The organism is Microbacterium sp. SZ1 (genome assembly GCF_002362255.1).
Taxonomy (GTDB): domain Bacteria; phylum Actinomycetota; class Actinomycetes; order Actinomycetales; family Microbacteriaceae; genus Microbacterium.
Window position 1 is genome coordinate 1 of record NZ_LPVV01000007.1, and the last position, 57,671, is coordinate 57,671.

50 protein-coding genes and 1 tRNA gene (1 of these 51 running past the window's edge) are annotated in these 57,671 nt (G+C 69.7%); 32 read left to right on the top strand and 19 right to left on the bottom strand.

Features of this window, described 5'->3' with window-relative positions; translation table 11 throughout:
* Nucleotides 1-1,672, top strand: a 1,672-nt coding sequence (locus tag AUC47_RS06325; protein WP_096714373.1) for a YhgE/Pip domain-containing protein, incomplete at its 5' end; no start/stop codon positions are given.
* A gap of 34 nt (nt 1,673-1,706) precedes the next feature.
* Here the strand turns inward: AUC47_RS06325 and galE are convergent.
* From galE to galT, 3 genes are read right to left on the bottom strand one after another with little or no spacing between them, the layout of a single operon-like run.
* Entirely contained in the window at nt 1,707-2,684 is a 978-nt protein-coding gene (gene galE / locus AUC47_RS06330) for a UDP-glucose 4-epimerase GalE (RefSeq protein ID WP_096714374.1), read from the bottom strand.
* A 50-nt stretch (nt 2,685-2,734) separates the two neighbouring features.
* A complete protein-coding gene (gene galK / locus AUC47_RS06335; RefSeq protein WP_373557852.1) occupies nt 2,735-3,934 on the bottom strand; it encodes a galactokinase in 1,200 nt (399 codons plus the stop codon).
* Nucleotides 3,931-5,115 (bottom strand): galactose-1-phosphate uridylyltransferase, encoded by a 1,185-nt coding sequence (galT, locus tag AUC47_RS06340; protein ID WP_256999469.1) that lies wholly within the window; start codon nt 5,113-5,115, stop codon nt 3,931-3,933. The genes galK and galT overlap by 4 nt, the downstream gene beginning before the upstream one ends.
* A gap of 68 nt (nt 5,116-5,183) precedes the next feature.
* On the opposite strand from galT, the gene AUC47_RS06345 reads away from it, so the two are divergent.
* From AUC47_RS06345 to AUC47_RS06370, 6 genes are all read left to right on the top strand, one after another.
* Nucleotides 5,184-6,146, top strand: coding sequence for a LacI family DNA-binding transcriptional regulator (locus AUC47_RS06345; RefSeq protein WP_256999470.1), 963 nt, complete (start codon nt 5,184-5,186; stop codon nt 6,144-6,146).
* A 155-nt stretch (nt 6,147-6,301) separates the two neighbouring features.
* The gene (locus AUC47_RS06350) at nt 6,302-7,465 is read left to right on the top strand and encodes a Gfo/Idh/MocA family protein (RefSeq protein WP_096714376.1); all 1,164 of its coding nucleotides are present in this window, start codon (nt 6,302-6,304) and stop codon (nt 7,463-7,465) included.
* Entirely contained in the window at nt 7,462-8,664 is a 1,203-nt protein-coding gene (locus AUC47_RS06355) for a dihydrodipicolinate synthase family protein (protein ID WP_096714377.1), read from the top strand. The genes AUC47_RS06350 and AUC47_RS06355 overlap by 4 nt, the downstream gene beginning before the upstream one ends.
* Nucleotides 8,661-9,524: a sugar phosphate isomerase/epimerase family protein gene (locus AUC47_RS06360; RefSeq protein WP_096714378.1), complete on the top strand. Its 864-nt coding sequence runs from the start codon at nt 8,661-8,663 to the stop codon at nt 9,522-9,524. Before AUC47_RS06355 ends, AUC47_RS06360 begins: the two co-directional genes overlap by 4 nt.
* A gap of 58 nt (nt 9,525-9,582) precedes the next feature.
* Nucleotides 9,583-10,641 carry a LacI family DNA-binding transcriptional regulator gene (locus tag AUC47_RS06365; RefSeq protein ID WP_096714379.1) on the top strand — a complete coding sequence of 353 codons (1,059 nt, stop codon included), beginning with the start codon at nt 9,583-9,585 and terminating at the stop codon, nt 10,639-10,641.
* Complete coding sequence (locus AUC47_RS06370; protein WP_096714380.1) at nt 10,638-11,738, top strand: glycerate kinase; 1,101 nt, start codon at nt 10,638-10,640, stop codon at nt 11,736-11,738. Before AUC47_RS06365 ends, AUC47_RS06370 begins: the two co-directional genes overlap by 4 nt.
* Before the next feature lie 112 nt (nt 11,739-11,850).
* On the opposite strand, the gene pgm is transcribed toward AUC47_RS06370, so the two are convergent.
* Nucleotides 11,851-13,494, bottom strand: coding sequence for a phosphoglucomutase (alpha-D-glucose-1,6-bisphosphate-dependent) (gene pgm, locus AUC47_RS06375; protein WP_096714381.1), 1,644 nt, complete (start codon nt 13,492-13,494; stop codon nt 11,851-11,853).
* Nucleotides 13,495-13,589: 95 nt separating this feature from the next.
* Between pgm and pheA the strand changes: the two genes are divergently transcribed.
* Nucleotides 13,590-14,540, top strand: a complete 951-nt coding sequence (gene pheA, locus AUC47_RS06380; RefSeq protein ID WP_096714382.1) for a prephenate dehydratase — start codon at nt 13,590-13,592, stop codon at nt 14,538-14,540.
* Nucleotides 14,541-14,625: 85 nt separating this feature from the next.
* Here pheA and AUC47_RS06385 read toward each other — a convergent pair whose 3' ends face one another.
* The 3 genes from AUC47_RS06385 to AUC47_RS06395 all read right to left on the bottom strand — a co-directional run bounded on the left by AUC47_RS06385 (nt 14,626) and on the right by AUC47_RS06395 (nt 16,635).
* Nucleotides 14,626-14,832 carry a methyltransferase gene (locus AUC47_RS06385; RefSeq protein WP_096714383.1) on the bottom strand — a complete coding sequence of 69 codons (207 nt, stop codon included), beginning with the start codon at nt 14,830-14,832 and terminating at the stop codon, nt 14,626-14,628.
* 84 nt (nt 14,833-14,916) lie between these two features.
* Nucleotides 14,917-15,954 (bottom strand): LLM class flavin-dependent oxidoreductase, encoded by a 1,038-nt coding sequence (locus AUC47_RS06390; RefSeq protein WP_096714384.1) that lies wholly within the window; start codon nt 15,952-15,954, stop codon nt 14,917-14,919.
* Between the two features lie 258 nt (nt 15,955-16,212).
* On the bottom strand, nt 16,213-16,635 hold the full coding sequence (locus AUC47_RS06395; RefSeq protein ID WP_096714385.1) for an Hsp20/alpha crystallin family protein: 423 nt from the start codon (nt 16,633-16,635) through the stop codon (nt 16,213-16,215).
* A gap of 124 nt (nt 16,636-16,759) precedes the next feature.
* On the opposite strand from AUC47_RS06395, the gene AUC47_RS06400 reads away from it, so the two are divergent.
* Together AUC47_RS06400 and AUC47_RS06405 are read left to right on the top strand one after the other, a co-directional pair.
* The gene (locus tag AUC47_RS06400; protein ID WP_096714386.1) at nt 16,760-17,053 is read left to right on the top strand and encodes a MerR family transcriptional regulator; all 294 of its coding nucleotides are present in this window, start codon (nt 16,760-16,762) and stop codon (nt 17,051-17,053) included.
* 31 nt (nt 17,054-17,084) lie between these two features.
* A complete protein-coding gene (locus AUC47_RS06405; RefSeq protein ID WP_096714387.1) occupies nt 17,085-18,818 on the top strand; it encodes a cation:proton antiporter in 1,734 nt (577 codons plus the stop codon).
* A 231-nt stretch (nt 18,819-19,049) separates the two neighbouring features.
* Here AUC47_RS06405 and AUC47_RS06410 read toward each other — a convergent pair whose 3' ends face one another.
* Together AUC47_RS06410 and AUC47_RS06415 are read right to left on the bottom strand one after the other, a co-directional pair.
* Nucleotides 19,050-20,474, bottom strand: coding sequence for a dicarboxylate/amino acid:cation symporter (locus tag AUC47_RS06410; RefSeq protein ID WP_096714388.1), 1,425 nt, complete (start codon nt 20,472-20,474; stop codon nt 19,050-19,052).
* Nucleotides 20,475-20,652: 178 nt separating this feature from the next.
* A complete protein-coding gene (locus tag AUC47_RS06415) occupies nt 20,653-20,991 on the bottom strand; it encodes a hypothetical protein (RefSeq protein WP_096714389.1) in 339 nt (112 codons plus the stop codon).
* Between the two features lie 107 nt (nt 20,992-21,098).
* On the opposite strand from AUC47_RS06415, the gene AUC47_RS06420 reads away from it, so the two are divergent.
* Entirely contained in the window at nt 21,099-21,455 is a 357-nt protein-coding gene (locus AUC47_RS06420) for a YbjQ family protein (protein WP_096714390.1), read from the top strand.
* A gap of 3 nt (nt 21,456-21,458) precedes the next feature.
* Here the strand turns inward: AUC47_RS06420 and AUC47_RS06425 are convergent, their stop codons facing one another.
* The 4 genes from AUC47_RS06425 to AUC47_RS06440 form a co-directional block, all read right to left on the bottom strand.
* Nucleotides 21,459-21,893: a TA system VapC family ribonuclease toxin gene (locus tag AUC47_RS06425; RefSeq protein WP_096714391.1), complete on the bottom strand. Its 435-nt coding sequence runs from the start codon at nt 21,891-21,893 to the stop codon at nt 21,459-21,461.
* Nucleotides 21,890-22,135 carry a CopG family transcriptional regulator gene (locus tag AUC47_RS06430; protein ID WP_096714452.1) on the bottom strand — a complete coding sequence of 82 codons (246 nt, stop codon included), beginning with the start codon at nt 22,133-22,135 and terminating at the stop codon, nt 21,890-21,892. The genes AUC47_RS06425 and AUC47_RS06430 overlap by 4 nt, the downstream gene beginning before the upstream one ends.
* A gap of 77 nt (nt 22,136-22,212) precedes the next feature.
* Nucleotides 22,213-22,443: a helix-turn-helix domain-containing protein gene (locus AUC47_RS06435; protein ID WP_096714392.1), complete on the bottom strand. Its 231-nt coding sequence runs from the start codon at nt 22,441-22,443 to the stop codon at nt 22,213-22,215.
* Nucleotides 22,440-23,057: a hypothetical protein gene (locus AUC47_RS06440; RefSeq protein ID WP_096714393.1), complete on the bottom strand. Its 618-nt coding sequence runs from the start codon at nt 23,055-23,057 to the stop codon at nt 22,440-22,442. The genes AUC47_RS06435 and AUC47_RS06440 overlap by 4 nt, the downstream gene beginning before the upstream one ends.
* 227 nt (nt 23,058-23,284) lie before the next feature.
* Between AUC47_RS06440 and AUC47_RS06445 the strand changes: the two genes are divergently transcribed.
* From AUC47_RS06445 to AUC47_RS06460, 4 genes are all read left to right on the top strand, one after another.
* Nucleotides 23,285-25,813, top strand: a complete 2,529-nt coding sequence (locus AUC47_RS06445) for an ATP-dependent Clp protease ATP-binding subunit (protein WP_096714394.1) — start codon at nt 23,285-23,287, stop codon at nt 25,811-25,813.
* Between the two features lie 89 nt (nt 25,814-25,902).
* A complete protein-coding gene (locus AUC47_RS06450) occupies nt 25,903-26,403 on the top strand; it encodes an amino-acid N-acetyltransferase (RefSeq protein WP_096714395.1) in 501 nt (166 codons plus the stop codon).
* Nucleotides 26,404-26,565: 162 nt separating this feature from the next.
* The gene (locus AUC47_RS06455; protein ID WP_143740707.1) at nt 26,566-29,544 is read left to right on the top strand and encodes a DUF5107 domain-containing protein; all 2,979 of its coding nucleotides are present in this window, start codon (nt 26,566-26,568) and stop codon (nt 29,542-29,544) included.
* A complete protein-coding gene (locus tag AUC47_RS06460) occupies nt 29,541-30,473 on the top strand; it encodes an aldose 1-epimerase family protein (protein WP_096714397.1) in 933 nt (310 codons plus the stop codon). The genes AUC47_RS06455 and AUC47_RS06460 overlap by 4 nt, the downstream gene beginning before the upstream one ends.
* Nucleotides 30,474-30,504: 31 nt before the next feature.
* On the opposite strand, the gene AUC47_RS06465 is transcribed toward AUC47_RS06460, so the two are convergent.
* The gene (locus AUC47_RS06465) at nt 30,505-31,395 is read right to left on the bottom strand and encodes an AraC family transcriptional regulator (RefSeq protein WP_096714398.1); all 891 of its coding nucleotides are present in this window, start codon (nt 31,393-31,395) and stop codon (nt 30,505-30,507) included.
* Nucleotides 31,396-31,639: 244 nt separating this feature from the next.
* Here AUC47_RS06465 and AUC47_RS06470 point away from each other — a divergent pair, with 244 nt between their 5' ends.
* From AUC47_RS06470 to AUC47_RS06490, 5 genes are all read left to right on the top strand, one after another.
* Complete coding sequence (locus tag AUC47_RS06470) at nt 31,640-32,677, top strand: substrate-binding domain-containing protein (protein ID WP_096714399.1); 1,038 nt, start codon at nt 31,640-31,642, stop codon at nt 32,675-32,677.
* 70 nt (nt 32,678-32,747) lie between these two features.
* Nucleotides 32,748-34,247, top strand: coding sequence for a sugar ABC transporter ATP-binding protein (locus tag AUC47_RS06475; RefSeq protein WP_096714400.1), 1,500 nt, complete (start codon nt 32,748-32,750; stop codon nt 34,245-34,247).
* Nucleotides 34,244-35,299: an ABC transporter permease gene (locus AUC47_RS06480; RefSeq protein ID WP_096714401.1), complete on the top strand. Its 1,056-nt coding sequence runs from the start codon at nt 34,244-34,246 to the stop codon at nt 35,297-35,299. Before AUC47_RS06475 ends, AUC47_RS06480 begins: the two co-directional genes overlap by 4 nt.
* Before the next feature lie 41 nt (nt 35,300-35,340).
* Nucleotides 35,341-35,997, top strand: a complete 657-nt coding sequence (locus AUC47_RS06485) for a hypothetical protein (RefSeq protein WP_096714402.1) — start codon at nt 35,341-35,343, stop codon at nt 35,995-35,997.
* Nucleotides 35,998-36,406: 409 nt separating this feature from the next.
* Nucleotides 36,407-36,817, top strand: coding sequence for a dehydrogenase (locus tag AUC47_RS06490; protein ID WP_096714403.1), 411 nt, complete (start codon nt 36,407-36,409; stop codon nt 36,815-36,817).
* Nucleotides 36,818-36,846: 29 nt separating this feature from the next.
* On the opposite strand, the gene radA is transcribed toward AUC47_RS06490, so the two are convergent.
* A complete protein-coding gene (gene radA, locus AUC47_RS06495; protein ID WP_096714404.1) occupies nt 36,847-38,214 on the bottom strand; it encodes a DNA repair protein RadA in 1,368 nt (455 codons plus the stop codon).
* Between the two features lie 100 nt (nt 38,215-38,314).
* On the opposite strand from radA, the gene AUC47_RS06500 reads away from it, so the two are divergent.
* The 5 genes from AUC47_RS06500 (at nt 38,315) to cydC (ending at nt 44,776) form a co-directional block, all read left to right on the top strand.
* On the top strand, nt 38,315-38,941 hold the full coding sequence (locus AUC47_RS06500) for a helix-turn-helix transcriptional regulator (protein WP_096714405.1): 627 nt from the start codon (nt 38,315-38,317) through the stop codon (nt 38,939-38,941).
* A 90-nt stretch (nt 38,942-39,031) separates the two neighbouring features.
* A complete protein-coding gene (locus tag AUC47_RS06505) occupies nt 39,032-40,447 on the top strand; it encodes a cytochrome ubiquinol oxidase subunit I (protein WP_096714406.1) in 1,416 nt (471 codons plus the stop codon).
* 14 nt (nt 40,448-40,461) lie between these two features.
* The gene (gene cydB / locus AUC47_RS06510) at nt 40,462-41,490 is read left to right on the top strand and encodes a cytochrome d ubiquinol oxidase subunit II (protein ID WP_096714407.1); all 1,029 of its coding nucleotides are present in this window, start codon (nt 40,462-40,464) and stop codon (nt 41,488-41,490) included.
* The gene (cydD, locus tag AUC47_RS06515; protein WP_096714408.1) at nt 41,487-43,103 is read left to right on the top strand and encodes a thiol reductant ABC exporter subunit CydD; all 1,617 of its coding nucleotides are present in this window, start codon (nt 41,487-41,489) and stop codon (nt 43,101-43,103) included. The genes cydB and cydD overlap by 4 nt, the downstream gene beginning before the upstream one ends.
* Entirely contained in the window at nt 43,100-44,776 is a 1,677-nt protein-coding gene (gene cydC, locus AUC47_RS06520; protein ID WP_373557853.1) for a thiol reductant ABC exporter subunit CydC, read from the top strand. Before cydD ends, cydC begins: the two co-directional genes overlap by 4 nt.
* A 122-nt stretch (nt 44,777-44,898) precedes the next feature.
* Here cydC and AUC47_RS06525 read toward each other — a convergent pair whose 3' ends face one another.
* Entirely contained in the window at nt 44,899-45,675 is a 777-nt protein-coding gene (locus tag AUC47_RS06525) for a hypothetical protein (protein WP_096714409.1), read from the bottom strand.
* A 226-nt stretch (nt 45,676-45,901) separates the two neighbouring features.
* Here AUC47_RS06525 and AUC47_RS06530 point away from each other — a divergent pair.
* A tRNA-Ser gene (locus AUC47_RS06530) sits at nt 45,902-45,992 on the top strand.
* Between the two features lie 365 nt (nt 45,993-46,357).
* Here AUC47_RS06530 and AUC47_RS06535 read toward each other — a convergent pair.
* Nucleotides 46,358-47,362 (bottom strand): LacI family DNA-binding transcriptional regulator, encoded by a 1,005-nt coding sequence (locus tag AUC47_RS06535; RefSeq protein ID WP_096714410.1) that lies wholly within the window; start codon nt 47,360-47,362, stop codon nt 46,358-46,360.
* Nucleotides 47,363-47,477: 115 nt separating this feature from the next.
* Between AUC47_RS06535 and AUC47_RS06540 the strand changes: the two genes are divergently transcribed.
* Genes AUC47_RS06540 through manD form a run of 6 tightly spaced genes read left to right on the top strand, consistent with a single transcriptional unit; the run spans nt 47,478 to nt 56,223 of the window.
* Complete coding sequence (locus AUC47_RS06540; protein ID WP_096714411.1) at nt 47,478-49,349, top strand: glycoside hydrolase family 127 protein; 1,872 nt, start codon at nt 47,478-47,480, stop codon at nt 49,347-49,349.
* A gap of 57 nt (nt 49,350-49,406) precedes the next feature.
* Nucleotides 49,407-50,690, top strand: a complete 1,284-nt coding sequence (locus AUC47_RS06545; RefSeq protein WP_096714412.1) for an ABC transporter substrate-binding protein — start codon at nt 49,407-49,409, stop codon at nt 50,688-50,690.
* 55 nt (nt 50,691-50,745) lie between these two features.
* Entirely contained in the window at nt 50,746-51,669 is a 924-nt protein-coding gene (locus tag AUC47_RS06550) for a carbohydrate ABC transporter permease (RefSeq protein ID WP_096714413.1), read from the top strand.
* Nucleotides 51,666-52,514 (top strand): carbohydrate ABC transporter permease, encoded by an 849-nt coding sequence (locus tag AUC47_RS06555; protein ID WP_096714414.1) that lies wholly within the window; start codon nt 51,666-51,668, stop codon nt 52,512-52,514. Before AUC47_RS06550 ends, AUC47_RS06555 begins: the two co-directional genes overlap by 4 nt.
* Before the next feature lie 29 nt (nt 52,515-52,543).
* Nucleotides 52,544-54,982, top strand: coding sequence for a glycoside hydrolase family 2 protein (locus AUC47_RS06560; RefSeq protein ID WP_096714415.1), 2,439 nt, complete (start codon nt 52,544-52,546; stop codon nt 54,980-54,982).
* A 2-nt stretch (nt 54,983-54,984) separates the two neighbouring features.
* Nucleotides 54,985-56,223: a D-mannonate dehydratase ManD gene (gene manD / locus AUC47_RS06565; RefSeq protein ID WP_096714416.1), complete on the top strand. Its 1,239-nt coding sequence runs from the start codon at nt 54,985-54,987 to the stop codon at nt 56,221-56,223.
* A 484-nt stretch (nt 56,224-56,707) separates the two neighbouring features.
* Here manD and AUC47_RS06570 read toward each other — a convergent pair whose 3' ends face one another.
* Together AUC47_RS06570 and AUC47_RS06575 are read right to left on the bottom strand one after the other, a co-directional pair.
* Entirely contained in the window at nt 56,708-57,367 is a 660-nt protein-coding gene (locus AUC47_RS06570; protein ID WP_096714417.1) for a hypothetical protein, read from the bottom strand.
* Nucleotides 57,368-57,444: 77 nt separating this feature from the next.
* Nucleotides 57,445-57,671 carry the 3' portion of a hypothetical protein gene (locus AUC47_RS06575; RefSeq protein ID WP_143740708.1) on the bottom strand. The gene runs 82 nt beyond the window's last position, so the window shows 227 of its 309 coding nt (coding positions 83-309); the start codon falls outside the window, past its right edge — the gene reads right to left on this strand; the stop codon is at nt 57,445-57,447.

Below are 57,671 nucleotides of genomic sequence, written 5' to 3' on the forward strand. Positions count from 1 at the left end.
CGCGTCGGGACTCGTCGAAGGATCCGACGACCTCGATTCGAACCTCACCTGGGTCATCTCGAACGAGAAGGATGCCGCGGACGGCCTCGCCGACGGCACCTATCAGGCCGTGATCACGATCCCCGCGGATTTCTCGGCCGCCGCGACCTCGGCCGGCCAGGCGATCTCCGACGGCGGCGGCCCGGCCGAGCAGGCCACCATCCGGGTCACCACGCCCGACGACGGCCTTGTGGCGGACGACCTCATCACGAGCCAGATCGCGAACGTCGCCGCGTCGAGCATGGGCACCATGCTGTCGGAGGCGACGACCGACAACATCCTCGTCGGCTTCACCACGATCGGCGACCAGATCGGCGATGCCGCAGACGGCGCCGCCCAGCTCGCCACAGGAGCTCGGGATGCCGCGACCGGCGCAGCTGCGATACCCGACGGCGCGACGCAGCTCGCATCCGGCGCGACGCAGCTCGGGTCGGGAGCGACGACGCTCGCGTCCGGACTCGACACGCTCACGACGAAGACTCGGGAAGCGGCAGCCGGAGCCGCGACCATCGGGCAGGGACTGACGGTCGGGGCGCAGGAGCTGCAGACGAACGGCCTGATCCCGTCGGACCTCAGGGGCAACGCCTCGAGCGTGGCCACGGGCGTGCGGGAACTCGCGAATCAGTGCGACCCTCTGCTCTCCGGAGCCGACTACTGCAACACCCTGACCCGCCTCGCGCTGCAGGCGGAAGGCACGTCTGCCGGTCTGACCCAGGTGAACACGCAGGGAACGTCGACGCTCGTCAGCCAGCTCAGTCAGGCAGGAGCGGGCGCCTCGCAGCTCGCCAGCGGCCTCACGCAGCTCGCCAACGAAGGCCTCGTGCAGTCGGCCACCGGGGCGCGCACCCTTGCGACCGGGGCCGACCAGCTGTCTACCGGCGCGACCGAGCTCGCCACGGGTGCGACCGAGCTCGCGACGGGCCTCGACGGTCTTGCCACCGGTACCGGCGACCTCGCCGGAGGGCTGCGCACCGCCTCCGACTCGCTGCCGTCGTTCAGCGACGCCGAGTCCACATCGCTCGCCTCGGTGATCGCCGACCCGGTGGCCGCCCAGGGCGCCGGTGACACGATCTTCGGACCGACGGCGATCCCGCTGCTGACCGCCGTCGTGCTGTGGTTCGGCGCACTGGCGTCGTTCCTCGTGCTGCGGCCGCACAGCCCTCGCACCCTCACGTCGCGTCGCTCCTCGGCGGGGCTCGCGCTTCGTGCGTTCGCCCCGGCGGCGGCGATCGGCGCGGGTCAGGGCGTGCTCGTGTCGCTCATCGTTCAGATCGTGGCCGGGTACGACGCCGCGACCTGGTGGGCGTTCGCCGGCATGGCCGTGCTCTCCGGGGTCGCCTTCGGCGCGGTGAACCAGGCGCTCGTGGCGGTCTTCGGCGGCGTCGGCCGGTGGGCCGCCGCGCTCGTGGGCGTGCTCGCCATCGCCACAGGGATCGTGTCGACCGTGCCCGAGTGGCTCGCGGCGGTCGGGGCGGCGCTGCCGACGGCATCCGCCTTCTCCGGTCTGATCTCTGCGAACGGAGCGGCCGCCGCCGCGCTCGTCGTGTGGGGCGTGCTCGCACTGGTGGCGACGACGCTCGCCGTGACGCTCCGGCGCACGACCTCGGCGAAGGCGGCCCTCGCGACCGCGTGATCTCCTGCGAGGCCCCGATCATCCGGGCGACGACTCACATCGCGCGTCGGCGAGCCTCCCAGCCCGTGCGCACCATGTCGTCGACCGAGTAGCGCATCGTCCAGTCGAGGTCGCGGGCGGCGAGCTCGCCGGTCGCGACGATGCGGTCGGGGTCTCCCGCGCGGCGAGGTCCGATCTCGGGGGTGAACTCGATGCCGGTCACGCGCGCGACGGCATCCATGATCTGCTTGACGCTGAGTCCGTCGCCCGAACCGAGGTTGTACGCGGGCTCGACCGGCTCACCCGCGGCGAGGCGCTTCGCTGCGGCGACGTGCGCGGCGGCGATGTCGCCCACGTGCACGTAGTCGCGCACGTTCGTGCCGTCGGGGGTGTCGTAGTCGTCGCCGTTGATGCGCGGAGTCTCGCCGGCGATGAGCTTCTCGAACACGATGGGGAAGAGGTTGTGCGGGCTCACGTCGTAGACGGTCGGGTCGGCCGACCCGACGACGTTGAAGTAGCGCAGAGAGGTGTGCCGCAGCGGCGCGTCGGAGTCGGCGGTCGCGACCGCCTGATCGCGCAGCAGCCACTCGCCGATGAGCTTGGACTCGCCGTAGGGGCTCGCCGGCTTCTTCTCGGTGCTCTCCACGACGAGCGGCACATCGGGCGTGCCGAACACGGCGGCCGACGACGAGAACACGATGTTCTGCACACCCGCAGCCTGCATCGCCTCGAGGATCACGCGGGTGCCCTCGACGTTCTGCGCGTAGGTGTGCAGGGGGCGCTGCACCGAGACGCCCGCGTATTTGAAGCCCGCGACGTGGATGACGCCCTCGGCGCCGTGCTCGCGGAGAGCGCGCTCGACGAGCTCGCGGTCGAGGATCGAGCCCCGTACGAACGGCACTCCCTCTGGCACGAACGAGGCCACACCGCTGGAGAGGTCGTCGATCACGACGGGGGAGAGCCCGGCATCCGCGAGTGCGCGGACGACGTGGGCTCCGATGTAGCCGGCTCCGCCGGTGACGATCCAGGACATGTCTTCCTCTCCTGCCGCGGTCGAGGCGGCCCGCTTCGATTCTGCCAGGGTCAGGCGTCGCGCCCCGCCCCGGCGGACGGCACGACCGTGAACACGGTCGGCTCGGCGAAGCCGGATGCCGCGAACGCCGCGCGCACGGCATCCGACACCGTCTGCTCGGCATCCGCCTCGATCAGGGCGATCGCCGCGCCGCCGAACCCGCCGCCCGTCATGCGCGCGCCGATGGCCCCCGCCGCGACGGCGGACTCCACGGCGGTGTCGAGCTCGGGCACGGAGATCTCGAAGTCGTCGCGCATCGACGCGTGCGAGGCGACGAGCAGATCGCCGATCGCCCTGGCTCCCTGCTCGCGGAGCGTGCGGACGGTGTCGAGCACCCGCTGATTCTCGGTCACGATGTGGCGCACGCGGCGGAATGTGATGTCGTCCATGATCTCGGCCGCTCGCGGGAGGTCGTCCATCGAGACGTCGCGAAGGCTGGCGACCCCCATCAACTCGGCGCCCCGTTCGCACGACGCGCGGCGCTCGCGGTAGCCGCCGGTGGCGTGCGAGTGCGAGACGCGCGTGTCCATGACGAGGATGGCCAGACCGGCGTCGACGACGCCGACGGGAACCGGCACCGCGGCGAGCGAGCGGCAGTCGAGGAAGATCGCGGCATCGGGCTCACCGAGCATCGAGGCCATCTGGTCCATGATCCCGGTGGGTGCGCCGACGGCCTCGTTCTCGGCGCGGCGGCCGACGCGGGCGAGGGCCGTGCGGTCGAGCCCGGCATCCCACAGCTCGTTCAGCGCCGATGCCGTGGCGCCCTCGATCGCGGCCGAGGATGACAGTCCGGCGCCGACGGGCACGTCGGAGGCGAGGGCGATGTCGACGCCGGATGCCGTGGCGCCCGCTTCGCGAAGCGCCCAGGCGACGCCGAGCGGGTACGCGGCCCACTCCGAGACGCGCGGCGACGAACCGGTCGCGGTGGGGAAGAGGGTGTCGAGCTCGTCGAGTCCGACCTCGACTGCGCCGTCGGCGAACGTCGAGGCGACGCGGATGCGGTCGTCGTCGCGCCGTGCGACGGCTGCTGCGGTGCGGTGGGGGATCGCGAACGGCAGCACGAAGCCGTCGTTGTAGTCGGTGTGCTCGCCGATGAGGTTGACGCGGCCGGGCGCAGACCAGATCCCCTCCGGTGCGGACCCCGTCAGGTCCGCCAGCAGAGCGGTCGCGCGGCGGATGGTCTCGGGGGAGGTGTTCGCCGCAGAGCTCACGCGGACACCTCCTCGATGCTCTCGATCGCCGCACGCAGCCGCGCGGCGCCCTGCTCGGGCGTCACCTCGGCGGCCCACGCCCACATCGCCGCCTCGGAGCCGGCGAGGAACTTGAGCTTGTCGGCCGCCCGACGCGGACTCGTCAGCTGCAGGTGCAGACGCACGGACTCACGGCCGGTGTGCACCGGAGCCTGATGCCAGGCGGCGATGTACGGGGTGGGCGAGTCGTAGAGCGCGTCGACGCCGCGGAGCAGCCGCAGATACATCGGCGCGAGCTCGTCGCGCTGCTCGGGCGTCGTGGCGGCGAAGTCGGGCACGTGCTGGTGCGGCACGAGATGCACCTCGAGCGGCCAGCGCGCCGCGAACGGGACGAAGGCGGTCCAGTGCTCGCCGCGCAGGACGACCCGCTCGGACTCGCGCTCGAAGGCGAGAATGCGGTCGAAGAGGTCGGGAGCGGTGCGGTCGATCGTCTCGAGCAGGCGGGTCGTGCGCGGGGTCACATACGGGTACGCGTAGATCTGGCCGTGCGGGTGCGGCAGCGTCACGCCGATCGCCTCGCCGCGGTTCTCGAACGGGAACACCTGCTCCACGCCGGGCAGCGCCGACAGTGCGGCGGTGCGGTCGGCCCAGGCCTCGATCACGGTGCGGGCTCGCGTGACGGTCTGCGTGCCGAACGAGCCGGTGTGCTCGGGGCTGAAGCACACGACCTCGCATCGACCGACCGACGTGCGGGTGCGGCCGAGGCCGAGCGCGTCGAGGTCGTCGAGTCCGCGCGGCGGGTTGCTCGCGGCCGGTGCGGCGCCGACGGCCTCCGCGAGGGCGGGACCGAACGCCGGGGAGCGGTTCTCGAAGACCGCGACGTCGTAGCGCGAGGGCACCTCGGAGGGATTGGTGGGCGTCTGGGGTGCCAGCGGGTCGGCGTCGGCGCCCGGCATCATCACGCGGTTCTGCCGGTTGGCGGCGACAGTGATCCAGTCGCCCGTGAGCACGTCGAGGCGCATCGTCGCCGTGTCGCCGCGGGTATCGAGCGCGCGTGCGTCGATCGCGCGCTCCGGTCCGAGCTCGGTATCGGGATCGTCGAAGTAGATGAGCTCTCGACCGTCGGAGAGCGTGGTGGAGCGCTTCACGACACCGGCGGTCAGGGGCTCGGTTCGCAGGTCGGCGACAGAGGGCGTGTTCACGTGAACATGGTAGATCGAGGGCCGTGGTAACGTCAACATGGCTGGTTGGGCGGCGGAGGAGGAGCCGGATGGGTCGCGTATCGATGGCCGCGGTGGCGGCGCGCGCAGGCGTCTCGGGCCAGACGGTCTCGCGCGTGGTGAACGAGAGTCCCCGCGTCGACCCGGCCACGCGCGAGCGCGTGGAGCGGGCCATGGCCGAGCTCGGATATCGCCCGCACCGCGCGGCGCGGGCGCTGCGCACGGGTCGTTCGCAGACCATCGGCCTGGTCGTCACCACGCTGGCCACGGTCGGCAACTCGCGCATGCTGCAGGCCACCGCGGACGCCGCCGCCGAACGCGGCTACGCGCTGACCCTCGTGACCGCCGCCGCGGGAGAAGTCGGCGAGGCGTTCGAGCGGCTCGCCGATCAGGGAGTCGACGGCGCGATCGTGCTCAACGAGGCCTCGGCTCTCCTGCCCGCTCAGCGGCCGAGCGGATTGCATCTCGTCGCGGTCGACGCGCCGGAGGAGTCCGACCTCGTCGTCGTGCACAGCGATCACGCCGGGGGAGCGGCCGCCGCGACGGCGCACCTCCTGGGGCTCGGACACTCCACCGTGCATCACCTCGCGGGTCCCGCCGACTCCTTCGCGGCATCCGAACGCGAGCACGGATGGCGGGAGACGCTGCAGGCGGCCGGCGCCGCGATCCCCGACGTGGTGCGCGGGGACTGGTCGCCCGAGAGCGGCCATTCGGCCGCCGACGCGCTCGCCGCGGCATCCGCGGTCTTCTGCGCCAACGACCAGATGGCGCTCGGGCTGCTCCGAGCGCTGGCCGAGTCCGGACGCCGCGTGCCCGACGACGTGGCGGTGGTCGGCTTCGACGACGTGCCGGATGCCGCGAACTACCGCCCCCCGCTCACGACGATCCGCCAGGACTTCCCGGCGCTCGCGCATCGCGCCGTCGCGCTGCTCGTCGGCGACATCGAGGGCGAGGCGGTGGCGAGGGCGTCCGTCGTGCCGACGACGCTCGTCGAGCGGTCGAGCGCGCGCTGATACCTCCGGCGGCGGGACCAGTCGCAGCCTGATCACTTCGATCGCACCGCCGACGAAAGCGCTTGCGTAACCCCCTGGCGCCATGCCATGATCTCGGAAAGCGTTTACCCACCGCGAGCGAGATCGCGACGGCATCGACAGGAACGGAACCACTGATGGCACAGGCGACGACCCGCGAGATCGGGATCATCATGAACGGCGTCTCGGGGCGCATGGGCTACCGGCAGCACCTGGTGCGGTCGATCCTCGCGATCCGCGACGAGGGCGGCATCGAGCTGCCCGACGGATCGCGCGTCACGGTCAGGCCGCTCCTCGTCGGCCGCAGCGAGGCCAAGCTCGCCGAGCTCGCCGCGAAGCACGGCATCGACGATTACACGACCGATCTCGATGCCGCGCTCGCCGATCCGCAATGGGAGATCTACGCCGACTTCCTCGTGACCAAGGCCAGGGCGTCGGCGCTGCGCAAGGCCATCGCCGCCGGCAAGGCGATCTACACCGAGAAGCCCACCGCGGAGTCGCTCGAGGAGGCGATCGAGCTCGCGCGCCTCGCCGACGAGGCCGGGGTGAAGACCGGCGTCGTGCACGACAAGCTCTACCTGCCCGGCCTGCAGAAGCTCAAGCGTCTGATCGACTCGGGTTTCTTCGGACGCATCCTCTCCGTCCGCGGCGAGTTCGGCTACTGGGTGTTCGAGGGCGACTGGCAGCCCGCCCAGCGTCCGAGCTGGAACTACCGCACCGAAGACGGCGGCGGCATCATCGTCGATATGTTCCCGCACTGGAACTACGTGCTCGAGAACCTGTTCGGCGAGGTGAGGAGTGTGTACGCGCAGGCGGCGGTGCATATCTCCGACCGCTGGGACGAGAAGGGTGAGCACTACACGGCGACCGCCGAGGACGCGGCGTACGGCATCTTCGAGATCGAGGGCGGCATCATCGCCGAGATCAACTCCAGCTGGACCGTGCGGGTGAACCGCGACGAGCTCGTGGAGTTCCAGGTCGACGGCACGCACGGGTCTGCGGTCGTCGGACTGTTCGGCGCGAAGATCCAGCCCCGGAACGCCACTCCGAAGCCGGTGTGGAACCCCGACCTCGAAGACGGCCACGACTACGACGCCGACTGGCAGCAGGTGCCGACCAACGACGTGTTCCTCAACGGATTCCGCCAGCAGTGGCAGGAGTACCTGGTCTCGTACGTCGAGGGCACGACGTACCCGTTCGATCTGCTCTCGGGCGCCCGCGGCGTACAGTTCGCCGAGGCCGGCCTCACCTCCTCGGCCGAGGGGCGCAAGATCGCCCTCGAGCCGCTGACGCTGCGATGAGCGGGCTCCGACTGCTCGCGCCCGACGGGTCGCTGTCCGACGTCGAGCTGCACGACGGCGCCGGCTACACACGCCCTACGGCCCCGCTGCAGAGCCGCGTCGCCTACGCCGCCGCACACGTCGTGCCGAAGGCGCACGCCGACAACACGCCGGGCCGGCCCGCCGACATCGACTGGGACGCCACGCTCGCGTTCCGCCGCAACGTGTACTCGTGGGGACTCGGCGTCGCCGACGCCATGGACACCGCGCAGCGCAACATGGGCCTCGACCCGGCCGCCGTGCGCGAACTGATCGCCCGCAGCGCCGAGGTCGCCCGCGAGGAGGGCGGCTCCGTCGTGGTCGGGGTCAACACCGACCACGTCGACGAGCACCGCATCCCCCTCGACCGCGTGATCGACGCGTACAAGCAGCAGCTGCACTTCACGGAAGAGCAGGGTGCCGGCCCGGTGCTCATGGCCTCCCGTCATGTGGCGAGGGCGGCGGCGGATGCCGACGACTACCGCCGCGTGTACCGCGAGGTGCTGGCGAGCGCGACCGTGCCGGTCGTGCTGCACTGGCTCGGGCCGGCCTTCGATCCGGAGCTGGAGGGCTACTTCGGCGCGAGCGACTGGCAGACGGCATCCTCCGTGCTGCTCGACATCATCGGCGAGCACCCCGACAAGGTCGCGGGCGTCAAGATGAGCCTGCTGAACGCGGAATCCGAGGTCTCGGTGCGCGAGCGGCTGCCCGAGGGCGTGCGCATGTTCACGGGCGACGACTTCAACTACGTCGGCCTCATCGGGGGCGACCGGTCGTCGAGCGAGCGGAGCGAGACGAACCGCACCCACTCCGACGCCCTGCTCGGCGCGTTCGCAGCGATCACGCCGGTCGCGTCGGCGGCGATCCAGGCGTTGGACGCCGGAGATCCGCAGCGCTACCTCGACATCCTCGGCCCGACCGAGGAGCTCAGCAGGCAGGTGTTCGCCGCGCCCACGTTCTACTACAAGACGGGTGTCGCGTTCCTCGCGTGGCTGAACGGGCATCAGCCCGCGTTCCAGATGGTCGGTGGCCTGCACTCCGCGCGCAGCCTCCCGCACCTCAGCCGCATCGTCGAGCTCGCCAACAGCTCCCTCGCACTCGAGGACCCGGAGCTCGCCCGGGAGCGCTGGCACGGGATGCTGCGCCTGAACGGCTTCGACCTCGGGAAGGCCCGCGCATGAGCGTCGACCCGCGGCTCAGCATCAACCAGGCGACCATCAAGCACGCCGATCTCGCGACCGCCCTGCGCGTGACGGTCGCCGCCGGCATCCAGGCCATCGGCCTCTGGCGGGAGCCCGTGAACGACGTCGGCCTCGACGTGGCCGCGCGCATGCTCGCCGACTCCGGGCTGCGCTTCACGACGCACTGCCGCGGTGGGTTCTTCACGCTCCCCGACGGACCGGAGCGCGTGGCGGCGCTCGACGACAACCGTCGCGCGATCGAGGAGACGGCGACGCTCGCGGCGGCCGGCGCCGAGGGGTCGACGGCCGTGCTCGTCCTGGTGGCCGGCGGACTTCCGGAAGGCTCCCGCGACCTGCTCGGGGCGCGGGAGCGCGTCCGCGACGCACTCGGGGCGCTGGCGCCGGATGCCGAGGCGGCGGGCGTCACGCTGGCGATCGAGCCGCTGCATCCGATGTTCGCGTCCGACCGCGCGGTCGTCTCGACGCTGGGGCAGGCTCTCGACCTCGCCGCCGACTTCGACCCGCACGTCGTCGGGGCTGCGGTCGACACGTTCCACATCTGGTGGGACCCGCAGGTGCTCGACCAGATCGCCCGCGCCGGGCGGGAGGGTCGCATCGCGACCTACCAGGTGTGCGACTGGAAGACGCCGCTGCCGGCCGACGTGCTGCTGTCGCGGCACTATCCGGGCGACGGAGTCGTCGACTTCGGGTCGCTCACCCGCGCCGTCGTCGACGCCGGGTACGACCGCGACATCGAGGTCGAGATCTTCCACGCCGACGTGTGGGCCGACGACCCCGCGCGAGTCGTGCGGCGCACGGCGGAGTCGTTCGGCGCCGCGGTGTCGCCGCACCTGCCGTGACCGGGGTGGGGTCGGATGGGCCGAACGTCGCGGCCGGCCCGACCACTAGGCTCGGGGCATGACGCTGCCGGAAAGCTCTTCCCGCGTGCGCCAGCCGCGCACGGCGCGAGGCGCCGCGCCGACGCTGCACGATGTGGCGCGTGAAGCCGGGGTCTCGCTCGCCACGGCATCCCGCGTGCTGAACGGCTCGGAGCGCAAGGTCGCCGAGTCGTTCCGCGAGCGCGTCGAGCAGGCGGCTGCCGCCCTCGGCTACACGGCCAATGTCTCGGCGCAGGCCACCGCCCGCGGGACGTCGCCGGTCATCGCGCTGCTCGTCGCCGACATCGCCGACCCGTACTTCGGCCTCATCGCCGCTGGCGTCGCCCGCGGAGCCGACGAGCAGGGTCTCGTCGTCTCGATTTCGGTGACCGAGCGCGACCCGGCCCGCGAGGCGCGGATCGTTCGCGCGCTGCGCGGCCAGCGGCCGCAGGGACTCATCATCGCGGCCTCGCGGTCGACCGGGGAGGACTTCTCCGCGACCGAGGCCGAACTCGACGGGTTCGGCCGATTCGGCAGCCGGGTCGTGACGTTCGGAGCCCGCGTCGGCGACAACCGCCTCGTCGAGATCGACAACCGATCGGGTGCCGAGGACCTCGGTCGTCGCATGGGCGCGCTCGGCTACCGGTCGGCGATCGTCGTCGGTGCGGCACCCGGCGTGCTCACGTCGGACGAGCGCGTCGCCGGATTCACGAGCGGCTTCGAGGAGGCGGGTGGCACGATCGACCGCGTGCTCCGCGGCGACTTCCGCCGCGAGTCGGGAGCCGAGGCGATGGCCGCAGCGCTGGCCGACGGCGTCGACCCAGGCACCCTCGTGTTCGGCATGAGCGACGTGATCGCGATCGGGGCGATGTCGGCGATCCGCGCGGCGGGACGCGAAGTGGGGGCGGACATCGCGGTGTGCGGCTTCGACGACGTGCCGTCGGCGATGGACGTCTCGCCCGCTCTCACCACGGTGCGGGTCCCGTTGAGCGAGATCGGCTATCAGGCGTTCCGGGCGACGGTCGACGAGGACTGGCGTCAGACGTCCCTGCCGCTCGAGGTCATCGAGCGGGGGAGCACGCCGGGGGCGGCCGCATGACTCGCGTGGTGCTGGCGCCGGACAGCTTCAAGGGCACGATCACCGCGGCGGATGCGGCGGCGGCGCTTGCCGAAGGATGGGCGACCGTCGAGCCGGACGCCGAGTTCGTGCATCGGCCCATGGCCGATGGCGGGGAGGGGACGGTCGCCGCCTTCGCTACGGCGATCCCGGGAGCGCGACGCATGCCCGTCGCGGTCGATGGTCCGGCAGGATCGTCGATCGACTCCGCGTGGTTGCTGCTGCCGCCCGACGCGGAGGCCCCCGGCGGCACCGCCGTGGTCGACCTCGCCTCGACCTCGGGCATCGAACTGCTCGACGAGCTGCGTCCGTGGGACGCCGACACACGCGGCTTCGGCCAGGCGATCGGCGCGGCTCTCGGCCACGGCGTCTCCCGCGTCGTCGTCGGCATCGGTTCGAGCGCCTCCACGGACGGCGGGATCGGGATGCTGAGCGCACTCGGCGCGCGGTTCCTCGATGCGGCCGGGGCCCCGATCGCGCGAGGTGCCCGCGGACTCCTCGATCTCGCGTCGGTCGACCTCGGCGCACTGCGTGCGGCCCCCGAGGTGCGCGTGCTCACCGATGTGACCAACCCGCTCACCGGACCGCGCGGTGCGGCAGCCGTGTTCGGTCCGCAGAAGGGACTGCTGCCTGCGGACATCGAACGGGTGGATGCCGCGCTCGCGCGCCTCGCGGACCTGCTCGGCCTCGACCCTGCACTGCCCGGCACGGGCGCTGCCGGCGGAACCGGCGCGGCGCTCGTCGCCTGGGGCGCCGTCCTCGCGCCGGGAGCCGGTGAGGTCGCGGAGCTCGTCGGCGTCGACGCCGCGATCCGCTCCGCCGACGTGGTCGTCACGGGGGAGGGGTCGTACGACGGTCAGTCCGGCGACGGCAAGGTGCCGTCGTTCATCGCCGGGCTCGCAGCATCCGCCGGCGCGGCTCCGATGCTTGCGGCGGGACGCATCACAGACGACTCCGACACGTCGCTGTTCACGGCATCCGCCTCGCTCACCGAACTGGCCGGCTCATCCGCCGCCGCGCTCGCCGATCCCGCACGCTGGCTGCGCGAGGCCGGCGCGGCGCTCGCCCGCTCTCGCTGAGCGGCGTCGTCGGCGGTCGCCGCGTTTCGTCTCGTCGCGGCGCTCGCCCGCTCGCGCTGAGCGGACTCTCCCGGGTCGTTGAGCGGGCGGAGCGAGACGAAACGCGCCGAACTCAGCCCTCGAGCGCGGCGGAGACGACGGCTCGCGCCTCCTGCTGCACCTCGGCGAGGTGCTCCGGGCCGCGCAGACTCTCGGCGTACAGCTTGTAGACGTCCTCCGTGCCCGACGGTCGAGCGGCGAACCAGGCGTGCTCGGTCTGCACCTTGAGCCCGCCGATCGCGGCGCCGTTGCCGGGCGCGTGCGAGAGCTTCGCCGTGATCTCCTCGCCCGCGAGGGTCGTGGCGGCGACGGCATCCGGTGCGAGCTTGCCGAGCGTGGCCTTCTGCTCGGGGGTGGCCGGGGCGTCGACCCGCTGGTAGGCCGACGAGCCGAAGGCCTCTTCCAGCTCCCGGTACCGCTCCGAGGGCGTCTTTCCCGTCACGGCGATGATCTCCGCGGCGAGCAGGCAGAGCAGGATGCCGTCCTTGTCGGTCGACCAGACGCTGCCGTCCTTGCGGAGGAACGACGCACCGGCCGACTCCTCGCCGCCGAACGCGACGGTGCCGTCGAGCAGGCCGGGGACGAACCACTTGAAGCCCACCGGCACCTCGAGCAGGCGGCGGCCCAGGGACTCGGCGACGCGGTCGATGATCATCGACGACACCAGCGTCTTGCCGACCGCGGCGTCGCGCGGCCACTCGGCGCGGTGCGAGAACAGGTAGTCGATCGCGACAGCGAGGTAATGGTTGGGATTCATGAGCCCGGCGTCGGGGGTCACGATGCCGTGGCGGTCGGCATCCGCGTCGTTGCCGGTGAGCACGTCGAAATCGCCCTTCCTGGCGACGAGCGAGGCCATGGCCGACGGCGACGACGGATCCATGCGGATCTTCTCGTCCCAGTCGAGCGTCATGAAGCGCCAGGTCGGGTCGACCTCGGGGTTCACGACGGTCAGATCGAGGTCGTGGACCTCTTTGATGTGCGCCCAGTAGTCGACCGATGCGCCGCCGAGGGGATCGGCGCCGATGCGCACCCCGGCGCGGCGGATCGCGTCGACGTCGATGATCGACGACAGGTCGCGCACGTAGGCGTCGCGGAAGTCGTAGCTCGGCAGGGCGTCCCCGTCGATGTCGGCGAAGCGCTCGCGCTTGACGCCGTCGAGGCCGTTCGCGATGAGCTCGTTCGCGCGGTCGGCGATCCATCCGGTCGCGTCGGTGTCGGCGGGGCCGCCGTGCGGCGGGTTGTACTTGAAGCCGCCGTCGCGCGGCGGGTTGTGCGAGGGGGTGACGACGATGCCGTCAGCGCGCCCCGCGGCATCCGGTGTCAGGTCGCGGTTGAAGGCGAGAATGGCGTGGCTCAGCGCGGGCGTCGGCACCCAGGAGTCGCGGGAGTCGACCCGCACGTCGACGCCGTTCGCGACGAGGACCTCGATCGCGCTGCGCTCGGCCGGCAGCGAGAGCGCGTGCGTGTCGCGGCCGAGGAAGAGCGGCCCGGTGATGCCCTGCGCCGTGCGGTAGTCGACGATCGCCTGCGTGGTGGCGAGGATGTGGTTCTCGTTGAAGCTGTTGGAGAGCGAGGAGCCGCGGTGGCCGCTCGTGCCGAAGACCACCCGCTCGGCGGCGACATCGGGATTCGGCGTCCGATCGTAGTAGGCGGCGATCAGCTCGTCGACGTCGATCAGGTCAGTGTCCTCCGCGGGGAGGCCGGCACGGCTCGTCATGCAGACAGTCTGCCCCCATCTCGGCATCCGCGCATCTCGATGTCCGGTGCTTGACAGCGGGCAGCGCGGGGGTCTCGAGCGGCGAGTGCCCTAAGGTGAAACGCGTGACCGAACGCCGCACCTACAGCTATCTGGGCCCTGCCGGAACGTTCACGGAGGCGGCGCTCGACCAGGTCGCCGAGGCGCGTGGTCAGGACTGGCGGGCTGTGCACAACGTCGGCGAGGCGCTCGCCGACGTGCTCGAGGGGCGCAGCTACGCCGCGATGATCGCGATCGAGAACTCGATCGAGGGTGGCGTCTCCACGACGCAGGACGCGCTCGCGACGCTGCCCGGACTCCGCATCATCGGCGAGTACCTCGTGCCGGTGAACTTCGTGCTCGTCGCGCCGCGCGGCACGACCCTCGCCGAGGTGCAGGTGATCGCCGCGCATCCCGTCGCCTACGCGCAGTGCCACGGCTGGCTCGGCGCGAACGTACCGTCCCACTCGCACGTGCCCGCTGCCAGCAACGTCGCCTCGGCGATCGGCGTGCTCGACGGATCGCTCCCGGCCCAGGCCGCGATCGCCGCGCCCGGCATCGTGAAGCACCTCGACGTCGACGTGCTCGCGGAAGGCATCGGCGACAACGCCCAGGCCGTCACCCGCTTCGTGCTCGTGACGCGGACGACCACGGCCCCCGCGCCCACCGGCGCCGACAAGACGTCACTCATCGTCGAGCTGCCCCACGACCACCCGGGTTCGCTGCTGGAGATGCTCGAGCAGTTTTCGACCCGAGGCATCAACCTCTCGCTCATCGAGTCGCGACCCATCGGCGACGAGCTCGGACGGTATCGCTTCGTGATCGACGCCGACGGTCACGTCTCCCACGAGCGCATGGCCGATGCGCTGCTCGGCATCCGCCGGTTCAGCCCGCGCGTCGTGTTCCTGGGCTCGTATCCGCGTGCCGACCGCAAGGTCGTGCAGTACCCCGACCGCTACGCCGACGACGTGTTCGTCGAGGCGCGGGACTGGCTGCGCGGCATCCTCTCCGGCGAGCCGGAGGCGTAGCGCGCGCCGACCAGGGAAGATCAGAACTGCTTCCGAACACGGCCGCTCAGAAGCGTTTCTGATCTTGCGTCGCCCCAGCCCGAGGTCAGTGCTCGACGAACATCGGCCAGGCGCTGCCCGGCCGCATCTTCGAGTGCAACGCGCCCTTCGCCGAGGCGAGGCTCGGGTAGGTGCCGGCCGCGGCATCCGAGCCCGCCATCACGACGGTGTATCCCTCGTCGTCGTGTCGGATGCTGCCGACCACGCCGTTCGTCCCGTACGCCACCCAGAGTGCCAGGGTCTTGGTGCTCATCGTCGAACCCCTTCCGTTGCGGCCGACGCTACGCCCCACCGCGGGCGAAAACCAGCCCTTGCGGGCGACGCGGGATGCTGTGCGCTACCGCATCGCGGCGGCGACGAGCTCGAGCGTCTGCGCCCGGCCGGCGGCGCTGTCGCGCGGCTCGGACTCGTACGCGCCGGCGACCGGCGAGAGCATGACCTCGTCGACGCCGTGGGTCGCCGCGAACGCGCGGAGCTCGTCGGCCACCGACTCGCCCGTGCCGACGAACCACCGCGAGCGTGCTGCCTCGACGACCTGATCGGTCGCGGCATCCGTCTCGGCGGCAAGCGCCTCCTCGACCGTCTCGAGGGCGACGAGCGGCTTGTTCAGCCGCAACCGCGCCATCATGCGCAGCTGAGGGAGGGCGCGCGCCTCCGCCTCCTCCTGTGAGGCGGATGCGACAGCGTTGACGGTGAGGAACGTGCGCGGCTCGGGGTGCTCCTCGCTGGGGCGGTAGCCGCTGCGGTACAGGTCGAGCGCGCGTTCGAGACCCTGACCCGAGAAGTGATTCGCGAACACATACGGCAGTCCGTGCGAGGCAGCGAGCTGGGCGGAGTAGTCGCTCGATCCGAGCAGCCACACCTCGGGGGCGCCGGTGGCGGCCGGGGTCGCGCGCACGGTGTACTCGCCGCCCGACGTGAAGCGCACGGTCGCGCCGTCACCCGACACGAGAGCGCCGATGTCCTGCACGTGGCGGGGGAACTGCTCGACATCGCTGGTCGTGCCCGATCCGCGCAGCAGCTGGGTGATGACGGGGTCACTGCCCGGTGCGCGGCCGAGACCGAGGTCGATGCGGCCGGGGGCGATGGCCTCCAGCGCGGCGAACTGCTCCGCGACGATGAGCGGCGCGTGATTCGGCAGCATGACGCCGCCCGAGCCCAGACGGATCGTCGAGGTGCGCGTGGCCGCGGCAGCGATGAGCACCGGGGGAGTGGTGGATGCCACGGCGGGCATGTTGTGGTGCTCGGCGAACCAGTACCGGCGATAGCCGAGCCGGTCGGCCGCCTCGGCGAGGGACAGCGAGGCCGCGATGGCCTCGGCGCTGGTCTGCCCGGTGCGCACCGGGACGAGGTCGAGGACGGAGAGAGCAGTCACCCCGAGACCAACGTCGGGCGGCGTGCGGGCATTCCCGACCGTGCGGATGAAGGAGCGTGCGGACGGGGGGCAGCCGCCTGACACCTCACCGCCCTCCGCCGACCCACCCCGTCTTGCCGAGCCACCCCCTACCGCGCGAGCCACCCCGGTGCGCGCGGTACACGCAGGGGTGGCTCGGCGCGAAAGGGGTGGCTCGGCGTTCATGGCGGGATGGGGCGGCGGAGGGGGCGGAGCGAGGTCCGCCCCCTCACGACCGGATCAGGCGTCGATCGCCTGACGCTGCTCCGTCGACTCGACCGTGATCTTGCGCGGCTTGGCCCGCTCGCTGACCGGGATGATGACCGACAGCACGCCGCTCTCGTACGAGGCGCTGATGCCGTCGAGGTCGACCCCGTCACCCAGCGTGAACTGGCGCAGGAACGAGCCGGCGCCGCGCTCGCGCGCGAGCCAGCGCACTCCCTCGCGGGTATCCGCGGTGCGCTGAGCGCGGATCGTCAGCTGCCCGCCGTCGAGATCGACGTCGATCGAGCCGGGGTCGACCCCGGGCAGGTCGGCATGCAGGATGTAGCGGTCGCCGTCGCGGTAGAGGTCCACCGGCATCAGCCGGGGTGCGCGAACGGAGTCCAGCACGCTCGCGGCGAAGCGATCGAGCTGGCTGAAGGGATCGAAGGTCAGTGCCATGAGGTTCTCCTTTCGTGCGGCCCAGAGGGCGGAACTTGTGATGCAGGTAATCTGCATCTGTTGCTATAGATTTTTTATAGAACAGGGCGAGATAGAATGCAAGTCCCCAGTGAAGGAAGCGTCGATGAGCGATCGAGACCCAGGGATGCCGGTGTACGGCATCGCCGTCGCCGCACAGTTGAGCGGCGTGCCCGAGGCGAGCCTGCGCCTGTTCGAGGCCAAGGGGCTCATCGCGCCCGCACGCAGCGATGGCGGCACGCGGCGCTACAGCGACGACGACCTCGCGCGCGTGCGCCGCGTCACCGATCTCCGTGACGAGGGCATCAACATCACCGGCATCCGACGCGTGCTCGATCTGCAGGACGAGAACGCGGACCTCCGCGGCGAACTGGCCGAGGGAGCGACCGGACGCGAGTGAGCCGCGCGACCGACGGCAGTATCTTGAGGGCATGGATGCCGAGATCTTCTACGTGCTCGTCGGTGCGGTCGTCGTGGCGGCGATCGCGCGATGGCGGGGGTGGCCGGCGCCGCTGCTGGTGACGGTGGTCGCGCTCGCGGCATCCTTCCTCCCCTTCGTGCCGGACGTCGACATCGACGGGCACCTGCTGCTCAACCTCGTGCTCCCGCCGCTGCTGTACTCGGCGGCTCTCGACGTGTCGTTCGTGGGTTTCAAACGCAGCCTCCCGCAGATCCGGCGCCTGGGGATCACCCTCGTGCTGCTCACGGCGCTCGCGGTCGGTTTCGTGGCGTGGTGGATCCTGCCCTCGCTCACTCTCCCCGGCGCGCTGCTGCTCGGAGCGATCGTCGCGCCGCCCGACGCCGTGTCGGCGGCGGCGATCGGCCGCAAGCTCGGCCTCCCTCGCCGCATCATGACCGTGCTGTCCGGGGAGAGCCTCATCAACGACGCGACCTCGCTGACGCTGTACCGGGTGTTCGCGGCGATCCTCGCGGGCGCCACGCTCACAGTGTGGGACGGCATCTGGCAGTTCCTGCTCGCGGTCGGCGTGGGCGTCGCGATCGGACTCGTCTTCGGCGCCGTGCTGCATCAGCTGCGGATGCGCATCTCGGACCCGGTCGTGATCGGCACGTTCGGGCTGCTCGCCCCGTTCGGCGCCTACGCGATCGCCGAGCACCTGCTCGGCTCGGGTGTGCTGGCGGTCGTGGCGATGGGCCTCTTCGTCGGCTACAACTCGCCGCGGACCGACTACACGACGCGTCAGCAGGAGAAGCCGCTGTGGCTGTCGGCCGACCTGCTGCTCGAGAGCTTCGTGTTCGCGTACATCGGGCTGCAGTTCCCGCGCGTGCTCAGCGACCTGGGCGGTGAGGAGGTCGGCCGCATCCTGCTGCTCTCCGCAGCGGTGCTTCTCGTGGTGCTCGTCGTGCGGCCGCTGTACGTGTATCCGGCGAACGCGTGGGCCAACTTCCAGGACCGCCGACGGCTCGCCCGCTGGGACCGCGCGGTCGAGTCCGGGGCGTTCGAGGGCCGTCGTCGCGAGTCGCGACGCTGGCGCGAGTACGACCCCGAGGAGCTGCGATCGAAGATCGTGCGCGACCGGATGGCCGGTCTGCAGCTGACCTGGAAGGACAACGCGATCATCTCGTGGGCGGGCATGCGCGGCGTCGTCACGCTCGCGACCGCGCTCGCCGCGGCCGACCTCGCGACGCTCGGCACGGAGCCGTCGCACGCGATCGTCGTCGTCGCGTTCATCGTGACGGTCGGCACGCTGCTGCTGCAGGGGCTGACGCTGCCGGTGCTGATCCGCGGCCTGGGCATCGCGAGCGACACCGACGAGCAGGACGACGAGAGGGCGCTCGAGGCGGTCAAGGCGAAGAGCCGCGAGGCCGGCAAGAAGTACCTCGCCGAGAAGCGCGCCGAATGGGAGGCCACGCACGGCCACGTCGACCTCGAGATGTTCGACGCGTTCACGCGGCGCATGACGCGGGTCGAGCGCGACACCGACGAGGCGCAGGAGGTGGAGGATGCCGCGCAGCGGCGTCCCTCGTTCGACGACCTCGCCGCGCTCTCCCGGGGGTGGCTGCAGGTGCGCCGAGACATCCTCCTCGAGGAGCGCGACGCCGGCAACCTCGACGAGGAGGTCATGCGCGAGCTGCTCGCGGCGATGGATGCCGAGGAACTCGCGCTCGACACCCGTGGCGCCACGCGTCAGCAGGGCCGCGCCTGACCCCTGCCCCGCCGCATCGCCCTCCCCGCCGCATCCGCCCTGCCCCGCGGCGTCCCGCCCTCCCTCACGCTGAAACCCACCACAAGCGTCGAAACCCATCACGCAACACGCCGCGGGCGGTGGGTTTCGACGCGGGTGGTGGGTCTCGGCGTCGGGCAAGAGAGGCGAGACCCGCACGCAGAAGCGCCCCGCCCGGGCGGGGCGAGGCGCTTCATGACGCGGAGCCGCGGGTCAGCGAGCTCCGGCGGGTTCGGTGCTGGATGCCGCAGCATCCGCCTCGGGCGCGTCCTCGTCGTCGCTGTCATCGGCGAAGGGCAGGCCCTCGCGCGGCGCGTTGTAGAGCTCCTCGTCGAGGATGCCCTCGCGCTTGGCGACGATCGCCGGGACGAGCGCCTGGCCCGCGACGTTGACCGCGGTGCGGCCCATGTCGAGGATCGGGTCGATCGCGAGCAGCAGCCCGACGCCCTCGAGCGGCAGACCAAGGGTCGACAGCGTGAGCGTGAGCATGACGGTGGCACCGGTCGTGCCGGCGGTTGCGGCGGATCCCACGACCGAGACGAGCACGATCAGCAGGTACTGCACGATGTTCAGCTCGATGCCGAAGAACTGCGCGACGAAGATCGCGGCGATGGCGGGGTAGATCGCAGCGCAGCCGTCCATCTTCGTCGTGGCGCCGAACGGCACCGCGAACGAGGCGTAGGAGCGGGGCACGCCGAGGTTGCGCTCGGTCACGCGCTCGGTGAGGGGCAGCGTGCCGATCGACGAGCGGCTGACGAAGCCGAGCTGCACGGCGGGCCACACCCCCGAGAAGTACTGCTTGATCGACAGGCCGTGCGTCTTCACGAGCACGGGGTAGACGACGAACAGCACGAGAGCGAGACCGACGTAGACGGCGATCGCGAACCACCCGAGCGACGCGAGCTTCTCCCAGCCGTACTTGACGACCGCGGCGCCGATGAGGCCGAACGTGCCGATCGGGGCGATGCGGATGATCCACCACAGCACGCGCTGGATGACCTTGAGCAGCGACTCGGTGAACGCGAGGAACGGCTCGGCCTTCTTGCCGGCCTTGAGGGCCGCGATGCCGACGGCGACCGCGACGACGATGACCTGCAGGATGTTGAAGCTCACGCTCGAGGTGAAGGTGCCGTCGGTGGCACCCGGGTTGGTGCTGACGCCGAGACCGAGGAAATTCTGCGGGATCAGGCCGAGCAGGAAGTTCCACCAGGTGCCGACCGTGTACGGGTCGCTGGGCTCGAGGCCCTCTCCGGCGCGCGACCCGGGCTGGATGACGAGCCCGAGGACGATGCCGATCGTCACCGCGATGAACGCGGTGATCGCGAACCAGAGCAGCGTCTGGCCGGCGAGGCGCGCGGCGTTCTGCACGCGGCGCAGGTTCGAGATGCTGGCGACGATCGCCGTGAAGATCAACGGCACGACCGCGGCGCGCAGCAGCGTCACGTACGAGCTGCCGATCGTGTCGAGGGTCGCGGAGAGGCCGTTCGGGCTGTCAGGGGTCGCTCCGAGCTGGCGGGCGATGAGGCCCGCGGCGATGCCGAGGACGAGGGCGGCGAGGATCTGGAAGCCGAACGAGGTCAGCAGCTTCCGGACCGGCCCGCGAGTGTCAGGCGCCTTGGTGCGCGCAGTGGTGCTCATGGGGTGGGGAACTCCAGGATCGATGCGCGCCTGGGGATGCGCGCGGGAACAGAACGATGCGCGCGAATGCACGCCATATCGCTCAACGCTAGGAGTGCGCCGTCATTCCCCGGGCCGATATGACGAAGGATGACGGATGCCGAGGCATCCGTCATCCTTCGAGACGATCGGGTCGGCGTCAGGCCGCGCACTCCTCGAGGTTGTCCGTGATGATCTTGGTCGTCAGGTCCTTGTCCTCCTGGTTGGCCTGCTTGTCCTCGCCGTTGGCGATGTAGCGCAGGGTCTCGTCGCTGAGGTCGGAGTCGACGAGCTTCTCAGCGAAGCAGTCGGCGACGTCGTCGGTGATGACGTCACCCATTCCCTGGTCTTCGAAGACCTGACCGAGGCCCTCGGACACGTCGTCGGCGGACGGACGGCCAGGGCCGCCGCAGGCGGCGAGGGAGAAGGCGAGTGCCGCGATGGGCAGAGCCATGAGGAGGCGGGAGGCGGGGCGCAGGTTCCGGTCGGTGAGCTTCATGCACACCAGAGTATTGGTGCACAGCGAATTCATAGAGGGGGTTGCATGGGGACAAATCCCCACCCCCTGATCTGTCATCGCACCGCGGGCTCTGTCACGATTGCGTCATGTTCATGGTGACGACGAACGACATCCCGGGCTACCGCATCACCCAGGTGCTCGGGGAGGTCATGGGCCTCACGGTGCGGTCGACCGACTTCGGGCAGGGTTTCGCCGCGGGGTTCCGCTCCCTCGGCGGCGGCGAGATCCCCGAGTACACGCAGGTCATGTACGAGGCGCGCCAGGTCGTGATGGGACGCATGTGGGCCGAGGCGCAGCAGCGCGGCGGCAACGCGATCGTCGCCATGCGGTTCGACGCGGGATCGATCGCGAACTTCACCGAGATCTGCGCATACGGCACCGCCGTCGTCGTCGAGCCCCTCACGCCGCCCGTGCCCCAGCCTCCGCAGCCCCCGCGCGCCTGACCCTCAGGCCTCTGTCGCCGGGTCGAACCACTTCAGCTGCGGGAAGCGCCCGAAACCGCGATCCCGGGTGGCAAGGCGGGCGCCGTTCGCGAGACACAGCGCAGCGATGTACGCATCGGGAACGAGGTTGCCGCGGATGGCGGCATCCGACGAAGACAACGCATCGAGCCGCTCCCACGTCGGCGCTCCCGCGGTGAGCCACTGCGTGCGGGGGGCTGCCAGCAGGCTGCGGGTGAACGACATCGCCGTCGCGACGGGAGCGGGTGCCGTGGTGATGCGCGGATGAGTCACGATGCGGAGGAACCCGCTGAGGATCGTGTCGGAGACGCCGACCGGCTCTCGCGCCAGTGTCTCGTTGAGCCATGGCGCATACGTCTGATGCTCGTCCGCATCCGCGCGGAAGGCGTAGACGAGGATGTTCACGTCGGGAACGATCACCGGCCGTGCCCCTCGTCCAGCGCCTCCCACAGCGCATCGCGGTCATCGATGTCGACGAGGAAACGAGAGGTGGCCGGGTCGCCGAAGGTCGGAAGCGGCTGGTGCGCGGCCGGCGTCTCACTCCGAGCGAGACGATCCCGCAGCGCCTCCTCGATGTAGCTCGTCAGCGTCCGCCCCTCGCTCGCGGCGCGACGTTTCGCTTCCGCCGTGAGGGCGTCCGACAGGTTCAACGTGGTGCGCATGCAGACCAGCATACGCTCCGTCGCAGACATCTGCCTGGGCCGGCCTCTCCGACCGACATGTGCACGGCATTCGAGCCTCAGGCCAGCACGAGCAGGTCGCCGACCTCGCACTGCAGCGCGTCGCAGATCGCGCGCAGTGTCGAATAGCGGATCGCCCTCGCCCTGTCGTTCTTCAGCACCGACAGGTTCACGATGCTCACACCCACGCGGGTGCTGAGCTCGGTCAGCGTGATGCCGCGCTCGGCCAGCAGCTCGTCGAGGCGGCAGTGGATGCCGGTGAGCTCGTCGTCGCTCTCGGCCGGGCTCACACCAGGCCCTCCGTGTCCTTCTGCAGGCGGTCGCCGATCGAGAACACCGTCGTGATGAGTGCCACGACGAACGCGCCGAGGATGAAGGTGAAGGGCTCGACCGTGATGACGGCGTTGTCGATGGCATTGTCGGTGAGGCGAGCGACCGTGGCGTTCGCGAGCATGTTGTCGAAGAACCGCACCGCCGCGAAGCCGAGGAGACCGGTGATTCCCGCCGTCGCGACGAGGGCGGTGCGCCCTCGTCCGAAAATACGTCCGCCGATCGTCATCCGGGCGAGCAGGATCAGACAGGCGACGACGACCACGACGGTGATGATCTGCACCACCTGAGCGATGATCCCCGGCACGATGGCGATGAGTGGCAGCTGCGGCGCGGTGATGGTGCCGCTCTCGAGCGCGACCGCGATGGTGCCGCCGGTCGACAGAGGCAGGTCCACGCTGTCGCCGAGGAACTCGACGGCCACGGGCACCTGCTGACCGCCGGCCAGCTCGATGATCCGGATGATCGAGTACACCGTGAAGTACATGGCGATGACGGCACCGGCGATGCAGAACCCGACGAGGGCTGCGATGTCGCCTCGGCTCAGCGCGCGGTCGTTCTTCGTGGAGGACATGGTCCACTCCTTATCGACTATCGTTGTTACCGACAATCGTTAACATATTGACTTTCGATATGTGGGTCAACAGCGGATCCGGCATCCGCTCGTCATCCGGCGACCCGGCGCTATGCCGACGGCGAACACGGGCATACTGCCTCCGCACGGTGGTTACTCTCGATGTACAGGCGCGGAGACCGTCGAGGGATCCTCGCTTCGCCCCAGTGCGAATAAGGAGTCACAGCATGTTCGAGAGATTCACCGACCGAGCCCGTCGTGTGGTCGTCCTCGCCCAAGAAGAGGCGAAGATGCTCAACCACAACTACATCGGCACCGAGCACATCCTGCTCGGTCTCATCCACGAGGGCGAGGGCGTCGCCGCCAAGGCGCTCGAGAGTCTCGGCATCTCCCTTGACGCCGTCCGCGAGCAGGTTCAGGACATCATCGGCCAGGGTCAGCAGCAGCCGACCGGCCACATCCCGTTCACGCCGCGCGCCAAGAAGGTGCTCGAGCTCAGCCTCCGCGAGGCGCTTCAGCTCGGCCACAACTACATCGGCACCGAGCACATCCTGCTCGGTCTCATCCGCGAGGGCGAGGGCGTCGCTGCACAGGTGCTCGTCAAGCTCGGCGCGGACCTCAACAAGGTGCGCCAGCAGGTCATCCAGCTCCTGTCGGGTGCGCCCGGCCGCGAGCCGGCGTCCGTCGGCGCCCAGTCCAACGACACCCCTGCCGCCCAGGGCGGTTCGCAGGTTCTCGACCAGTTCGGTCGCAACCTGACCCAGGCGGCGCGCGACAACAAGCTCGACCCGGTCATCGGGCGCGAGAAGGAGATCGAGCGGGTCATGCAGATCCTCTCCCGCCGCTCCAAGAACAACCCCGTGCTGATCGGCGAGCCAGGCGTCGGCAAGACCGCCGTCGTCGAGGGCCTCGCGCAGGCGATCGTCAAGGGCGATGTGCCCGAGACGCTGAAGGACAAGCAGCTCTACTCGCTCGACCTCGGCTCGCTCATCGCCGGTTCCCGCTACCGCGGCGATTTCGAGGAGCGCCTGAAGAAGGTCACCAAGGAGATCCGCACGCGCGGCGACATCATCGTCTTCATCGACGAGATCCACACCCTGGTGGGTGCGGGGGCCGCCGAGGGCGCGATCGACGCCGCCAGCATCCTCAAGCCGCTCCTCGCGCGCGGCGAGCTGCAGACCATCGGCGCCACCACGCTCGACGAGTACCGCAAGCACTTCGAGAAGGATGCCGCGCTCGAGCGCCGCTTCCAGCCGATCCAGGTGAACGAGCCGAGCCTGCCCCACGCGATCAACATCCTCAAGGGGCTGCGCGACCGCTACGAGGCGCACCACAAGGTGCAGATCACCGACGGCGCGATCGTCGCGGCGGCGAACCTCGCCGACCGCTACGTGTCCGACCGCTTCCTGCCCGACAAGGCCATCGACCTGATCGACGAGGCCGGCGCCCGCCTGCGTCTGTCGATCCTGTCGAGCCCGCCGGAGCTGCGCGAGTTCGACGAGAAGATCGCCAAGGTCCGCGAGCAGAAGGAGATCGCCTCCGAGGAGCAGGACTTCGAGAAGGCCGCATCGCTGCGCGACGAGGAGAAGAGCCTCCTCGCCGAGCGCCTGCGCCTCGAGAAGCAGTGGCGCTCGGGTGACGTCGCGACCCAGGCGGTCGTCGACGAGGGCCTGATCGCCGAGGTGCTCGCCCAGGCCACCGGCATCCCCGTGTTCAAGCTGACCGAGGAGGAGTCCTCGCGGCTCGTCTTCATGGAGAAGGCTCTGCACCAGCGCGTCATCGGTCAGGAGGAGGCCATCGCGGCCCTCTCCAAGACCATCCGTCGTCAGCGTGCCGGACTCAAGGACCCGAAGCGCCCCTCCGGCTCGTTCATCTTCGCCGGCCCCACGGGCGTCGGAAAGACCGAGCTCGCCAAGGCGCTCGCGGAGTTCCTGTTCGACGACGAGGCCGCTCTCATCTCGCTCGACATGAGCGAGTTCGGTGAGAAGCACACCGTCTCGCGTCTGTTCGGTGCCCCTCCCGGGTTCGTCGGATTCGAAGAGGGCGGTCAGCTCACCGAGAAGGTGCGCCGCAAGCCGTTCAGCGTCGTGCTCTTCGACGAGATCGAGAAGGCGCACCCGGACATCTTCAACTCGCTCCTGCAGATCCTGGAAGAGGGTCGTCTGACCGACGGCCAGGGTCGCGTGATCGACTTCAAGAACACCGTCATCATCATGACCACCAACCTCGGTGCTCGTGACATCGCCGGTGGTCCGGTGGGCTTCCAGATCGAGGGCAGCAACGCCACGACCTACGAGCGCATGAAGGGCAAGGTCAACGAGGAGCTGAAGCGCAACTTCAAGCCCGAGTTCCTGAACCGTGTCGACGACATCATCGTGTTCCCGCAGCTGAACAAGGAGGAGCTGGTGCAGATCGTGGATCTGTTCACCAAGCGCCTCGGCGAGCGCCTGCTGGACCGCGACATGACGATCGAGCTCTCGCTGGCCGCCAAGGAGCGTCTCATCGAGATCGGGTTCGACCCGGCTCTCGGCGCCCGGCCGCTGCGTCGCGCGATGCAGCACGAGGTCGAGGACCGTCTGTCGGAGAAGATCCTGCACGGCGAGCTCAACCCCGGCGACCACGTGAAGGTCGATGCGAAGGACGGCGAGTTCCTGTTCGAGCACGGTCCGCGCGGCGAGAAGGTCGCGGTCGGCGTGAACACCGGCGGCGGCGAGATCTCGGCCACACCGGACCTCGCGATCACCGGCAACGACTGATCACGCACCACGAGAGGGGCGGATGCTGCGGCATCCGCCCCTCTTGCGTACCCGGCGTGCGATCAGGCGGACGGTTCTAGGCTGGACGGGTGAGCGAGTACATCGTCCGGCCCGCGCGGAGTGTCGACGTCGTCGGCATCCGCGATCTCCTGCAGCCCATGGTCGAGCAGCGCATCCTGCTCGGCAAGGACCTGGCCGTGCTCTACGGCGCCGTGCAGGAGTTCGTCGTCGCCGAGGCCGATGGGGAGCTCATCGGATGCGGTGCCCTGCACGTGTTCTGGGAGGACCTCGGCGAGGTGCGCACGCTCATGGTGCGTGAGGACTGGCTGCACCACGGCGTCGGTCGAGCGATCGTCGACCGTCTCGAAGAGCAGGCGCGCGGACTCGGACTCAGCCGGCTCTTCTGCCTCACCTTCGAGGTCGACTTCTTCGGCCGTCGCGGCTACACCCCGATCGGCGAGCAGGTCGTCGACTCCGACGTCTACTCCCAGCTGCTCCGCAGCGGTGACGCGGGTGTCGAGGAGTTCCTCGACCTCGCGCACGTCAAGCCGAACACGCTCGGCAACACGCGGATGCTCAAGCGGCTCTGATCGCGTCGATCTGAGGATCGGCGTTCCATCGGATCGTCCATATACTTCCCTGTTCGCACCATGGGGGTGTGCTCGGGGCGCGGATAGCTTCGTGGCAGGACCATGCGTCCTGTCGTCGATGGAGCGATGTCGGCGGCTCGCTGCTGCACGGAGGACCCTCAGATGAACGACCGCCGCCCCGACGTCGGATCGACCATGGACCCGCCCGCGACGGAACCCCGCATCGATCGCAGGATCGTCCTGCCCGAGGCGACCGGCGCAGCGCGCGAGGCGCTCGACCGCGGCGACGCGGTCGCGTGGAGCGAGCCGCTGCAGATCCGCACCTACGAGGCGGGGGAGGCGAGCATCCATCCGCTCTACCTCGACCAGCGGGTGTACCAGGGGTCCAGCGGCAAGGTCTACCCGATCCCGTTCACCGAGCACATCGCCGACGAGCCGGTGATGCGCGAGTGGCAGGCGATCCACCTCGAGAACGAATACGTGCGTCTCGTCGTGCTGCCCGAACTCGGCGGCCGCATCCACATCGGCTTCGACAAGACCACCGGCTACGACTTCTTCTATCGGAACAACGTCATCAAGCCCGCGCTCGTCGGTCTCGCGGGCCCGTGGATCAGCGGCGGCGTGGAGTTCAACTGGCCCCAGCACCACCGACCGGGAACCTACCTGCCCGTGGAGGCGACCATCGAGAACGCCGACGACGGGTCCGTCACGGTGTGGTGCCACGACCACGACCCCTTCACCCGCATGTCGGCGCAGCACGGCATCCGTCTGCGCCCGGGCAGCTCGGTGGTCGAGCTCGTCGCCCGCCTGCACAACCGCACGAGCGAGCGGCAGTCGTTCCTCTGGTGGGCGAACGTCGCGGCGCGCGTGCACGACGACTACCAGTCGTTCTTCCCGGAGGACGTTCGCTACGTCGCCGACCACGCGCGACGCGCGCTGACGGCGTTCCCGCGGGCCGATCGTCCGTACTACGGCGTCGACTACCCGGCGCTGGCGGCCGAGCGCGAGGGCGCCGACCGCATCGACTTCTACCGGAACATCCCTGTTCCGACGTCGTACATGATCGTCGACTCGCAGCAGGACTTCTTCGGCGGATACGACCACGCCGCCGGCGCCGGGTTCGTGCACTGGGCGGAGCGCCGCCACGCGCCCGGCAAGAAGCAGTGGACGTGGGGCGACGCGCCGTTCGGCCACGCGTGGGATGCGCAGCTGACGGATGCCGACGGCCCGTACGTCGAGCTCATGGCCGGCGTCTACACCGACAACCAGCCCGACTTCGCGTGGCTGCTGCCCGGCGAGACGAAGGTGTTCTCGCAGTACTGGTACCCGATCCCCGCGATCGGGGCGGCTCACCAGGCGACGCCCGACGCCGCCGTGCACGTCGAGCGGGGAAGCAGGGTCTCCGCACGGTTCGCCGTGACGAGCCCGCGCCCGGGTGCCGCACTCCGCATCCTCGACGGAGAGCGCGTCGTCGCCGAGCGCACAGCGGATCTCGTGCCGGGCGAGCCGCAGGCTCTGGATTCGGACGCTGCGCCCTCACCGGATCTGTCGGTGGAGCTCGTCGACGCCGACGGCACACTGTTGGTGCGCTGGGCTCCGTCCGACGCTCCCGACGAGGAGCCGTGGGTGGCCGAGGAGCCGCCCGGCCCCGACGAGATCGACAGCGTCGAGGAGCTCTACCTCACGGGTCTGCATCTCACGCAGAACCGGCACCCCACGCGGTCGCCGCTGCCGTACTGGCGCGCCGCGTTGCGGATCGATCCGGGCGACGCCCGTACGCGCCTCGCCCTCGCCGACCGCGCCTACCGGGCTGGCCGGTTCGAGACGGCGCTGGAGCATGCGCGTGTCGCGATCGCCCGCCTGACCCGCCGCAACGCGAACCCGACGGACACGGAGGCGTACTACCTCGCCGGTCTCGCGCTCGCCCGCCTCGGTCGAGAGGACGAGGCGCAGCGCATGTTCGGCAAGGCGGGCTGGGACGGCGCCTGGGCCGCGGCATCCGGCGTCGAGCTCGTGCGTTCGCTGCTGCGCACCGGGCGGGTGCGTGCGGCCCTGCGTGTGCTCGACCAGCTCGACGCGACCGTCGGCCACGACACCCGTCGCATCGCGCTCCGCGCGCTGGCGCTGCGCGCGCATGGAGACCTGGTTCAGGCGAGTGCGATCGCGGCGGCGGCGCTGACCGTCGACCCGCTCGACGCCACGCTGCGCGTGCTGGCCGGGCAGGACCTCGACGACGACGCCGGGCTGCTGCTGGACGTCGCCCTCGACCTGACGCTCGCCGGCGCAGGCGATGACGCGCTGCCCCTGCTGGACGCCGTCGTCGCCGCGCCCGTGCGGCGGTCGGGCAACGTGCGTCCGGTGGCCGATTACATCGCGGCGGCGATCCTCGACGATCGCGGCGAACCCGCGGAGGCCGCCCGCCACCGCGCCAGGGCCCGCGCCGCGGACCAGCGCTGGGCCTTCCCGTTCGGCCTCGACGCCCTGCAGGCGCTCGAGCGTGCGGTCGCCGCGGACCCGTCCGACGCGGTCGCTCTCTCGCTCGTCGGCATGCTGCTGTACGCGCACGGCCGCCGACGCGACGCGGCCGTCGCCTGGAACCGCGCGATCGACAGCGGGCACCGGGATGCCGTGCTGCTGCGCAACGCGGGGCTCGCCGCCTACAACGTCGAGCACGACGCGGAGCGCGCGTGGGCGCTGTACGGCCAAGCGGTCGAGCTCGCCCCGCACGACGCGCGCATCCGCTACGAGCAGGACCAGCTGGCCGCGCGCCTCGGTCACGACTCGGCGGAACGGCTCGCCGCGCTGCGCCCGGTCGAGGAGCTCGTGCTCACGCGCGACGACTTCACGATCGAGTACGTGCGGCTGCTCGTGGCCGACGGCGACGCCGCACACGCCCACGGCATCCTGCTGACCCGATCGTTCCGACCGTGGGAGGGCGGGGAGGGGCAGGCGATCGCCGCGTGGGATCTCACGCTCGACGCGCTCGGAATGCCGCGCGCCGACCCGCCCGTGACGCTCGGCGAGGCCCGAGCGGCCTACGTGCCGCCGGTCGCGAGGCGCGACGACGGGGTCACCGACTACTTCGCCACGAGCCTGCCCGAGCTGCTGCTGTTCACGCAGGAGGCGGAGGACGACGCGTGAGCACGCCGCGCTCCGGCATCCGGGTCGATCTGTCCGCGGGGCCGTACAGTGCGTCCATCGCCAGCGTCGGTGCGACGCTGCGGATGCTGCAGCACGACGGCGCCGACCTGATCGTGCCGTTCGCCGCCGACGAGCTGCGCCCCGCGATGCGCGGAGCGCTGCTCGCGCCGTGGCCGAACCGCATCGGCGACGGCGAATACGCTTTCGGCGGGGAAGCGCACCGGCTCGTGCAGAACGAGCCCGAGACCCGCACGGCCGCGCACGGTCTCGTCGCCTGGACCGACTTCGCGGCGGTGGAGGCGGACGCCGACCGGGCAGTGTTCTCGGCGGTCGTCGCCCCGCAGCCCGGGTATCCCTGGCGGCTGCGCATCGACGTGGAGTTCCGGCTCGGGATCGACGGGCTCGCGCAGGAGGTCACCGCGACCAACGAGAGCGACACCGCTGCGCCGGTCGGGCTCGGTGGGCATCCCTACCTCACGGCAGGGGCTGCGGGGCAACGCTCCATCGACGCGCTGACCTTCGAGCTGGACGCCGCGCGCGTGCTGCTCGTGACTGAGGATCGGATGCTCCCCGATCGCCTCATCGCGGTCGCCGACGGTGCCGGGAGCCGCGACTTCCGGCACCCCCGACGCCTCGGCGGCACCGTCGTGAACAACGCGTTCACCGGGCTGTCCCGCCGCGACGGCCGCGCCAGGGCGCGCCTCACCGACGACGAGGGCCGCGGTGCGGAGGTCGAGTGGGACGAGCGATGCCCCTGGGTCCAGGTCTACACGGCCGATCACGGCGTCGACGTCGATCACCGGGTCGGCCTCGCCGTCGAGCCGACGACCTGTCCGCCCGACGCGTTCCGCTCCGGTCGTGACCTCCTCGTCGTGCCGCCCGGCGGGTCGGTGGGTGCGGGGTGGGTGATCCGCAGCGTCGGACGGTGAGGCGCGGCATCCGTCTCCTTCGTCGCCGCGCTCAGCCCTTGTGCTGAGCGCGGTAGCTCGTCGGGTTCACCCCGTGCAGGCGTCGGAAGTGCCGCGAGAAGTACAGCGGGTCGGTGTACCCGACCGCGGTCGCGATCTCGCGCACCGACAGCGAGGTGGTGTCGAGCAGGTTGCGGGCGTGGCTCATGCGCAGCGACGTGTGGAACGCAGCCGGACCGCTGCCCGTGGCCTGCCGGAACAGTGCGCTCAGATGAGACGGCGACATGCCGACCAGCGCCGCGAGCTCCGCGACCTGGATGTTCCCGTCGACACGCGATTCCAGGTACCGCATCGCGCGTTCCAGAGCTGACCCGTCACCGGGGAGGATGCTGTCAGCGGCGATCCGTGTGAGCAGATTCCAGGCGATGCCCGAGGCGACGAGCAGCTGCGGGGGCGACAGCCGCCTCTCCAGCACCGTCACAAGCTCATCGAACAGGGCGACGACGCGGTCGAGCGACCGCAGGCGCGTGATCGGAGTCTGCCGCCCGAGCGTCTGCACGGCGAGCTCCGTGGCGTCGGTCCCGCGTACGTGGAGCCACCAGATGCTCCACGGGTCCTCGTCCGAGGCCTCGTACGAGTGCGGGGTGCCGGCCGAGATCGCGATCGACGTCGACGGGGTGAGCATGTGTGTCTCGCCGCCGATCGTCACGGTGCCGCGTCCGGCCACGCACAGCAGCACGACGGTCTCGGCCGCCCCTCGAGAGCGCACACGGCGGTGTCCTCGCGCGAGCGGGAAGTATCCGGCGTCCGTGACGAGCAGCCGACGCGTGCCGGCGGTGGTGAGGGCGGTGTCGACGAGCGGCCGGGGCAGCACGCACAGGCGCTGATGCTCGAACCCCTCCATCCGGTAATGCGGGGGAGGGATGATCGGCGTCTCGTCCATGAGCTGTCCTGGGGGTCGGCGGTGACACGGGCCGCCGTAGCGGTCGATAGTGCCAGGCTAATGCTCCGTGCCGTTCACAGCGCGAGCAGGTATCTGTGAACACCGGTGTGGTGGAGTCAGAGGAACGTCCATATGATCCGTTTGATCGTCCTCCATTCCCGGCGATCCGGCGGGGTACGGTCGATCTGTTCCGCACACCAGCCGGTCGCCCTGGCCGGTCACGCACGAAGACGAAGGAGTCTCAATGTTCGCCACCCGCAGCCGCCTCTGGGCGCGGACCGCCGCCGGCGGCGCCGCCGTCCTCGCGCTCGCAGCGCTCACCGCCTGTTCGTCCGGAATGGAGACCGCCGAGCCCGCCGGCGGCGGCGGAGGCACGTCGGACGGTCCGCTGACGATCGCCCTCATCCAGAAGCAGGGCGACCAGCAGTACTTCATCGACGAGGCGAACGGCGCGAAGGAGGCGGCGAAGGAGGACGGCGACGTCACGATCAACGTCGTCGACGTCAGCACCGACTCGAACAAGGCGATCTCCGAGGTCGAGGCCGCGATCGCCCAGGGCGTCGACGGCATCATCATCGTCGTCCCCGACACGCAGATCGGCCCGCAGGTGATCCAGCTCGCCGCCGACGCCGGCATCCCGCTCATGGCCGCCGATGACCCGATCGTCGACGCGAAGGGCGACGCCGCTCCGTTCACCGGCTTCGACGGCACCTCGATGGGCGAGAAGGTCGGCGCGGACGCCGCCCGCCTCTACCAGGAGGCCGGATGGACGGCTGCCGACACCCGCATCCTCTCCGCCTACAAGCAGGACCAGCCGAACTGCGTCGAGCGCGTCGACGGCGCGATCGACGCCTTCTCGCAGGCGGTGGCCGATGGGCCCGAGGTCATCGAGGTCGGCACCGACAACTCCGCCACCGATGCGCAGGACAAGGCCGGTGCCGTGATCACCGCGAACTCCGGCGTGAAGCACTGGGTCGTCTGGGGCTGCAACGACGAGAACGAGACCGGCGTCGTCACGGCGCTGCAGAACGCGGGCGTCGCCCCAGCCGACATCATCGGTGTCGGGCTGGGCGCCTACCTCACCTGCAAGGACTGGAACGCGGGCCAGGAGACCGGCAACAAGTCGGCGCTCTTCATCTCGGGCGTCGAGGTCGGCAAGGCCGCCGTCACCTCGATGATCGACCTGCTGCGCAACGGCACCGAGCTGCCGCCGAAGACCGTCGCGAACACCGAGATCGTCGATGCCTCCAACTGGGAGGAGAAGGGCGTCGTCTGCACCTGACGTCTCTCCCGCGGGGCGGCCGAGCGTACGGCCGCCCCGCCTTTCCGGCATCCGATCACGAGAGGACACCATGACCGATCAGGCCGTCGCGCTGCGCGCACAGGCGATCACCAAGTCGTTCGGCCCCGTGCGCGCACTGCGCGGCGTCGAGCTCGAACTCCGGGCCGGCGAGGTCACGGCGCTCATGGGCGAGAACGGGGCCGGCAAGTCGACGCTCCTCAAGATCCTCGGCGGTGACTACCAGCCCGACGGCGGCGAGCTGTCGATCGGCGGAGAGGCGGTGTCGTTCTCCGGCCCCGCCGACGCGCGGGATGCCGGGCTCCGCGTCATCGCGCAGGAGCCTGAGATCGTGCCCTGGGTCTCGGTTGCCGAGAACATCTACATCGGCGCGCTCGGCGCCGGCGGATTCCGCCGCAGCCGCCTCGAGCGCACCGCCACCGAGGAGCTGCGCCGCTGGGGCTTCGACCGCGTCATCGACGCCCGCACGCTCGGAGCAGATCTGTCGCCCGCGCAGCGCCAGATCGTCGAGATCATGCGCGCCGTCATCGCGCGGCCGAAGGTGATCTGCTTCGACGAGCCGACCTCGTCGCTCGGCGACGAGGAGGTGACCCTGCTCTTCGCGCTCATCCGCCAGCTGCAGGAGGAGGGCGTCGCGATCGGCTACGTCTCGCACCGCATGGGTGAGATCTTCCAGCTCGCCGACCGCATCACCGTGCTCCGCGACGGTGCCTACGTCGGCACCAAGACCGTCGACGAGACCGACCACGACGAGCTCGTGCGCATGATGGTCGGTCGCGACCTCACCCAGTTCTTCCACCGCGAGCCCGCGGCCCCCGGCGGAGTGGTGCTGGAGCTCGACGGGGTGTCGAACGAGTTCGTGCAGGATATCTCGCTCTCGGTGCGGGCCGGCGAGGTCGTCGGCATCGCGGGCCTCGTCGGCGCCGGACGCAGCGAGCTCATGAAGACCATCGCGGGCGACCTGCCCGTCGACGGCGGCGCGATCAGGGTCGACGGAAAGGCCAGGCGATTCCGCAGCCCCCGCGACAGCATCCGCGCCGGCATCGGGTTCGCGCCCGAGGAGCGCAAGGCCGAGGCGCTGCTGCTCGAACGCAGCGTGCGCGACAACGCCGCGCTCGCCGTGCTGCGCTCCCTGTCGCGCTGGATCTTCGTCAAGGACTCCGCCGAGACCGCGCTCGCGCAGGGCTACGTCGACTCGCTCCGCATCCGCACCCCCAGCACCGAGCAGCTGGTCGGACGCCTCTCCGGCGGCAACCAGCAGAAGGTGGTGCTGGCGCGCTGGCTCGCAACGGCACCGCGGATGCTGCTGCTCGACGAGCCCACGCGCGGCATCGACGTCGGCGCGAAGGCCGAGATCTACGCGATCATCGACCGCCTGGCCCACGAGGGCGTCGCGGTGATCGTCGTCTCGAGTGAACTCCCCGAGGTGCTCGGCGTCTCGGACCGCATCTATGTCATGGCCCACGGCCGGATCACGGGAGAGCTCCCGCGCGCCGAGGCAACCGAAGAGAGCATTCTCGCGCTCGCGATGGACGAGGAGGTCGCCGCATGAGCGACAAGATCGACAACCCGGATGTCAAGACGGGCGCAGCCGCGGCGGCCGCCGTCGAGCGGCCCGCGACCGAGCGGCCATCGCTGGTGCGTCGTGTGCTCGGGGGAGTGGGGGTGCAGAACGTCTCGCTCATCCTCGCGATCGTGCTCGTCGTCGCCGTCATCGGGCTGCAGAACCCGCTGTTCTTCAGCGTCGCGAACCTCAAGGTCATCGGCACGGCCATCGCGATCATGGGACTGCTGGCCGTGGTGCAGACCATCGTCATCATCCTCGGAGCGCTCGACATCTCGGTCGGGTCGATCGCGGGTCTCACCTCGGTGACCTCGGCGATGATCTTCACGGCGGCGGGGCCCGTACTCGGCGTTGCCGGCGCCATCGGCATCGGCGTGCTCTGCGGGCTCGTGAACGGCTGCATCATCGTGTTCGGACGCGTCAATCCCGTGATCGCGACCCTCGCCACCCTCGCGGCGTTCAAGGGCATCGCGCAGCTCATCTCCGACGGCCGCGCGCAGGGGTACACCGGCGCCGACCCGTTCTTCGTCTTCCTCGCGCGCGGCGCGATCGGCGGCATCCCGACCCTCATCCTCGTGCTGCTGCTCGTCGCGCTGCTCGCGCACATCGTGCTGCGGTACACGTCGGTCGGTCGCAACATCTACGCGGTGGGCGGCAACAACATCGCCTCCCGTCTCGCCGGCATCGACATCAACCGCTACATCATCGGCGTGTACATGGTCACCGGTGCCGTGGCGGCGATCGCCGGCATCCTCATCACCGCCCGCACCGGGTCGGGTCAGCCCATCTCGGGCTCGGAGGGACTGGAGCTCCAGGCCATCACGGCCGCGGCGCTCGGCGGCGCGGCGCTCAAGGGCGGCAAGGGCACGATCTCGGGGACGATCCTCGCCGTCATCCTGCTGGGGGTGCTGACGAACGGCATGACGATCCTCGGAGTGAACTCGTTCTGGCAGAACGTCGCCCAGGGCGCGTTGCTCGTGATCGCCGTCGTGATCCAGCAGCTCCGGTCCGGCGAGCGGCGCATCGGGATACCGGGCTGAGGCTCCGGGGGATCGACAGGTCGATCGCTTAACCTGGAGTCATGCCCCGTCAGTCCGCCGCCGTCTATCGTCGTCGCCGACTGGTGGCGATCGTCGGACTGATCCTGTTCCTCGCCGTCATCGGCATCGCGGTGTGGCTGCTCGTCTCCCGGCCGTGGGCCAGCGCGGCCGAGACCGTCCCGCCCGCGAGCCCGTCGGCGACACCGACCCCGACGGTCGATGCCACTCCCGCCGACACTCCATCCGCGGACCCGTCGGAGGAGCCGGTGGCGGAAGAGACGCCCGGCGTCGTCGCCTGCGAGGCGAAGGACGTCGTCGTCGCGGCCGTCACGGACGCCGACACGTACGCCGCCGGCGAGCTGCCGAACCTGTCGATCTCGCTCACCAACAACGGCCCCGCCGACTGCACCATCGACGTCGGATCGAGCACCCAGGTGTTCACGGTCTCGAGCGGCGCCGACGTGTGGTGGCGGTCGACCGACTGCCAGGAGAACCCGAGCAGCATGATCGCGACGCTCGCCGCGGGCGCGACGGTCACCAGCAAGGTGCCGGTGGTGTGGGATCGCACGCGCTCGAGCGTCGAGACCTGCGCGCAGGAGAACCGACCGCGCGCTCCGGGCGGCGGATCGTCGTACCACGTGGCCGTCGAGATCGGCGGGTTCGCCGGCGCTGCGACCAAGCAGATCCTGCTGTATTGAGCCCGGAACCTGCGCCTGACATCAGGAGGCTCGCCCGAGATCAGGACCCTCCGGACCGAAACCTCCTGATTTCGGGTCACCCTCCTGATCTCGGGAAGCGTCTGTACTGAATATCGATGCAGTTTTCCGGCGTGTGTCCGGCGCATGAATACCGACCCCGGTTCAGCTTCGAGAGTGACGGCGGGGCTTCTTTGGGATACCATTGACACGGCTCTCCAGATCTTGCGGCACCATGCCATCCCCAGTGGCGTCGAATCACAGCGTCCCCAGCGCTTCGACACTGCCGCGCGAGAGCCTGGGCCCTCTCGAGTACCCCAGTCCCCAATGGATGACTCGAGAGGGCCCCATTCTGTCTCCGGGCCTGCCTCGCCGCAGCCTCGCCCGCGTCGTTGCTGAATAAGCTGGAGTCATGGCAGCGAAGAAGGCGAAGCCCGGCAAGAACAAGCCCGCACCCGAGGATTTTCGATCGGATGCTCTCGCCCAGGCGCTCGAGAAGCAGGACGTCGCGGCGGTCGCCCTCGCCCTGCGCCACGGCACCACCGTCGTGCCGCTGATCTCGCCCGGCGCTCGTGACAACCCGCTCGACAGCGGCGAGGTATGGACGTACCGCGACCCGAACAGCGGTGATCTCGCACTGCTGCTGTTCAGCGACGCGAAGAACAAGCCCGCGAATCTGCCGCCCGGCGTCGGCATCTACGGCGCCGACTGGCTGCGGAAGTTCCTCTCCGCGCACCCGATCACCACGGTGTTCCTCGACATCGCGGGACCGCATCCGATGCAGGCGTCGCCCGAGGAGATCCTCAAGGCCCTCGACGCCTGAGCTGCCGCGGGGAGTCCCGAGGCTCGGCGTCAGAAGGGCGGGATGTCGCCCTCGTGACGGCGCGACGTGTTGCGGGCGCGCACGTCGCTCAGCGCCGCGCGCAGGGTCTTCGATCGGTCATCGACGACCTGCTCGTACCCGAGACGCGATGCCTCGGACCGGCGCTGCGCCGACTGCGTGACCGGGCGGATCTCTCCCGCGAGGCTGAGCTCGCCGACCGCCGCCACGGTGCGCGGCACGCGGATCTGCTGGATCGACCCGGCCACCGCGATGGCGATCGCGAGGTCGGCCGCCGGCTCCGTGAAGCGCACACCGCCGACGGTCGACACGTACACGTCGAGCGTGCTCGTCTTGATCTGCGCGCGGCGTTCGAGGATCGCCAGCACCATCGCCACGCGCGACGCGTCGAGGCCGTGCACGACCCGCCGGGGGTTCGGCGCCGTCGTGTTCACGGTGAGCGCCTGCACCTCGACCGGCAGCGCCCGGCGCCCCTCGAGCGAGATCGCGACACAGGTCCCCGGCTCGGTGTCTCCCTGCGACAGGAACAGCCCGGAGGGGTCGGGGACCTCGGCGATGCCGTCTCCGGTCATCTCGAAGCATCCGACCTCGTCGGTCGGGCCGAAGCGGTTCTTGAGCGCCCGGATGAAGCGCAGCGACGTCTGCCGGTCGCCCTCGAAGTGACACACGACGTCGACGAGGTGCTCGAGCACCCGGGGACCTGCGACCTGACCGTCCTTGGTCACATGACCCACGATGATGATCGGCAGTCCGCGCTCCTTCGCGATGCGGATCAGCGTCGCCGCGACCTCGCGCACCTGGCTCGGCTGCCCGGCCGCTCCGTCGATGAGCGAGGACGACACCGTCTGCACCGAGTCGACGATGACGAGCTGCGGCGCGACCTCGTCGATGTGGCCGAGGATCGTTGCCAGGTCGGTCTCGCTCGCGAGGTAGAGCTCGTCGTGCAGCGCCCCGGTGCGCTCGGCGCGCAGACGCACCTGCGCCGGCGACTCCTCGGCGCTCGCATAGAGGACGCGGCGCCCCGCGTGCGCGGCGCGCGCCGCGACCTCCAGCAGCAGGGTCGACTTGCCGACCCCCGGCTCACCGCTCAGCAGGATCGCCGCCCCGGGCACGATGCCGCCGCCCAGCACCCGATCGAACTCGGCGACCCCGCTCGTGCGTCGAGGCGCGTCGGTCGTCGTGATCTGCGTGATCGGCCGCGCCGCGCGATCCGCGCTCGGCGCGAGCGGCGTGACGCGGCTGAGGATGCCGGTCTGCGCGCCCTGCTCCTGCACCGTTCCCCACTGCTGGCATTCGGCGCAGCGGCCGACCCACTTCGCCGTCGTCCACCCGCATTCCGTGCAGACGTACGCGGGGGGAGCGGGTTTACGGGCAGCCATGCAGCCAGGCTATCGCCGGTATCCGACATCCCTATCGCGGCGGGCATTATTCACGGCCGGAAGCCTCCGGCGGCCGCGACCGCCGCGGGATACTGGATCCATGGCCAACGGAGCGCCCGTCTGCGGGCCGATCTCGACGTTCTCCCGGGTGCGCATCCTGCACCTGGTGCAGAGCCGTGCCGAGCGCACGATCGGCGAGCTGTGCGAGGCCACAGGGCTGCATCCGAACACGGTGCGCGAGCACCTGCAGCGCCTCATCGAGGGCGGCTACGTCATCCAGGCCACCGAGCACCGCACCACCCGCGGTCGGCCGCGCACCCTGTACAGCGCGGCGACGGGCACGGGTGACGCGTCGAGCCCCATCGCGCGCGACAAGGCGAAGGCCGCGGCCCAGCGGGGCGATCTGCTCCGCCGGATGCTGCCGGGCACGGCATCCGCGCTCGGTCGCGACGCGACCTACCAGCTGGATGCCCTGATCGAACACCTGGAGGAGAGCGGCTTCGAGCCCGTCGTCGACGACGAGCAGCTCACGGTCGACCTCAGCCCCTGCCCGCATGCCGCGGGCCGTGCCGAAGACCGTCCGATGCTGTGCTCCGTGCACATCGGCCTCATGCAGGGGGTGCTCACCGAAGCCGGTGGGCCGCTCGCCGCCGAGGCCGTGCGCACCTCCGACCTGCCGGAGGACTGCACGGTGCAGCTGCGTCTCACGGAGATGACCGCCGCCTAGCGCGCGTCACCTGATCGACGGTCAGCCGCCCGACGGGGGCGGCAGACCTCTCACCGGCGTACCCGCAGACAGAGAAGAAGGAGTGGTCCCATGGAATGGCTCGACCCGCTCGCACTGTCCCGATGGCAGTTCGGTCTGACGACCGTCTACCACTACCTCTTCGTGCCGCTCACGATCGGCATGGCGCTCGTCGCGGCGATCTTCCAGACCGCGTGGGTGCGGACCGGCAAGGTGCAGTACCTGCACCTGACGCGCTTCTTCGGCAAGATCTTCCTCATCAACTTCGCCATGGGCGTCGTGACCGGCATCGTGCAAGAGTTCCAGTTCGGCATGAACTGGTCGGACTACTCCCGGTTCGTCGGCGACGTGTTCGGCGCCCCGCTGGCTTTCGAGGGTCTGCTCGCCTTCTTCTTCGAGGCCACGTTCATCGGGCTCTGGATCTTCGGGTGGGACAAACTCCCGCAGAAGCTGCACCTCGCCACGATCTGGTGCGTCTCGATCGGCAGCATCCTGTCGGCGTACTTCATCATCGCCGCGAACGCCTTCATGCAGAACCCGGTCGGCTACGTCTTCAACCCCGAGACCAACCGCGCGGAGCTCACCGATTTCTGGGCGCTGCTGACCAACCCGGTCGCGCTCGCCGCCTTCCCGCACACGATCTTCGGCGCGCTCATGTTCGCCGCGGGCGTCGTGATCTCGGTGTCGGCCTGGCACCTGGCCCGTGGGCAGCACTTCGACACCATGCGCATCTCGCTGAAGTTCGGCCTGTGGGCGATGATCGTCTCGACCGCCGGCGTCGTGCTCACGGGCGACCAGCTGGGTCTCGCGATGTACGCGGCGCAGCCCATGAAGATGGCTGCGGCCGAGGCGACGTTCAACACGGTCTGCGGACCGGACGCCTCGTTCAGCCTCTTCACGCTCGGCACCCCCGACGGCAGCTCGGAGCTGTTCAGCATCCGCGTGCCGTACCTGCTGTCGCTGCTGTCGACGCACACCTTCGACGCCTGCGTGCACGGCATCAACGACCTCAACGCCGAGTACGCGACGACGTACGCCGACACCGGCCTCACCGAGTTCGCGCCCATCCTCTGGGTCACGTACTGGGCGTTCCGCTGGATGATCGGCCTCGGCATGGCGGCCGGCCTCGTCGCCGTCGTCGGCCTGTGGCTGACCCGCAAGGGTGCCTCGAAGCCCCCGGCACAGTGGATGTGGAAGCTCGCGATCTGGTCGTTCCCGCTCGCGCTCGCCGCCAACATCATGGGCTGGGTCTTCACCGAGATGGGCCGCCAGCCGTGGATCGTCTTCGGGCTCATGACCACCCGTGACGGCGTCTCGCCGGGCGTCACCGGCGTCGACGTGCTGATCTCTCTCGTCGCGTTCACCGCGATCTACGCCGCTCTCGCGATCGTCGAGGTGCGCCTGATCGTCAAGGCCGCGCAGAAGGGTCCGGACACCGACGAGCAACCCCACGAGGAGACGGCACAGCTGCCGTCGGTCGTGTACTGAGAGAAGGAGACGTCATGGATCTCGCAACGCTCTGGTTCTTCATCGTCGCCTTCTTCTTCGTCGGCTACTTCGTGCTCGACGGGTTCGACTTCGGCGTCGGCATGTCGCTGCCGTTCCTCGGCAGAGACGACGTCTCGCGCCGCCAGGTCATCAACACGATCGGCCCGGTGTGGGATCTCAACGAGACCTGGGTCATCGTGGCCGGTGCGATCCTGTTCGCGTCGTTCCCCGAGTGGTACGCCACGCTGTTCAGCGGGTTCTACCTGCCCTTGCTGCTGATCCTGCTCGCGCTCATTCTGCGCGGGGTGTCGTTCGAGTACCGCCATCAGCGCGACGACATCGCCTGGAAGCGCCGCTTCGACCGCATGATCGTGATCGGCTCGACCGTGCCCGCCCTGCTGTGGGGCGTCGCGTTCGGCAACATCGTGCAGGGTGTCGCGCTGAACGCCGACCACGTCTACGTCGGCGGGTTCTTCGCGCTGCTCAATCCGTACGCGCTGCTGGTCGGGGTCACGACGCTGCTGCTGTTCTTCCTGCACGGCGTGCTGTTCGTGGCGCTCAAGACCGACGGGCAGGTGCACGAGGACGCCCACCGTCTGGCCAAGCTCGCGGCAGGTCCGACGGTGCTCGCCGCCGCCGGCACCGTCGTCTGGACGGCCGTCATCGCGATGAACCGCGAGGCGCCGCTGCTGTGGCTCGTGCTCGGGGCGGGCGCTCTCGCCGCCGTCGCGCTGGTCGCGGCGGTCGGGTTCTCGCTGGTGCGGCGGGACGGCTGGGCGTTCGTCTCGGGCATGGTGACCGTGATGCTGGCGGTCGTGATGCTGTTCGCCGCGCTCTTCCCGTACGTGATGCCCTCGACGATCGACCCGGCCTACAGTCTGACGATCGCGAACGCCTCGAGCACGCGCTATACCCTGGAGATCATGAGCTGGACGGCGCTGATCGCGACTCCGCTCGTGCTCGCCTACCAGGCGTGGACCTACTGGGTGTTCCGCAAGCGTGTCACCCGCCGTTCGATCGAGGGGGCTCCGGCGCACGCGTGAAACCCGTCGACATCCGGCTCATCCGGTACGCGAGCGCCGCGCGGGGGTTCCTGCTCCTGTCGGGCGTGATCGGCGTCGTGCAGACGGCGGTCACGATCGCTTTCGCCTGGATGCTGACGGATGCCGTGACCGGCGCCCTCGCGGGACGCGACGTGACGGCATCCCTGCTGTCGCTCCTGGGTCTCGCGCTGCTGCGCGGCGCGCTCATCGCGGCGTCTGACGCTGCGGGCACCAGGGCGGCGGCGAGGACCGGGCTGCAGTTGCGCTCGGCGCTCATCGCCGCGATCGGGCGCCTCGGGCCGGGCTGGCTCGCGCAGCGGAACCGCACCGAACTCGCCGTCACCGCCGGGCACGGGCTCGAAGCGCTCGACGCGTACTTCGCCCGGTACATCCCGCAGCTCGTGCTCACCGTCGTCGCGACCCCGGTGATCCTCGCCGTGATGTGGTGGCAGGACTGGCCGAGCGGACTCACGGCCGCGATCACCCTGCCGCTCATCCCGCTCTTCCTCATCCTCATCGGCATCGCGACCCGCACGGTGCAGCGCCGACAGTGGCAGACGCTGCAGCGACTCGCCGCCCGATTCGCCGACACGGTCCAGGGACTCGCGACGCTGCGGCTGTTCGGGCGTGAGCGCCGCGCCGCCGCGCAGATCGAGCAGACGGCCGACGACTACCGTCGCGAGACCATGAAGGTGCTGCGGTTCTCGTTCCTGTCGGGGTTCGCGATGGAGCTGCTGTCGTCGCTCGCCGTGGCGCTGATCGCGGTCGCGGTCGGGTTCCGCCTGCTGTCGGGCGACCTGTCTCTCGAGGTGGGGCTGTTCGTGCTGCTCCTCGCGCCGGAGGCGTTCCTGCCGATCCGTCAGGTAGGGGTGCAGTTCCACGCCGCGGCCGAGGGCGTGGCGGCGACCGAGGACGTATTCGCGGTGCTCGACGAGGCGGGACATTCTCCCCGCGTTTCGTCTCGCTCCGCTCGCTCGACGACCGGGGGAACACCCATCCATGGTCCCCTCGTCGTCGCCGACCTCCGGGTGCGCGATCTCCCGCCCGTCTCCTTCACCGCCGCCCCCGGCACGGTCACGCTCATCGAGGGTCCGAGCGGAGCCGGCAAGTCGAGTCTGCTCGCCGCCCTCCGCGGCGCGGTCGCGTTCGAGGGGACGGCCGCCGTCGGCGGCGCCGACGTGCGCGACCTGTCGCCCGCCGACTGGCTGGCGTGGGCGGGACAGCGTCCGCAGCTGAGTCGCGGAACCATCGCCGCGAACGTGGCGCTCGGGGACGCGGAACCGGATGCCGACGGCATCCGTCGCGCACTGGCGTCCGCGTGCGCCGACGATCTCGACCCCGCGCTGGAGCTCGGCGTGCAGGGGAGCGGGCTGTCGGGCGGGCAGGCGCAGCGCGTCGCCGTCGCGCGGGCGCTGTACCGGCAGTCGCGCCGACCCGAGGCGGTGCTCGCCCTCGACGAGCCATCGAGCGCGCTCGACGCCGCGACCGAGCAGCGGCTCTGGGACTCGCTGCGCGAGCGGGCGGATGCCGGAGCCACCGTGCTCGTCGTCTCGCACCGCCGCTCGGCCCGCCGCATCGCCGACCAGGTCGTCGAGCTGGGGGTGCGGGTGTGAGCGGCATCCGATCCGAATCGCGCGCGCTGCGCATCCGCGAGGTGCTGCGGCTCGCACAGCCGCCGCTCCTGCGTTTCCTCCCCGGGCTGATCTGGGGTGTGCTCTCCGCCGGTGCCGCGGTGAGCCTGCTCGCGGTGAGCGGCTGGCTGATCGTGAGCGCGTCGATCGTCGACTCGCTCGTTCCGCTGTCGATCGCAGTCGTCGGGGTGCGGTTCTTCGCGGTGACGCGCGCCGTGACGCGGTATCTGGAACGTCTCAGCGGGCACGACGCCGCGCTGCGGCAGCTCGCCGACACCCGCGCCGACATGGTGCGGCGACTCACTCCGCTGTCGCCCGCCGGACTCGGACGCACCGACCACGGGCGGGTGCTGTCGGCTCTCGTCGACGACGTCGAGAACCTGCAGAATCTGCCGCTGCGGGTCGTGCAGCCCTTGGCCGTGTCGGGCGTCGTCGCACTCGGCGCCGTCGGTTTCCTGTTGTTCGTGTCGGTACCTGCGGCCCTCACGCTCGCGGTGTGCCTCGTCGTCGCCGCGCTGGCCGCCATCGGGCTCGGCTGGCTGTTCGGCTCGCGGGCCGAGGCGGTCGTGTCGACCCGCCGCGGCGACCTGACCGCCGCGCTGACCGACTACATCGGCGGGCTCGACGTGCTGCTCGCCTACGGCGCAGAGCCCCAGGCGCGGGAGCGAGTGCGCGAGGCGGACGCCGCGCTGCGTCGGGCCGTGGGCCGGGCGTCGCTCGCTCAGGCCGTCGCCGCGGGAGTCGTGTCGGCCGTGGCCGGCGCGGCATCCGTCTGGGCGCTCGCGGTCGCGGCCCCCGGCCTGGCCACCGGGGCGATCGACGGTCCGTGGCTCGCTGTGGCCGTGCTCGTGCCCATGGTGGCGTTCGAGGTGTTCGGGGCGGTGCCGATCGCCGCGGCATCCTGGCGCAGCGTGCGCGCGAGCGCCGAGCGCATCGTCGACGTGCTCCCCGACCGGATGCCGGAGCAGCTGCGGTCCGACGACGGAGCCGACACGGAGATCGACGGAACGCCCGCTCTGCGATTGCACGATGTGCGCGCGCAGTGGCCCGGCGGGGCGCCCGCACTGCGCGGCGTCGACCTGGAGCTGCGGCCGGGGGAGCGTGTGCTGATCTCGGGGCCGAGCGGGGCTGGCAAGAGCTCACTCGCCGCAGTGCTCGTCGGTTTCCTGCGCGCGGAGGGGACGTACACGGTCGGTGGGATCTCGGCTGACGAGCTCTCGGGCCCCGCGCTGCGGCGCACGATCGGGCTGTGCGAGCAGAGTCCCCAGCTGTTCGACGAGGACGTCCGGCAGAACCTGCTGTTCGCGAGGGACACCGCGACCGACGAGGAGCTCCTCGCCGTGCTCGACCGGGTCGGGCTCGGGGAGTGGGTGCGAGAGCGCGGCGGTCTGGATGCCCGGGTGGGCGACCGCGGCGGGCTGGTGTCGGGCGGACAGGCGCAGCGCATCGCACTCGCCCGGGCGCTGCTGCGCGGATTCCCCGTCCTCGTGCTCGACGAGCCGACCGCGGGGGTGGACCCTGACGCATCGGACGCCCTGCTCGCGGACCTGCTCGGAGCGGCGGGGGAGCAGTCGGTGCTGCTCATCTCGCACGTCGCGCCGCCCGAGGGCAGCGTCGACCGCGTCGTGCGGCTGGAGGACGGTCGCACGGTCTGACGGCGTCGTCACCCCGCAGGTCGTGGCGCGTTTCGTCTCGCTTCGCTCGCTCAACGACCGGGGGTACCCCACAGGCCGCCCTGCGAGGAGCGAAGCGACGAGACGAAACGCGGTGAATGACCTCAGACGCTGAGGTCGGCGCGGGGTTCCATGACGATGCCCTGCGCCTCGAACGCGCGGCGGCGCTCCTCGATGCGGCGGTGCAGCTCCACCTGCGCCTCCTCGATGAGCGTGGGGTCGAGGTCCACCATCGCCGGGTGCGCATCCCCATGGTTCGACGCGATGTACGCGTCGAGCTCAGGCCCCGACGTCCATGACGTGATGAGCGCGAAGCGCGGAGCTGTGCCCCGATGCCAGACGGCGTGCCAGAAGCGCTGCGTGTCGACGATGATCCGCGAGCCCGCGGGTAGCGGCAGCCGGATCTCGGTTGCCGGGTCGAAGCGGTCGGAGCGGAGCAGCAGCAGCGAGTCGGGGTCGTCGGTGAGGTTGTAGTACCCCCGCACGACCCATCCGGTGCCGTCCTCGTTGAGGCGGTTGTTGTCGTCCTGGTGCAGGTTGTACACGGCATCCGCGTACGTGTTGGGCTGCAGCTCGATGACGCGGCAGCGTCCGACCCCGGCGCCCGGCTCGAGCGCGCGTGCCTGCAGGGTCGGCGCGATCGCCACCTGTGACGGCACCCACACGCCGTCCTTGTCGGTGCGGGGAGGGGTGTGGTTCCAGAACCCGTTGCACTCGATGTCGCCGGCGTAGCTCGCGAGCGGGGCGAACCGCGTGATGCCCGACGAGCGCCAGCCGATGTACTGCAGGTCGAGCCATTCGGCGGGGTCGGACGCCTGGTCGTGATCGTCGAGGACCACGTATCCGGTCTCGGCGAGAGCCTCCGACGTGATGAAAGCCATGGTGCGCACCCTCCCGTTTAGGCAATCCTAACCAGGATGCCGCGGCGATGCCGGGACCCCCGGACCGGACAAAACCGCCCGGGGCCCGTCGTCGTCTCCTCCCCGAGTTGGCACCTCCCGCGGGAATTCCGCGGGAATTGCGGCATCGGGTGCCAACTGAGCGGAGGAAGGATGCCGCGACCTCGCCGATTCGCGCCACGGCGCGCGGTGTCGTAAGCTAGTCGGCGGTGACGTGTCCGAGCGGCCGAAGGTGCAACTCTCGAAAAGTTGTGTAGGGTAACCCCCTACCGTGGGTTCAAATCCCACCGTCACCGCCATGGAAACCCCCGAGAAATCGGGGGTTTTTCCGTTTCTCGGGTGAGGAGCGGTGCATTCGTGGTGCAGATTTTGACTGTGGACCCGCCAGCGCGCTGCCATCGTGGTGAAGTAGCTCGCAGCTCAACCAACCAGCGCCCACCTGTTGCCAGCGGGCGACCGGGAGCAAAGGACTCGCTGGTCCGCCTCGACCGCCAGCAGCACCCTGGCGGTGACGACGTCGTTGGGGACTGTTATGGGCAACATCCGATGAGCGGATCGCGCCAGCCGATTTATAACCGTATCTGGTGCCGCATCAGGAGTGCATCGCCCTGCATCGCGTGATGGGGCGGGGTTGAATAACGCGTGAGTTCGATGCGTGGTGGGGTCAGACTGTATTGCGTACAACGACGTGATGGTCCGCGATCTCGGCCGTCGGCCCCTCCTGCTCGCCGGCGATCCTGGCGAGCAGGAGCTCCACCGAGCGGGCGGCGACCCAGCCGAGGCCGGAGTCCACGGTCGTAAGGGCCGGGGTCGAGAAGGTCGCCTCCTCGACGTTGTCGAAGCCGATGACCGCCACGTCGCCGGGAACGGCGATGCCCTGAGCCTGGAGGGCGCTGAGCGCGCCCAGCGCCAGGGCGTCGTTCAGCCCGAAAACGGCATCAAACTCGACACCGGCGGCGATGAGATTCTCGATCGTGGAGGCCCCGGAGGCTCGAGTCCAGGGGATGGGCCCCGAGAGCAGATCGGGGTCGACCGCGAGCCCGTGTTCCCGGAGCGCAGCGCGAAAGCCGCGTGATCGCAGCGAAGCGGCGGCCGGCGCCTCGGTGTTCTCGGCGCCGAGTCCGACGATCCGTCGTCTGCCGGATGCGATCAGATACGCGGTCGCGTCATACGCGCCGCGTTCGTTGTCGACCGTGACGAAGTCGAAGCGGCGTGAATCGGCGCGGTCGCCGACCAGGACGATGGGGACGTCTGCGGTCGCCGCGGCGATGTCGTCGGCCCCGAGCGCGAGGGGGCCGAAGATGAAGCCGTCCACGGATCGGCCCTTCCCTCCGCTGAGGACGTCGAGCTCCTGAGCGCGGTCGCCGCCGGTGACCTCGACGAGCACGTTCACGCCTCGCAGCTGAGCGGCCGCGACGACCGCCTGTGCGAACTCGGAGAAGTACGGATGCGCGAGCTCGGGGATCGCCAGCCCGATCGCTCCGGTGCGCCCTGAGCTGAGGTTGCGGGCCGAGATGTTCATCTTGTAGTTGAGCTGGTGCACGGCATCCGCGATCCGCGCCTTCGTCTCCTCGCGCAGATAGCGGTACCCGTTGAAGTAGTTGGAGACGGTCTTTTTCGACACGCCGGCGAGGCGGGCGACATCTGCCATCGTCGGCGAGCTGTTCATGGATTCAACTTTCTGCGGAAGCCTGTTGCGAGTCTAGTACATCGGTGTACTATCCCTTTTAGTGCACCGGTGTACTACCGGGATCGCGACTTCCATCAGCTCAACGAGGAGAACCATGGTCAGCGTCTCTGACTCGCTCGTCACCCCTGCGGCACCGGCACGTGCCACTGCCCTTCGCCCCGTGGATCTTCGTCGGGTGCGGCTCGACGGAGGCTTCCTCGGCGACTGGCAGCGCGTCAATCGCGAGGGCACGATCCCTCACGTGATCGAGCGTCTCGAGTCGTCTGGTGTGATCGACAACCTCCGCCGCCTCGTGGGGGAGAGCGACGCGGAGTTCCGCGGTCCGCTGTTCGCCGATTCCGACCTCTACAAGACGCTCGAGGCCATCGGCTGGGAAGCGACGCGCGGCGACGTCAGCGCGTTCCTTCCCTTCGTGGACGACGCTGTACGCCTGCTCGCGGCCGTGCAGGAGGAGGACGGCTATCTCGACAGCTACTACCAGGGCCCGCACGCAGGAAAGCGTTTCACGGATCTGGCCCAGGGGCATGAGATGTACAAGCTCGGCCACCTCATCCAGGCGGCAGTCGCCTGGGCGCACGCCGGGCGCACGGATCTTCTGGAGATCTCCCTCCGCTATGTCGAGCTCGTGCACTCGACCTTCGGCGCCGGAGGGCGGGACGACATCGACGGCCACCCGGAGATCGAGACGGCGCTCGTGGAGCTCTCCCGCCTGACCGGCGACGACAGGCATCGTCAGCTGGCCAAGCGGATGCTGGATCTCCGCGGCTATCGCACGATCGGCGAGGGGCAGTTCGGCGGCGCGTATTACCAGGACTACACGCCGGTGAAGGAATCCCGCGAGGCCACCGGTCACGCCGTCCGCCAGCTCTACCTGCTGGCCGGAGCGGCGGACGTCGAACTCGATGAGGCGGATGCCGGATACCGGGAGTCGCTGGACGCCCTGTGGACGAGCGTGCATGAGCACAAGATGTACGTCACGGGCGGGCTCGGTTCCCGTCACCGCGGGGAATCATTCGGCGATCCGTACGAGCTGCCCGCCGACCGCGCCTATTCCGAGACCTGCGCGGCGATCGCCAACCTGCACTGGAATTGGCGGATGCTGCTGCTCGACGGGGGCGCGCGATACGCCGACGAGATCGAGCGCGGCCTCTATAACGCGATCGCCGTCTCGACATCGGTGGACGGGAAGTCGTATTTCTACTCCAACCCGCTGCAGCTGCGATCGGGCCACACCCACGAGGAGGACGCACCGTCGACCCGACTCGACTGGTACTTCTGCGCGTGCTGCCCGCCCAACCTCGCCCGGCTGCTGTCCTCGATCACCGGCTACCTGCTCACGGAGACGGACGAGGCAGTGCAGTTCCATGTGTATGCGCCCGGAAGGTATGAAATCGAAGACGGGATCACCGCGACGGTCGCCACGACCTATCCTTGGGATGAGATCATCGAGATCGCCTTCGATGAGCCGACTGTGCGCGAGACGCACCTCCATGTACCCGCCTGGGCGAAGGGCGCGACCCTCGCGGTAGACGGCGCCGAGCCGCATCCGGTCGAGAGCGGCTATGTTCGCGTCCCCGCCGGCGTGCGCTCGCTGACGCTGACGATCCCGGTCGAGCCCGTGTTCGAGAAAGCACACCCCTGGGTCGATGGGGTGCGCGGAACGCTCGCGCTGCGCCGAGGCCCCGTCTACTACTGCATCGAGGAAGCCGATCTCGCTGACGGCATCCGACTCGAAGACGTCGTCATCCCGGCTGCGCCTGTCGCGCGAGAGGCCGGTCGCGACGAGGCTCTAGGAGCCCCCGTCCTGACGATCGAGGACGGCCGACGACGGGCGGCAGCGGGCGACCTGTACGCATCCGCTTCCGCGGGCGACACCACTGAGCTCGGCGACGTCCGAGCGATCCCCTACTTCCGGTGGGCGAACCGTGCCCCCGGGGCCATGCGTGTGTGGGTGCCGACGGTCTGACACTTCCCACGCGGCCGGTCATCGGCCACCCTTCACCATAGAGAGAGGAACCACGCAATGAGGCGTCACATCAAGCCTTTCATCGCCCTGGCCGCAGTGTCGGCCTTGGGCATCAGCCTGGCCGGCTGCTCGACTACCGGATCGGGCGGCTCCGACGACGGAGGCGGCACCGTCACCATGTGGGTGCGCGACTCGCAGTCGCGGTTCATGCAACAGCTCGCCGACGCGTTCAACGAGAGCCACGACACGCAGGTCGAGATCACCCTGATCACCTCGGGTGACTACGTCCAGAAGTTCGGAACCGCCGCAGCAGGCGGGGATGCTCCCGACATCGCTTCGCTCGACCTCGTCTACGTGCCGTATTTCGCCTCGGTCGGGGCGCTCAGTGACATCAGCGATCAGTGGAACAGCCTCGACTACAAGGACGACATGAGTCCGGGGCATGTCGCTCAGGGCGTCTACGAGGGCGGCGTGTACTCGGTGCCGTTCACGGCAGACGTGTCGGCGATGTTCTACAACAAGGACCTCTTCCGTGCGGCGGGTCTCGACCCCGAGGCGCCGCCGACCACGATGGAGGAAGTCAAGGCCGCCGCGACCGCGATCACCGCGACCGGTGACGGCAACTACGGCTTCGCCTTCTCCGGTGCCTGCGGCGGGTGCAACATCTTCTCGATGGGCCCGTACGTGTGGGCGCAAGACGGCGACGTGCTCTCGGAGGACGGCATCGACGCGAAGTTCGACAGCCCGGAGGTCACCTCGACCCTGGAGCTGTACCGCGACATGTGGGATTCCGGCGCGATGCCTGCCCTCGTGCAGTCGGACGGCGGGTCGAACGCCGGTGACGCCTTCAACCAGGGCAAGGTCGGTATCTATAACTGGGGCACCTTCTTCCTCAGCTCGCTCGAAGAGGAGGCGACGTTCGACTGGGGCGTCGCTCCGATCCCGGGCGCCGAGGACGGGAAGATCGGGTCTTTCGCGGGCGGTGACAACCTCACCATCCCGTCAGGCGCCAAGAACCCAGACGGCGCCTGGGAGTTCCTGGAGTGGGCGACCGGCGAGGACGCACAGGCCGTGATCGCCGAGAACGGCGTCATGCCGACGCGACTCGACCTGCTGGAGGACCTCTACATCTCGCAGGACCCGCGGTTCCAGGTGTTCGCGGACGCTCTCGAGGTCGGGCGAGTGCCCTACAGCGTGATCGAGAACGAGATCATCAACGACCCGAACGGCGTCTGGTCGACCATGATCCAGGAATCCGTCTTCGGTCCGGGCTCAGTCTCCGACGCCCAGAAGAAGGCACAGGAGGCCGCGCAGGCGCTCCTCGACGACGCCAACAGCTGACACCTCACGCCGGGGCGGCCGATGTCGGCCGCCCCGGCTCATCCGGAGAGAGATCATGACCGCACTTCAGCAAGCCACCCCTCCGACGCGGACACGCACGGATCGGATCGCCCGCCGGCGTGGGCGCCTCGGCCTCGTACTCAGCCTTCCGGCGTTCGTCCTGCTCGCGCTGTTCTTCGTGTGGCCGCTCATCCGCACGGTCGTCATGTCGTTGCATGACTGGCCCCTCCTCGGGGAGCCGGAGTTCACTGGCCTTGACAACTACTTCACGGCATTCCAGGACGCGAACTTCCTCAGGGCCGCCGGGTTCACACTGCTGTACACGGTCGTGACGACGCCGATCCTCATCATCCTCGCGTTCCTGCTCGCCTTCCTGGTACGCGGCGGAACACGCGCCCACCGCTTCTTCCAGACCATCTACTTCCTCCCCGTGGTGATCGGGCTCGCCTCGGGCAGCTACATCTGGCTGTTCATGTGGCAGTCGGACATCGGGCCGACGACGATCCTGCTCGGCAACCTCGGGCTAGTCGACCCGACGCGCAACTTCTTCGCGGAGTTCGGTTCCGCATTCGCGATCGTGGTCGCCATGGTCACGTGGAAGGTCGTCGGGCTGCAGATGCTCCTCGTGCTCGCCGGCATCCAGGGCGTCCCGGAAGAGGTCAACGAGGCGGCCCGCATCGACGGCGCCAGCCCGTGGCAGAGCTTCTGGCACATCACCGTGCCGCTGCTGCGTCCGACGCTCGCGCTGGTGCTCGTCTTCTCGGTCGCCGGCTCTCTGCTCGCGTTCGACCAGTTCTACATCATGACCACCGGCGGACCCGCGGGGTCGACCATCACCGCGGTGTTCGAGATCTACCGCTCGGGCTTCGTCAAGTTCGACGTCGGCTACGCCTCGGCCCTCTCCATCCTCCTCATGCTCGCGCTCGGCGTCGTCAGCGCGGTGCAGATGCTGCTCCTCAGGAACTCGGACAACTCATGACCGCCACACTCTCCTCCACGACCCTCGTCGTCCTGCCCAAAGCCACCCAGGCTCCGCGCCCGAAACAGCGCATCCTGCCCCGGTTCGCCTGGTGGGTCGTCAGCATCTGCCTCGCGGTGCTGTTCCTGTACCCCATCGGGGTCATGCTCTCCCAAGTGGGCACGGACGACCTCGCGCAGATCTTCGACTCGAGTCGAGGTCTGAGTGTCTGGACGAGCGCCGGCAACTCGGCGTTCGTCGCGCTGCTCGCGACCGCCGTGGCCGTCGTCATCAGCACCTGTGCCGGGTACGCGTTCGCGAAGCTGCCGTACCGGGGCAGCAAGATCGCGTTCTTCGTCACGCTCGTGACGTTGATGATCCCCTTCCAGGCGATCATCACGCCGCTCTACCTGGTGCTCCGCGATATCGGCTTGCAGAACAACCTGGTCGGCGTCGCCCTGGTCATCGCGACCTTCAACCTGCCGCTCGGGATCTTCCTCATGCGCAACTCCTTCGCGGCCATCCCCTCGTCGCTCGAGGAGGCCGCGCAGATCGACGGCGCCACGGCGTTCAGTGCGATGTGGCGGGTCATGCTGCCGGTCGCGCTCCCCGGTGTCGTCTCGACCGCGCTGCTGTCGTTCTTCGCGGCGTGGAACGAATTCTTCGCCGCTCTCATCCTCATCACCGACCAGAAGCTGTACACACTGCCCGTCAGCATCGGCATCCTGTCGGCCGACGCGAACTTCCAACTCGACTTCGGACTCATGCAGACCGGCGTGGCCATCACCGTCATCCCCTGCGTGGTCGTCTACCTGGTGCTCCAGAAGTACTACGTCGCCGGACTGCTGAACGGCGCGCTCAAGTGACACTGGACACGACGATCGAAAGGCACTCTGTGACCGTCACCCGACGATTCCTCCACGACGGATGGACCGCGCACGCCGAGCACGGTCCGGTTCCGGACGACATCCTGGACGCCGGCGCTGTGCGCGCCGAGGTGCCGGGGAGCATCCACACCGACCTCCTCCGGGCGGGGCTCATCCCCGACCCGTATCTCGATGAGAACGAGAAGACGCAGTCATGGATCGGGCTCACAGACTGGACGTACCGCATGTCGTTCGAATGGTCGCCGTCGTCTGACGACCGTCATGAACTCGTCTTCGCAGGCCTCGACACAGTCGCCTCGATCCGCCTCAACGGTGAGGAGATCGCGACCGTCCAGAACATGCACCGCACCCATCGCATCGACGTGATGTCGACCCTGCGCGACGGCGAGAACGAACTCGAGATCGCGTTCCGGTCGCCGATCCGCGCTGCGGACGCGGCGAGCCTTGAACTCGGCGCCCGCCCGCACGCCAACCACCATCCCTACAACGCGATCAGGAAGATGGCCTGCAGCTTCGGCTGGGACTGGGGCATCGACACCACGACGTCCGGGATCTGGCGCCCCGTCGCGCTGGAGAGCTGGTCGGGCCCCAGATTGCGCGACGCCGTGATTTTCGGGGACCTCATCGGGGGATCTCCGCGCGTTCGCGCCAGCGCGTCCGTCGACGGTGCGGCCGATGGCACCCCTGCGCGTCTGTCCGTCGCCGGAACAGTCCTGGACGGAGAGGTGCGCGACGGTGTCCTCTGTCTCGACGGCGACGTCCCCGCGGCGCGACTCTGGTGGCCGCGCGGACACGGCGACCAGCCGCTCTACGATGCGACGCTCGAGCTCCTCGGCCCGGACGGCGCCGTGGACCGACACGATCGCCGGATCGGATTCCGTTCGGTCGAGACGCGACTGGGAGCGGATGCGGCAGGTGTCGGGTTCACGGTCTTCGTCAACGACAAGCCCGTCGAGATCCGGGGCGCGAACTGGATCCCCGATGACGCGTTCCCCCACCGGGTCGACCGCCAGCGCTACGCGGCACGCCTCGAACAGGCGGAGTTCGCCGGACTCAACCTCATCCGCGTCTGGGGTGGTGGCATCTACGAATCCGACGACTTCTTCGCCGAGTGCGACGAGCGCGGCCTCCTGACATGGCAGGACTTCCTCTTCGCCTGCGCCGCGTACGCCGAGGAGGACCCGCTGCGCTCCGAGATCGAGCTCGAGGCGAAGGATGCCGTGACGCGGCTCGCATCTCACCCCTCGCTCATCATCCTCAACGGCAACAACGAGAACATCTGGGGCCGTCAGGATTGGAACTGGGAAGGGCGCCTCGACGGACGGACCTGGGGTGCGGGCTACTATTACGATCTGCTGCCGGCCCTCGTCGGGGAGATCGCGCCGCACATCGCCTACACGCCCGGGAGCCCGTTCAGCCCAGACCCGGAAGAGCGGCAGAACGCGGCGGACCGCGGCACCATGCACGTGTGGGACGTCTGGAACGAGAAGGACTGGACGCACTACCGAGCCCACCGCCCGCGTTTCGTCTCGGAGTTCGGCTGGCAGGGGCCGCCGACCTGGAGCACGCTCACTCGCGCGGTCGGAGACGATCCGCTGACTCCGGAGTCGCCCGGCATGGTCGTGCACCAGAAGGCCATCAAGGGCAACGACAAACTCACGGACGGACTCGTCGCGCACCTCCCGTTGCCGAACGACATGAACGACTGGCACTGGGCGATGTCGCTGAACCAGGCTGTCGCCGTGCGGACGGCCATCGAATGGTGGCGTTCGCTCGCCCCGCACTGCACCGGCACGATCACCTGGCAGCTCAACGACTGCTGGCCGGTCACGTCATGGGCGGCCGTGGACGGGGACGGCCGGCGGAAGCCGCTGCTCTACGCGCTCCGCGCTGCCAACGCCGAGCGCCTCGTCACGATCCAGCCCTCGGACGACGGACTCGCTGTCGTCGTCCTGAATGACACGGACGAAGACTGGAGTGCGCACTTCACGATCGCGCGACGCGGATTCGACGGCGCGATGCTGGCGCAGGAGCCATGGAGCGTCGTCGTGCCGGCGCGCGGCGTCGAGCGCCGCGGCATCGGTGCGCAGGTGGTCACTCCTACCGACCCGGCGAGGGAGCTCATCCGCGTCACCTCCGCGACAGCCAGAAGCGACTGGTTCTTCGTGGAGCCTCGCGACTCCGCGCTGCCGGTCGCATCGGCGGGCGTCGTCGCCCGGCCGAGCGCGACAGGATGGGCCGTGGAGATCACCGCGGAGACGATCATCCGCGACCTGACCCTGCTGGTCGACCGCATCCACCTTGAGGCGGAGACCGACGAGGCCCTCGTAACGCTTCTGCCCGGCGAGACCGCGGTCTTCACGGTCCGTGGTGCCGCGGAGGCGGAGCCCGCATCGTTCGCGGATCCGCTGGTGCTGCGCTCGACCAACGATCTGCTCGCACGCTGACGATGGCGATCGACAAGGCTGAGGTCATCGTCACGAGCCCTGACCGGAACTTCGTGACGCTGAAGATCACGACGGCGGACGGGGTGACCGGGCTGGGAGATGCGACGCTGAACGGGCGTGAGCTCGCGGTCGTGGCGTATCTGACGGAGCATGTGTTGCCGCTGCTGATCGGTGCGGACGAGTCCCGCATCGAGGACACGTGGCAATTCCTGTATCGGGGGGCGTATTGGCGGCGTGGCCCGGTGACGATGGCGGCCATCGCCGCGGTCGACATGGCGCTGTGGGACATCAAGGGCAAGATCGCCGGGCTCCCGGTGTACCAGTTGCTCGGTGGCGCGTCGCGGAACGGGCTGATGGCGTACGGGCACGCGTCCGGGAAAGAGCTGCCAGAGCTGTTCGACTCGATCCGCGCGCACCAGGAACAGGGATACAAGGCGATCCGAGTGCAGACTGGCGTGCCGACGCTCAAGGCCATCTATGGCATCGCCGCTCAAGGTGCCGACGTGGGGGATGCCTCCGTGCGATACGACCACGAGCCGGCACGTCGGGGTGCGAAGCCGGTGGAGGAGGACTGGGACACCCGGGCGTATCTGAATCACCTGCCCGGGGTGTTCGAGGCGGTACGCAACGAGTTCGGGCCAGACATCCCGCTGCTGCATGACGGGCATCATCGGATGACGCCGATCCAGGCAGCGCGCCTGGGCAAGGACCTCGAGCCGTATGACCTGTTCTGGCTGGAGGACTGCACGCCGGCGGAGAACCAGGAGGCGCTGCGCCTGGTGCGTCAGCACACCACGACCCCGCTGGCGGTCGGGGAGATCTTCAACACGGTCTGGGACTTCAAGGACATCATCCGCGATCAGCTGATCGACTATGTTCGCGGCGCGGTCACCCACATGGGTGGGATCAGCGCGCTGAAGAAGACGCTCGACTATGCGGCGATGTATCAGATCAAGTCGGGCATGCACGGGCCGACCGACATCTCCCCGGTGGGGATGGCGGCGGCGATGCACCTGGGCCTGTCGATCCACAACTTCGGCATCCAGGAGTACATGAAGCACGGCGCGAAGACGGATGAGGTGTTCCAGCAGTCGTTCACCTGGACCGACGGATACCTGCACCCCGGCGACAAACCGGGCCTGGGTGTCGACCTCGACGTAGACGAGGCGGGTAAGTACCCGTACGAGCAGGCCTACCTGCCGTACAACCGCCTGCTCGACGGCACGATCCACGACTGGTGAGATCGCCGAGCCGTTCCTGACTCGAGCTCGCTAAGACAGATAAGGTCGGACTTTCCGTCTTGGCGCAGACAAGCGGTTTCAGCACACCGACGGTTCCGTCTCGTCCACTCGGCGAGGTCGAGCGAAGTATGCGACTTGCTTCATATTCGCGAAGCCGCTGAGGTTGGCTCTCGGCGTGGCCTGCTGCGCCTTCGCGGATTCTGATCGACGATGAGCCCGAACCTAGCCCGCTTCTAGTCAAGTCGCGCAGCTAAGCCGTGACCGATTCAGGCGCGGCACCGCCGTTGTCCGCTCCTACGGCACCGCGGCGATCACCGAGGCACGGATCGTCGCCGCTCTGAGGTCGGGCGGGTACGGCATCCCGCTCGTGGCAGAGATTCTGGATCAGGTGCGCGTACACGGGCTCACCGCCGACGCACAGCGCGTGCTGACCGAGCGGCTGGCCGCGATCACACGTCGGAGTGTGGCTCTGCTCTCCGCCGCTTCAGCCCTGCACGCTCTGGTCGTCGCCGAGAATCGGAACGCCCCAGATCCGCGAGGCATCTGAGATGAGGCGGTCGATGCCGTCAGGAGTCTCGCGACGAAGGGGTGCGCCATCGCGCGTGACGGGTACCGGAATCGTGACCTGTTCCGCGCCATGCGACACGACGATGACGAGGGTCGGGTAGAGGAAGGCGCCCTCCTGGATACCGCCTCTCGTGACCCCCATGATCCGATCGCGGGGGACGCTGTAGGCGGTGAGCAGCCGTCCGCCGCCGCGAAACAGGCGGAACCCCGAGGGGTCGATCACGCCCGTGGGGCTCGACGTCAGCAGCCCTCGCGGCGCGGTGCCGAGCCCGAGCAGAGGGATCGCGCGTGAAAGGAACGCCGCGACGCCGTTGAGCGCGTACGAACCGAACACGCGCGCGTGCGGCTCACGCTCGTGAAGCGCCTTCCTCTGTCTGCGTTGCAGCCGCTGGATCCGACCGAGCACGATCCAGACGATGAGGCCGGCGAACACCACCCCCGCGCCGAACACGAGCGCGGTCGCGACGGGGGACTCTCCGTTGATCAGTGGGCGCACAAGCGCAGCCCACACGAAGAAGGCAGCCAGCGCGGCGGCGATCACGACGACCAGCGGGTGTGCGGGCGGGTTCTTGCGCACGGGAAGTCTCTCCTTCAGGCAGGGGTCGGGGAGGGCGTCGTTCGAACACGGTTCGTCCGTGCCTCGGATGCGACACGTCAGCCCAGGAAGGCGGCCGCAGGCAACAGCTGCACCACGCCGAGCACGACTCCGACGATCGGCCACGCATACCCGCCGCGATCCGCCCGAGCGAGCACGATACCGATGATGCCGAGGACGAGGGCGACAGCTCCGAAGAACACCGCGATCGGCAGCGTGACGAACAGCAGCCAGCCGTAGTTCGGATCGATCGTGGAGGCGAGAACGAAAACGATCGCCGTCGGCA

Coding starts and splice junctions, on each gene's coding strand:
- galE (WP_096714374.1), bottom strand. CDS start 2,684: ATGTCCTGGATCGTCACCGGCGGAGCCGGCTACATCGGAGCCCACGTC.
- AUC47_RS06345 (WP_256999470.1), top strand. CDS start 5,184: ATGGGTCGCGTATCGATGGCCGCGGTGGCGGCGCGCGCAGGCGTCTCG.
- AUC47_RS06350 (WP_096714376.1), top strand. CDS start 6,302: ATGGCACAGGCGACGACCCGCGAGATCGGGATCATCATGAACGGCGTC.
- AUC47_RS06355 (WP_096714377.1), top strand. CDS start 7,462: ATGAGCGGGCTCCGACTGCTCGCGCCCGACGGGTCGCTGTCCGACGTC.
- AUC47_RS06360 (WP_096714378.1), top strand. CDS start 8,661: ATGAGCGTCGACCCGCGGCTCAGCATCAACCAGGCGACCATCAAGCAC.
- AUC47_RS06365 (WP_096714379.1), top strand. CDS start 9,583: ATGACGCTGCCGGAAAGCTCTTCCCGCGTGCGCCAGCCGCGCACGGCG.
- AUC47_RS06370 (WP_096714380.1), top strand. CDS start 10,638: ATGACTCGCGTGGTGCTGGCGCCGGACAGCTTCAAGGGCACGATCACC.
- pgm (WP_096714381.1), bottom strand. CDS start 13,494: ATGACGAGCCGTGCCGGCCTCCCCGCGGAGGACACTGACCTGATCGAC.
- AUC47_RS06385 (WP_096714383.1), bottom strand. CDS start 14,832: ATGAGCACCAAGACCCTGGCACTCTGGGTGGCGTACGGGACGAACGGC.
- AUC47_RS06395 (WP_096714385.1), bottom strand. CDS start 16,635: ATGGCACTGACCTTCGATCCCTTCAGCCAGCTCGATCGCTTCGCCGCG.
- AUC47_RS06400 (WP_096714386.1), top strand. CDS start 16,760: ATGAGCGATCGAGACCCAGGGATGCCGGTGTACGGCATCGCCGTCGCC.
- AUC47_RS06405 (WP_096714387.1), top strand. CDS start 17,085: ATGGATGCCGAGATCTTCTACGTGCTCGTCGGTGCGGTCGTCGTGGCG.
- AUC47_RS06410 (WP_096714388.1), bottom strand. CDS start 20,474: ATGAGCACCACTGCGCGCACCAAGGCGCCTGACACTCGCGGGCCGGTC.
- AUC47_RS06415 (WP_096714389.1), bottom strand. CDS start 20,991: ATGAAGCTCACCGACCGGAACCTGCGCCCCGCCTCCCGCCTCCTCATG.
- AUC47_RS06420 (WP_096714390.1), top strand. CDS start 21,099: ATGTTCATGGTGACGACGAACGACATCCCGGGCTACCGCATCACCCAG.
- AUC47_RS06430 (WP_096714452.1), bottom strand. CDS start 22,135: ATGCGCACCACGTTGAACCTGTCGGACGCCCTCACGGCGGAAGCGAAA.
- AUC47_RS06440 (WP_096714393.1), bottom strand. CDS start 23,057: ATGTCCTCCACGAAGAACGACCGCGCGCTGAGCCGAGGCGACATCGCA.
- AUC47_RS06445 (WP_096714394.1), top strand. CDS start 23,285: ATGTTCGAGAGATTCACCGACCGAGCCCGTCGTGTGGTCGTCCTCGCC.
- AUC47_RS06455 (WP_143740707.1), top strand. CDS start 26,566: ATGAACGACCGCCGCCCCGACGTCGGATCGACCATGGACCCGCCCGCG.
- AUC47_RS06465 (WP_096714398.1), bottom strand. CDS start 31,395: ATGGACGAGACGCCGATCATCCCTCCCCCGCATTACCGGATGGAGGGG.
- AUC47_RS06470 (WP_096714399.1), top strand. CDS start 31,640: ATGTTCGCCACCCGCAGCCGCCTCTGGGCGCGGACCGCCGCCGGCGGC.
- AUC47_RS06475 (WP_096714400.1), top strand. CDS start 32,748: ATGACCGATCAGGCCGTCGCGCTGCGCGCACAGGCGATCACCAAGTCG.
- AUC47_RS06480 (WP_096714401.1), top strand. CDS start 34,244: ATGAGCGACAAGATCGACAACCCGGATGTCAAGACGGGCGCAGCCGCG.
- AUC47_RS06485 (WP_096714402.1), top strand. CDS start 35,341: ATGCCCCGTCAGTCCGCCGCCGTCTATCGTCGTCGCCGACTGGTGGCG.
- AUC47_RS06490 (WP_096714403.1), top strand. CDS start 36,407: ATGGCAGCGAAGAAGGCGAAGCCCGGCAAGAACAAGCCCGCACCCGAG.
- radA (WP_096714404.1), bottom strand. CDS start 38,214: ATGGCTGCCCGTAAACCCGCTCCCCCCGCGTACGTCTGCACGGAATGC.
- AUC47_RS06500 (WP_096714405.1), top strand. CDS start 38,315: ATGGCCAACGGAGCGCCCGTCTGCGGGCCGATCTCGACGTTCTCCCGG.
- AUC47_RS06505 (WP_096714406.1), top strand. CDS start 39,032: ATGGAATGGCTCGACCCGCTCGCACTGTCCCGATGGCAGTTCGGTCTG.
- cydB (WP_096714407.1), top strand. CDS start 40,462: ATGGATCTCGCAACGCTCTGGTTCTTCATCGTCGCCTTCTTCTTCGTC.
- AUC47_RS06525 (WP_096714409.1), bottom strand. CDS start 45,675: ATGGCTTTCATCACGTCGGAGGCTCTCGCCGAGACCGGATACGTGGTC.
- AUC47_RS06535 (WP_096714410.1), bottom strand. CDS start 47,362: ATGAACAGCTCGCCGACGATGGCAGATGTCGCCCGCCTCGCCGGCGTG.
- AUC47_RS06540 (WP_096714411.1), top strand. CDS start 47,478: ATGGTCAGCGTCTCTGACTCGCTCGTCACCCCTGCGGCACCGGCACGT.
- AUC47_RS06545 (WP_096714412.1), top strand. CDS start 49,407: ATGAGGCGTCACATCAAGCCTTTCATCGCCCTGGCCGCAGTGTCGGCC.
- AUC47_RS06550 (WP_096714413.1), top strand. CDS start 50,746: ATGACCGCACTTCAGCAAGCCACCCCTCCGACGCGGACACGCACGGAT.
- AUC47_RS06555 (WP_096714414.1), top strand. CDS start 51,666: ATGACCGCCACACTCTCCTCCACGACCCTCGTCGTCCTGCCCAAAGCC.
- manD (WP_096714416.1), top strand. CDS start 54,985: ATGGCGATCGACAAGGCTGAGGTCATCGTCACGAGCCCTGACCGGAAC.